The 54,674-nt window shown below is 40.3% G+C and carries 71 protein-coding genes, 2 tRNA genes and 1 rRNA gene; 67 read left to right on the top strand and 7 right to left on the bottom strand.

Translation table 11 applies throughout. From position 1 onward, the window contains the following. The 3 genes from rrf to MOB98_RS19035 form a co-directional block, all read left to right on the top strand. A 5S ribosomal RNA gene (rrf, locus tag MOB98_RS19045) occupies positions 1 to 113 on the top strand; the annotation flags it as partial. A gap of 44 nt (positions 114 to 157) precedes the next feature. Further along, positions 158 to 232, top strand: a tRNA-Asn gene (locus tag MOB98_RS19040). A gap of 2 nt (positions 233 to 234) precedes the next feature. Next, a tRNA-Thr gene (locus tag MOB98_RS19035) sits at positions 235 to 307 on the top strand. A gap of 106 nt (positions 308 to 413) precedes the next feature. Here MOB98_RS19035 and MOB98_RS19030 read toward each other — a convergent pair. The 4 genes from MOB98_RS19030 to MOB98_RS19015 all read right to left on the bottom strand — a co-directional run bounded on the left by MOB98_RS19030 (position 414) and on the right by MOB98_RS19015 (position 3,363). Then, on the bottom strand, positions 414 to 1,598 hold the full coding sequence (locus MOB98_RS19030) for a tyrosine-type recombinase/integrase (RefSeq protein ID WP_268362237.1): 1,185 nt from the start codon (positions 1,596 to 1,598) through the stop codon (positions 414 to 416). Continuing rightward, positions 1,585 to 2,118, bottom strand: coding sequence for an ImmA/IrrE family metallo-endopeptidase (locus tag MOB98_RS19025; RefSeq protein WP_268362235.1), 534 nt, complete (start codon positions 2,116 to 2,118; stop codon positions 1,585 to 1,587). The genes MOB98_RS19030 and MOB98_RS19025 overlap by 14 nt, the downstream gene beginning before the upstream one ends. A 79-nt stretch (positions 2,119 to 2,197) precedes the next feature. Further along, positions 2,198 to 2,803, bottom strand: coding sequence for a hypothetical protein (locus tag MOB98_RS19020; protein WP_268362233.1), 606 nt, complete (start codon positions 2,801 to 2,803; stop codon positions 2,198 to 2,200). A 230-nt stretch (positions 2,804 to 3,033) separates the two neighbouring features. Next, positions 3,034 to 3,363: a helix-turn-helix domain-containing protein gene (locus MOB98_RS19015; RefSeq protein WP_268367120.1), complete on the bottom strand. Its 330-nt coding sequence runs from the start codon at positions 3,361 to 3,363 to the stop codon at positions 3,034 to 3,036. A gap of 160 nt (positions 3,364 to 3,523) precedes the next feature. Here MOB98_RS19015 and MOB98_RS19010 point away from each other — a divergent pair, with 160 nt between their 5' ends. The 21 genes from MOB98_RS19010 (at position 3,524) to MOB98_RS18910 (ending at position 16,095) form a co-directional block, all read left to right on the top strand. Then, entirely contained in the window at positions 3,524 to 3,757 is a 234-nt protein-coding gene (locus MOB98_RS19010; RefSeq protein WP_044430524.1) for a helix-turn-helix domain-containing protein, read from the top strand. A 12-nt stretch (positions 3,758 to 3,769) separates the two neighbouring features. Continuing rightward, positions 3,770 to 3,961, top strand: a complete 192-nt coding sequence (locus tag MOB98_RS19005) for a helix-turn-helix domain-containing protein (RefSeq protein WP_044430522.1) — start codon at positions 3,770 to 3,772, stop codon at positions 3,959 to 3,961. A gap of 64 nt (positions 3,962 to 4,025) precedes the next feature. Next, on the top strand, positions 4,026 to 4,559 hold the full coding sequence (locus tag MOB98_RS19000) for a helix-turn-helix domain-containing protein (RefSeq protein ID WP_268363002.1): 534 nt from the start codon (positions 4,026 to 4,028) through the stop codon (positions 4,557 to 4,559). Beyond that, positions 4,549 to 4,809, top strand: a complete 261-nt coding sequence (locus tag MOB98_RS18995; protein ID WP_044430518.1) for a hypothetical protein — start codon at positions 4,549 to 4,551, stop codon at positions 4,807 to 4,809. Before MOB98_RS19000 ends, MOB98_RS18995 begins: the two co-directional genes overlap by 11 nt. Continuing rightward, on the top strand, positions 4,810 to 4,974 hold the full coding sequence (locus MOB98_RS18990; protein ID WP_014112369.1) for a hypothetical protein: 165 nt from the start codon (positions 4,810 to 4,812) through the stop codon (positions 4,972 to 4,974). 17 nt (positions 4,975 to 4,991) lie between these two features. Continuing rightward, positions 4,992 to 5,396 carry a hypothetical protein gene (locus tag MOB98_RS18985; RefSeq protein WP_268363004.1) on the top strand — a complete coding sequence of 135 codons (405 nt, stop codon included), beginning with the start codon at positions 4,992 to 4,994 and terminating at the stop codon, positions 5,394 to 5,396. Beyond that, entirely contained in the window at positions 5,393 to 5,578 is a 186-nt protein-coding gene (locus MOB98_RS18980; protein ID WP_103031400.1) for a hypothetical protein, read from the top strand. Before MOB98_RS18985 ends, MOB98_RS18980 begins: the two co-directional genes overlap by 4 nt. Further along, a complete protein-coding gene (locus MOB98_RS18975) occupies positions 5,575 to 7,548 on the top strand; it encodes an AAA family ATPase (protein WP_268363006.1) in 1,974 nt (657 codons plus the stop codon). The genes MOB98_RS18980 and MOB98_RS18975 overlap by 4 nt, the downstream gene beginning before the upstream one ends. A gap of 42 nt (positions 7,549 to 7,590) precedes the next feature. Further along, positions 7,591 to 8,349, top strand: a complete 759-nt coding sequence (bet, locus tag MOB98_RS18970; RefSeq protein ID WP_268367119.1) for a phage recombination protein Bet — start codon at positions 7,591 to 7,593, stop codon at positions 8,347 to 8,349. Further along, positions 8,346 to 9,047: an MBL fold metallo-hydrolase gene (locus MOB98_RS18965; RefSeq protein WP_268361507.1), complete on the top strand. Its 702-nt coding sequence runs from the start codon at positions 8,346 to 8,348 to the stop codon at positions 9,045 to 9,047. Before bet ends, MOB98_RS18965 begins: the two co-directional genes overlap by 4 nt. A 318-nt stretch (positions 9,048 to 9,365) precedes the next feature. Continuing rightward, positions 9,366 to 10,007: a hypothetical protein gene (locus MOB98_RS18960; RefSeq protein WP_268361509.1), complete on the top strand. Its 642-nt coding sequence runs from the start codon at positions 9,366 to 9,368 to the stop codon at positions 10,005 to 10,007. 17 nt (positions 10,008 to 10,024) lie between these two features. Next, a complete protein-coding gene (locus MOB98_RS18955; RefSeq protein ID WP_095843402.1) occupies positions 10,025 to 10,306 on the top strand; it encodes a replicative helicase loader/inhibitor in 282 nt (93 codons plus the stop codon). Continuing rightward, complete coding sequence (gene dnaB, locus MOB98_RS18950) at positions 10,281 to 11,579, top strand: replicative DNA helicase (protein ID WP_268361512.1); 1,299 nt, start codon at positions 10,281 to 10,283, stop codon at positions 11,577 to 11,579. Before MOB98_RS18955 ends, dnaB begins: the two co-directional genes overlap by 26 nt. Positions 11,580 to 11,598: 19 nt before the next feature. Next, positions 11,599 to 11,793 (top strand): Fur-regulated basic protein FbpA, encoded by a 195-nt coding sequence (gene fbpA, locus MOB98_RS18945; protein ID WP_095843404.1) that lies wholly within the window; start codon positions 11,599 to 11,601, stop codon positions 11,791 to 11,793. Between the two features lie 100 nt (positions 11,794 to 11,893). Next, positions 11,894 to 12,340, top strand: a complete 447-nt coding sequence (locus MOB98_RS18940; RefSeq protein WP_010330157.1) for a RusA family crossover junction endodeoxyribonuclease — start codon at positions 11,894 to 11,896, stop codon at positions 12,338 to 12,340. Continuing rightward, a complete protein-coding gene (locus tag MOB98_RS18935) occupies positions 12,322 to 13,002 on the top strand; it encodes a hypothetical protein (protein WP_268361515.1) in 681 nt (226 codons plus the stop codon). The genes MOB98_RS18940 and MOB98_RS18935 overlap by 19 nt, the downstream gene beginning before the upstream one ends. 108 nt (positions 13,003 to 13,110) lie before the next feature. Beyond that, the gene (locus MOB98_RS18930) at positions 13,111 to 13,299 is read left to right on the top strand and encodes a hypothetical protein (RefSeq protein WP_268361518.1); all 189 of its coding nucleotides are present in this window, start codon (positions 13,111 to 13,113) and stop codon (positions 13,297 to 13,299) included. A gap of 70 nt (positions 13,300 to 13,369) precedes the next feature. After that, the gene (locus MOB98_RS18925) at positions 13,370 to 13,576 is read left to right on the top strand and encodes an XtrA/YqaO family protein (RefSeq protein ID WP_268361521.1); all 207 of its coding nucleotides are present in this window, start codon (positions 13,370 to 13,372) and stop codon (positions 13,574 to 13,576) included. Between the two features lie 77 nt (positions 13,577 to 13,653). After that, complete coding sequence (locus tag MOB98_RS18920) at positions 13,654 to 14,433, top strand: DUF5986 family protein (protein ID WP_019713090.1); 780 nt, start codon at positions 13,654 to 13,656, stop codon at positions 14,431 to 14,433. Positions 14,434 to 14,465: 32 nt separating this feature from the next. Then, on the top strand, positions 14,466 to 15,629 hold the full coding sequence (locus MOB98_RS18915; protein ID WP_087992059.1) for a helix-turn-helix domain-containing protein: 1,164 nt from the start codon (positions 14,466 to 14,468) through the stop codon (positions 15,627 to 15,629). Between the two features lie 82 nt (positions 15,630 to 15,711). Then, the gene (locus MOB98_RS18910) at positions 15,712 to 16,095 is read left to right on the top strand and encodes an ArpU family phage packaging/lysis transcriptional regulator (RefSeq protein WP_268361523.1); all 384 of its coding nucleotides are present in this window, start codon (positions 15,712 to 15,714) and stop codon (positions 16,093 to 16,095) included. Positions 16,096 to 16,372: 277 nt separating this feature from the next. Here MOB98_RS18910 and MOB98_RS18905 read toward each other — a convergent pair whose 3' ends face one another. Then, entirely contained in the window at positions 16,373 to 16,993 is a 621-nt protein-coding gene (locus MOB98_RS18905; RefSeq protein ID WP_187957584.1) for a hypothetical protein, read from the bottom strand. 931 nt (positions 16,994 to 17,924) lie between these two features. Between MOB98_RS18905 and MOB98_RS18900 the strand changes: the two genes are divergently transcribed. The 40 genes from MOB98_RS18900 to MOB98_RS18705 all read left to right on the top strand — a co-directional run bounded on the left by MOB98_RS18900 (position 17,925) and on the right by MOB98_RS18705 (position 50,530). After that, positions 17,925 to 18,092, top strand: a complete 168-nt coding sequence (locus MOB98_RS18900; protein WP_268361526.1) for a hypothetical protein — start codon at positions 17,925 to 17,927, stop codon at positions 18,090 to 18,092. A gap of 94 nt (positions 18,093 to 18,186) precedes the next feature. After that, positions 18,187 to 18,531, top strand: a complete 345-nt coding sequence (locus MOB98_RS18895) for a structural protein (RefSeq protein ID WP_268361527.1) — start codon at positions 18,187 to 18,189, stop codon at positions 18,529 to 18,531. Positions 18,532 to 18,598: 67 nt separating this feature from the next. Next, positions 18,599 to 19,057, top strand: coding sequence for a hypothetical protein (locus MOB98_RS18890; protein WP_186453331.1), 459 nt, complete (start codon positions 18,599 to 18,601; stop codon positions 19,055 to 19,057). Between the two features lie 55 nt (positions 19,058 to 19,112). Continuing rightward, positions 19,113 to 19,634 (top strand): ParB N-terminal domain-containing protein, encoded by a 522-nt coding sequence (locus MOB98_RS18885; protein ID WP_268361530.1) that lies wholly within the window; start codon positions 19,113 to 19,115, stop codon positions 19,632 to 19,634. A gap of 10 nt (positions 19,635 to 19,644) precedes the next feature. After that, positions 19,645 to 20,664 carry a DNA (cytosine-5-)-methyltransferase gene (locus MOB98_RS18880; protein ID WP_268361531.1) on the top strand — a complete coding sequence of 340 codons (1,020 nt, stop codon included), beginning with the start codon at positions 19,645 to 19,647 and terminating at the stop codon, positions 20,662 to 20,664. A gap of 146 nt (positions 20,665 to 20,810) precedes the next feature. Further along, positions 20,811 to 21,482, top strand: a complete 672-nt coding sequence (locus MOB98_RS18875) for a DUF4145 domain-containing protein (protein WP_268361533.1) — start codon at positions 20,811 to 20,813, stop codon at positions 21,480 to 21,482. Positions 21,483 to 21,637: 155 nt separating this feature from the next. Continuing rightward, positions 21,638 to 21,883, top strand: coding sequence for a hypothetical protein (locus tag MOB98_RS18870; RefSeq protein WP_268361536.1), 246 nt, complete (start codon positions 21,638 to 21,640; stop codon positions 21,881 to 21,883). Between the two features lie 75 nt (positions 21,884 to 21,958). Beyond that, a complete protein-coding gene (locus MOB98_RS18865; protein ID WP_268361538.1) occupies positions 21,959 to 23,062 on the top strand; it encodes a hypothetical protein in 1,104 nt (367 codons plus the stop codon). A gap of 46 nt (positions 23,063 to 23,108) precedes the next feature. Next, positions 23,109 to 23,987, top strand: a complete 879-nt coding sequence (gene terS / locus MOB98_RS18860) for a phage terminase small subunit (protein ID WP_268361541.1) — start codon at positions 23,109 to 23,111, stop codon at positions 23,985 to 23,987. Continuing rightward, on the top strand, positions 23,984 to 25,297 hold the full coding sequence (locus MOB98_RS18855; RefSeq protein WP_268361543.1) for a PBSX family phage terminase large subunit: 1,314 nt from the start codon (positions 23,984 to 23,986) through the stop codon (positions 25,295 to 25,297). Before terS ends, MOB98_RS18855 begins: the two co-directional genes overlap by 4 nt. Positions 25,298 to 25,301: 4 nt before the next feature. Further along, positions 25,302 to 26,834 (top strand): phage portal protein, encoded by a 1,533-nt coding sequence (locus MOB98_RS18850; protein WP_268361546.1) that lies wholly within the window; start codon positions 25,302 to 25,304, stop codon positions 26,832 to 26,834. After that, on the top strand, positions 26,831 to 27,748 hold the full coding sequence (locus MOB98_RS18845; RefSeq protein ID WP_268361548.1) for a phage head morphogenesis protein: 918 nt from the start codon (positions 26,831 to 26,833) through the stop codon (positions 27,746 to 27,748). The genes MOB98_RS18850 and MOB98_RS18845 overlap by 4 nt, the downstream gene beginning before the upstream one ends. A gap of 40 nt (positions 27,749 to 27,788) precedes the next feature. Next, entirely contained in the window at positions 27,789 to 28,490 is a 702-nt protein-coding gene (locus MOB98_RS18840) for a hypothetical protein (RefSeq protein ID WP_268361551.1), read from the top strand. Positions 28,491 to 28,522: 32 nt separating this feature from the next. After that, positions 28,523 to 29,701: an XkdF-like putative serine protease domain-containing protein gene (locus MOB98_RS18835; protein ID WP_268361553.1), complete on the top strand. Its 1,179-nt coding sequence runs from the start codon at positions 28,523 to 28,525 to the stop codon at positions 29,699 to 29,701. 31 nt (positions 29,702 to 29,732) lie between these two features. Then, a complete protein-coding gene (locus tag MOB98_RS18830) occupies positions 29,733 to 30,668 on the top strand; it encodes a phage major capsid protein (RefSeq protein ID WP_268367118.1) in 936 nt (311 codons plus the stop codon). An 11-nt stretch (positions 30,669 to 30,679) separates the two neighbouring features. Next, a complete protein-coding gene (locus MOB98_RS18825) occupies positions 30,680 to 31,033 on the top strand; it encodes a YqbF domain-containing protein (protein WP_268362525.1) in 354 nt (117 codons plus the stop codon). A gap of 5 nt (positions 31,034 to 31,038) precedes the next feature. Next, the gene (locus MOB98_RS18820; protein WP_268362528.1) at positions 31,039 to 31,431 is read left to right on the top strand and encodes a DUF3199 family protein; all 393 of its coding nucleotides are present in this window, start codon (positions 31,039 to 31,041) and stop codon (positions 31,429 to 31,431) included. Beyond that, entirely contained in the window at positions 31,428 to 31,790 is a 363-nt protein-coding gene (locus tag MOB98_RS18815; protein ID WP_225494296.1) for a YqbH/XkdH family protein, read from the top strand. Before MOB98_RS18820 ends, MOB98_RS18815 begins: the two co-directional genes overlap by 4 nt. Then, on the top strand, positions 31,787 to 32,287 hold the full coding sequence (locus MOB98_RS18810) for an HK97 gp10 family phage protein (RefSeq protein WP_268362529.1): 501 nt from the start codon (positions 31,787 to 31,789) through the stop codon (positions 32,285 to 32,287). Before MOB98_RS18815 ends, MOB98_RS18810 begins: the two co-directional genes overlap by 4 nt. Before the next feature lie 12 nt (positions 32,288 to 32,299). Further along, complete coding sequence (locus tag MOB98_RS18805) at positions 32,300 to 32,737, top strand: phage tail terminator family protein (RefSeq protein WP_268362531.1); 438 nt, start codon at positions 32,300 to 32,302, stop codon at positions 32,735 to 32,737. Next, complete coding sequence (locus MOB98_RS18800; RefSeq protein ID WP_268362533.1) at positions 32,734 to 32,925, top strand: hypothetical protein; 192 nt, start codon at positions 32,734 to 32,736, stop codon at positions 32,923 to 32,925. The genes MOB98_RS18805 and MOB98_RS18800 overlap by 4 nt, the downstream gene beginning before the upstream one ends. Continuing rightward, positions 32,926 to 34,326, top strand: coding sequence for a phage tail sheath family protein (locus tag MOB98_RS18795; protein ID WP_264240442.1), 1,401 nt, complete (start codon positions 32,926 to 32,928; stop codon positions 34,324 to 34,326). Position 34,327: 1 nt separating this feature from the next. After that, the gene (locus MOB98_RS18790; protein WP_010330125.1) at positions 34,328 to 34,771 is read left to right on the top strand and encodes a phage tail tube protein; all 444 of its coding nucleotides are present in this window, start codon (positions 34,328 to 34,330) and stop codon (positions 34,769 to 34,771) included. Positions 34,772 to 35,435: 664 nt separating this feature from the next. Then, the gene (locus tag MOB98_RS18785; protein WP_014112407.1) at positions 35,436 to 35,885 is read left to right on the top strand and encodes a phage tail assembly chaperone; all 450 of its coding nucleotides are present in this window, start codon (positions 35,436 to 35,438) and stop codon (positions 35,883 to 35,885) included. 41 nt (positions 35,886 to 35,926) lie between these two features. Then, positions 35,927 to 36,064, top strand: coding sequence for a hypothetical protein (locus MOB98_RS18780; protein WP_180960774.1), 138 nt, complete (start codon positions 35,927 to 35,929; stop codon positions 36,062 to 36,064). 2 nt (positions 36,065 to 36,066) lie between these two features. Continuing rightward, the gene (locus MOB98_RS18775; protein ID WP_268361787.1) at positions 36,067 to 41,418 is read left to right on the top strand and encodes a phage tail tape measure protein; all 5,352 of its coding nucleotides are present in this window, start codon (positions 36,067 to 36,069) and stop codon (positions 41,416 to 41,418) included. Continuing rightward, positions 41,411 to 42,070, top strand: coding sequence for a LysM peptidoglycan-binding domain-containing protein (locus MOB98_RS18770; RefSeq protein ID WP_003229936.1), 660 nt, complete (start codon positions 41,411 to 41,413; stop codon positions 42,068 to 42,070). Before MOB98_RS18775 ends, MOB98_RS18770 begins: the two co-directional genes overlap by 8 nt. A 12-nt stretch (positions 42,071 to 42,082) precedes the next feature. Beyond that, positions 42,083 to 43,063: an XkdQ/YqbQ family protein gene (locus MOB98_RS18765; protein ID WP_017696791.1), complete on the top strand. Its 981-nt coding sequence runs from the start codon at positions 42,083 to 42,085 to the stop codon at positions 43,061 to 43,063. Continuing rightward, positions 43,060 to 43,326 carry a DUF2577 family protein gene (locus tag MOB98_RS18760; protein ID WP_010330118.1) on the top strand — a complete coding sequence of 89 codons (267 nt, stop codon included), beginning with the start codon at positions 43,060 to 43,062 and terminating at the stop codon, positions 43,324 to 43,326. The genes MOB98_RS18765 and MOB98_RS18760 overlap by 4 nt, the downstream gene beginning before the upstream one ends. Before the next feature lie 12 nt (positions 43,327 to 43,338). Continuing rightward, a complete protein-coding gene (locus MOB98_RS18755) occupies positions 43,339 to 43,764 on the top strand; it encodes a DUF2634 domain-containing protein (protein WP_044430388.1) in 426 nt (141 codons plus the stop codon). After that, complete coding sequence (locus MOB98_RS18750; RefSeq protein WP_268361789.1) at positions 43,757 to 44,803, top strand: baseplate J/gp47 family protein; 1,047 nt, start codon at positions 43,757 to 43,759, stop codon at positions 44,801 to 44,803. The genes MOB98_RS18755 and MOB98_RS18750 overlap by 8 nt, the downstream gene beginning before the upstream one ends. Further along, positions 44,787 to 45,365 carry a YmfQ family protein gene (locus tag MOB98_RS18745; RefSeq protein WP_268361784.1) on the top strand — a complete coding sequence of 193 codons (579 nt, stop codon included), beginning with the start codon at positions 44,787 to 44,789 and terminating at the stop codon, positions 45,363 to 45,365. Before MOB98_RS18750 ends, MOB98_RS18745 begins: the two co-directional genes overlap by 17 nt. Next, on the top strand, positions 45,362 to 45,634 hold the full coding sequence (locus tag MOB98_RS18740) for a hypothetical protein (RefSeq protein WP_268361783.1): 273 nt from the start codon (positions 45,362 to 45,364) through the stop codon (positions 45,632 to 45,634). The genes MOB98_RS18745 and MOB98_RS18740 overlap by 4 nt, the downstream gene beginning before the upstream one ends. A gap of 3 nt (positions 45,635 to 45,637) precedes the next feature. Next, a complete protein-coding gene (locus tag MOB98_RS18735) occupies positions 45,638 to 47,392 on the top strand; it encodes a terminase (RefSeq protein ID WP_268361782.1) in 1,755 nt (584 codons plus the stop codon). 11 nt (positions 47,393 to 47,403) lie between these two features. Next, the gene (locus tag MOB98_RS18730) at positions 47,404 to 47,733 is read left to right on the top strand and encodes an XkdW family protein (RefSeq protein WP_268318526.1); all 330 of its coding nucleotides are present in this window, start codon (positions 47,404 to 47,406) and stop codon (positions 47,731 to 47,733) included. Beyond that, complete coding sequence (locus MOB98_RS18725; RefSeq protein ID WP_268361780.1) at positions 47,730 to 47,894, top strand: XkdX family protein; 165 nt, start codon at positions 47,730 to 47,732, stop codon at positions 47,892 to 47,894. Before MOB98_RS18730 ends, MOB98_RS18725 begins: the two co-directional genes overlap by 4 nt. Positions 47,895 to 47,985: 91 nt before the next feature. Continuing rightward, positions 47,986 to 48,879 (top strand): phage-like element PBSX protein XepA, encoded by an 894-nt coding sequence (gene xepA, locus MOB98_RS18720; protein WP_268361779.1) that lies wholly within the window; start codon positions 47,986 to 47,988, stop codon positions 48,877 to 48,879. Between the two features lie 119 nt (positions 48,880 to 48,998). Further along, positions 48,999 to 49,226: a hemolysin XhlA family protein gene (locus tag MOB98_RS18715; protein ID WP_372342237.1), complete on the top strand. Its 228-nt coding sequence runs from the start codon at positions 48,999 to 49,001 to the stop codon at positions 49,224 to 49,226. A 15-nt stretch (positions 49,227 to 49,241) separates the two neighbouring features. Further along, positions 49,242 to 49,505 (top strand): phage holin, encoded by a 264-nt coding sequence (locus tag MOB98_RS18710; RefSeq protein ID WP_268361775.1) that lies wholly within the window; start codon positions 49,242 to 49,244, stop codon positions 49,503 to 49,505. A gap of 50 nt (positions 49,506 to 49,555) precedes the next feature. Continuing rightward, a complete protein-coding gene (locus tag MOB98_RS18705; RefSeq protein ID WP_268367200.1) occupies positions 49,556 to 50,530 on the top strand; it encodes an N-acetylmuramoyl-L-alanine amidase in 975 nt (324 codons plus the stop codon). 39 nt (positions 50,531 to 50,569) lie between these two features. Here the strand turns inward: MOB98_RS18705 and MOB98_RS18700 are convergent, their stop codons facing one another. Beyond that, on the bottom strand, positions 50,570 to 50,854 hold the full coding sequence (locus tag MOB98_RS18700) for a hypothetical protein (RefSeq protein WP_217020837.1): 285 nt from the start codon (positions 50,852 to 50,854) through the stop codon (positions 50,570 to 50,572). A 5-nt stretch (positions 50,855 to 50,859) separates the two neighbouring features. Next, on the bottom strand, positions 50,860 to 52,572 hold the full coding sequence (locus MOB98_RS18695) for a T7SS effector LXG polymorphic toxin (protein ID WP_268367201.1): 1,713 nt from the start codon (positions 52,570 to 52,572) through the stop codon (positions 50,860 to 50,862). A 209-nt stretch (positions 52,573 to 52,781) separates the two neighbouring features. On the opposite strand from MOB98_RS18695, the gene MOB98_RS18690 reads away from it, so the two are divergent. The 3 genes from MOB98_RS18690 to MOB98_RS18680 all read left to right on the top strand — a co-directional run bounded on the left by MOB98_RS18690 (position 52,782) and on the right by MOB98_RS18680 (position 54,421). Further along, the gene (locus tag MOB98_RS18690) at positions 52,782 to 53,912 is read left to right on the top strand and encodes an aspartate phosphatase (RefSeq protein ID WP_268363011.1); all 1,131 of its coding nucleotides are present in this window, start codon (positions 52,782 to 52,784) and stop codon (positions 53,910 to 53,912) included. Next, positions 53,902 to 54,027 carry a hypothetical protein gene (locus MOB98_RS18685; protein WP_019260194.1) on the top strand — a complete coding sequence of 42 codons (126 nt, stop codon included), beginning with the start codon at positions 53,902 to 53,904 and terminating at the stop codon, positions 54,025 to 54,027. The genes MOB98_RS18690 and MOB98_RS18685 overlap by 11 nt, the downstream gene beginning before the upstream one ends. A 148-nt stretch (positions 54,028 to 54,175) precedes the next feature. After that, positions 54,176 to 54,421: a hypothetical protein gene (locus tag MOB98_RS18680; RefSeq protein WP_268363013.1), complete on the top strand. Its 246-nt coding sequence runs from the start codon at positions 54,176 to 54,178 to the stop codon at positions 54,419 to 54,421. The last annotated feature ends 253 nt before the right edge of the window (positions 54,422 to 54,674 follow it).

Genomic DNA, 54,674 nt, shown 5'->3' with positions numbered 1-54,674 from the left:
GGTGGCGATAGCGAAGAGGTCACACCCGTTCCCATGCCGAACACGGAAGTTAAGCTCTTCAGCGCCGATGGTAGTCGGGGGTTTCCCCCTGTGAGAGTAGGACGCCGCCAAGCAGTTTTATTATTTCTACCATGTTTGTTTATGAAGCTTATATTATTCCGCAGTAGCTCAGTGGTAGAGCTATCGGCTGTTAACCGATCGGTCGTAGGTTCGAATCCTACCTGCGGAGCCATTGCTTCCATAGCTCAGCAGGTAGAGCACTTCCATGGTAAGGAAGAGGTCAGCGGTTCGAGCCCGCTTGGAAGCTTATCTAAAATACGTTGATCTTATGCAGTTTCCGCGAAATATGGAACTGTTATTTTTTTTGTCTAAAATAGGTGGGTGTCATACGGGTGGCAAATTAGAGAATTTCTCTAAAATGTCCCCGTTTTTAATATATTATTGATTGCATCAGCAACTAAAATATCTGATTCACGATTAGCGTGAGTGTAAATATTCAACGTGGTTTGGACGTTAGCATGTCCAAGCCTCCGAGAAATAGCTTTAATGTTTAATCCAGGTACTTTCCCAATTTGATTTATTAACATTGTTGCGTGTGAGTGTCTCATATCATGAAGACGTCCTGGCTTAATATTGTGCCTCTTAGTGAATCTCTGCCACCAAGTATTAGGTGAGGTAGGATACTGGGGTTGCCCCATATCCCCACCAAATAACAAAAGCTTATCTGTTCCTCTCCACAGTTCACCCAACAGTAATTTATTTTTCTTGATCTCTCGTAGCAAAATAGCTGCTTCTTGCATTATATCAGGTGGCATCGTAACTTTACGGAAAGAGTTACTTTTAGGATCTTTAAAACGATAACCTTTCTTCTTTGTATATTGTAAAGACTCATCAATTCTGACTTCATTAGTATCAAAAAATAAGTCTGTTTCATCGATTGCCAATAGTTCACCTCTACGAAATCCACCAGTAAAAGCAAATTTAATCATAACTCTGTTCCTTAATGGAGCGTGTTCATCTAATAGCATAAAGATTTCCTTTATTTCTTCTTCAGTATAAATTTCATATTCATTGTACTTTTGTTTTGGCCGCTTTACGTTTTCAGCAGGGTTTTCTTTTATGATTTTCCACTCAGCTGCTCGCCCTAAGATATCTCTAATGATTCGATATCTTGCATGAATGCTTGACGTTGAGACATCATTTTCCCGTTGGTATTCTTCTAAGAAATTTAATATGTGAATCGGCTGAATCTCATCCAAGTACATGTCTCCAAAATAAGGCTGTATTTCTTTCCCCATAATATATTCATAAGTTTCACGAGTTTTATCATCGAGATGATCCAGGGCATATTTTTTCTCCCAATCCTCTATAAACATATTGAATGTGCGTTTGTGCGGTGTGATATAAGCGCCGGCTTCAACTTCTGTTTTGAATTTATACCATTCGCTTTCTAGGTAATTGCGCAGCTTTTTAGTGGTTTTTAATAAAGCAGGATCCTCTATTCTAATTGTTTTGACCTTTCTTTTACGCTTACTCTTTGTACCAATATCAACAACTAATCGAAATGACTTTTCGCCTCTTTTTTCAATTGTTGGCATATAAGATTTTCTCCCTTTCTTGATTTTTTTGAATCATGAATGATTGATATTTAAAGCTGAATAGCTTACGAAGGTACATATCTAGTCTTTTTTCTGCAAAAGGATAAGTAACTTGAAATAGATCAGATATGAGACTTATAGATTCCCGCTTGGTTGCAGGTAATCTGATGTTTTTCAGCATAAAGCTAGGTACAGCAAAGTGATACATAAAGGCATTTGCTTGATTCTCCTGTAATTCTCTAAAAAGTGAGGGTAATTTGTATTGAACACCCACATGATTTATGTGATGGCACAGTTCATGGGAAAAGTCTTCCCATTGCTTTTTTTTGGATAATCGCGAATCAAGAATAATGCAAGCCATTCCCAGCAGCTTTACTGCTACAGATGAACGGTTTTTGTAATGAACTATTATTTTTAACCTATCTGCAATTAGTTCCAAGTCCCATGAACCAGGCTTTGTAATACCGATTCCGGTGTAAATTGTCTGTATTCTTTCCTCAAGAAGTGATAAATGATACAAGGTAAAGCCTCCTACTAACGAAGTGCAAACTTATGTTCGGTTTTATTTTCTAAAGAAAAGCCCCAAATAGGGCTTGTTTTTAATGCTCTAAGTTAATTTTTAAATCTAGATCGTCACCTAAAGCATTGGCGTCCTCATCAACCGGAAGGGAGATTCTTAGCCGAATTGAATCTAAGTCTTTTATATCCTCTTCATTTTCAAAAATATAAAAGACGGATCCACTATCATTTACTTTCCCCACATACTCTCCAAGAAATTTGTCACTTTCGTCAGAAGACGGCTCATTGATTTGTACCCCAGTGCTTGTTGCTAACTTTGCATCATCTGGGCCGAAATAAACTACTTTATCTGATGTATTTTCTGCTTCTAGTTGAACCTCAATAAAAGGTGTTTGTTCGTTGGCCACAGCGGCAATTACTTTTTTTACAGTTACTTGCATCGGGCCAGTTTTCGCAGTAGCTTCTTTATTGCTGATGGCCATTACTTTGGCTGTACCGCCATCAATCTCATATACATCCCCAACTTTTTCAGGTCCATTAGTAGAGATGTCTTGGCTTTCTGATGTGTTGGTATCAGTTGCATTGTTTGTGTCTTTTGATGATGTAGAAGACTCTTCACTATTTTTGCATGCTGCGAGCAATATCAGTGAAGTAATTAATAGTAAAGTCCCCAATTTTTTGAACAATTTTAGTTCCCCTTTTTACTCCAGTTATGTTTTCTTAATCTTTCAATTAACTCAATGAATGTTAAACAGTTTGTTTTACAGCACGCATCCATGACAAACCCTTGATATATCTATGTTTTCAGAGAGTGCAAAAAGTTTTATTTAACACTTAGGTTTCTTTTTATTAAACAAATGTTTAACAAATGTTTTACCAGAAGAAGAATTAAAGAATTAAGAATAAAGAATAGCTGCTACTGTTCATCGAACCCTTTTTTCAAAAGATAATCCAAAAGTTCTTTTGCTTGTTCTTTAGTGATTTTTCCATCACGACCAGCAATTAGGGTTTCAGGATCATTTAAAAGTTCATCTATTTGAGAGTCGTTTGAATTTCCCTTTAACAGATAGTCTGTTGTGACATCCAAGACCTCAGCTAACTTGATTATTTCTGAATCAGTAATAGGTCGAGTGCCTTTTTCTATACGGTTCATAACAGCATAATTTAGGTCTATACGGCGGGCTAGTTCCCTTTGGGACCAACCTTTTCTTTCTCTTAATAAAACTATCCGATCGCCTATATTCATTGTTTTCACCACTTTCTAAGTAAGACAAATGATAACATGTTTCCGTTATGGAAATAAAAAAAGTTTCTAAATTGTAAACAAAACTTGTTGACATTTCTGTTTTAGAACTGTATTATGTGGTTACAAAGTTTCTGAAACAGAAACGAAAGGAGTGAAAGATATGCAGAAACTCGATTTAGTTTTTATCAAGAATAGACGAATCGAATTAAAAATTTCTCAGCGAGATATGGCAATAAAGCTAGGATTTAAAACTGGTTCAAGTTATTTAAAGTATGAGCAGGGTGTTTATGCATTTAAAGCAGAGCAATTGCCAACCTTAGCGCAACATTTAAAATGCAAAATCACAGATTTTTTTGCTGAAAACGTTTCTGATTTAGAAACAAATAGTGCTTAGGAGGATTTCATTATGAGCAACAAACCATTAAGCCCTCAGGAAGCTGCTAGTGTACTGAGGGTTCATAAAGAAACCATTTATTCCTTGGTTAGAAATAAGGAAATTCCGCATTTCAGAATTGGAAAGAAAATATTTTTCCGACCAGAAACCCTAAATGCTTGGATAAGCCAATTAGAACAGAACAGTGTTGATGATTCTGCTTAATATCTTTTAACTAAAGTTTACCAATTTACGGTTAAAAATTTGGTAGAAAAAGGAGAGGTTTAAAGTGAAATTTGGTAGAGCACCGAAAGCACTAAAAAGCGCTCGTAAAGAGGCGGAACTTACACAACAGCAGTTATCTATGGACGATGAATTATTTCTTTCACGTGAATCTGTATCTCATCAGGAATGCGGCCGCCACAAAGTTCAGGCGGAGGTGGCCCAGTATTTTGCTGAGAAACATAATGATCCGCGTCCTGCTCTTGAAGCTGCTTCTGATTATACAGGGTGGGGACCTTTAATCCTGGACGGGGAAACAGCCGATTTGCACAGGGTGAACCTTCTTGTTCAATCCAAGATACAAATGACAGAAGCCTTGGACGCCCTACAAAATTCAGTCGAACATATTTCAGTCAATCCTAAAACTTTGTCAGATACAAAAATGATTGAGAAATCGATTCAGGAATGTTTAGACGTCATAACAGCTTTAACTCAGCTAATCGTTGTTCTATGTAAGGAATACTCAATTTCATGGGTGAAGATGTGGGGCAAGCATAAAATGAAGCTTTTAACGAGGGGGTTAATCAAAGGTGCTTCTTGAGGACATGGTTTTGAAACAACACTCTAATTCAGCAAGACGAGAACAAATTTTTATTGAGGAATACTCAAAGCTTTTGATCAGTGATGTTGCTAACGGAGATATAAAAAAGGCGAACGAAAGGATTAATGAACTTCGCAAGTCTGTAAAACAACTAGATCACTACATAAAATCCAAGCGAGACTTCGATCGCATTGTAGAAGTTATACCGTCAAAAGATTTTTTTGAAAAAAAATTAGAGGGGATGATTTAAATGAAATTTGTATTATCTGCAAGCCGTTTAATGAAAGCTTCTGAGGTTGTGAATCATTGTCGGGAAGTAAAGAGGAATCCAGCACAGATTCTTCTGGTGAATGCCGAGGCGAAGAAGGCTATTGAAAATATAAAAAAGCAGCAAGCTCCTACACTCACTGCTTAAGGAAAATATAAAACGTTATGAAAGTATTATATCGCTCTTTATTGAGCACGGCAAGCTTGTTCTTGTCGTCAGGCCAGGGGGAGATCTTTTTTATCCATCCTAAACCCCCTTTATTTTACCACCATCCTCTCTCTGGTCTGACGATGCGTACAAGCATCAGAAAGGAGGATTTTCGGTGTTTAACCTGGTTATTCCGCCAAGGAAATGCCCTAGTTGCGGAAAGGTCGAAGAACGATCTTACAAAATTTATTGCAGCAATTGTGAACACAAAATTCCTGATAGTGTTCAGGAACTACTTCAAAAAGCCAAATAAAAAAGCTCGCTTTGCAGAGCGAGCCGTAGAAGGTGTTACAAACTTTGGTATTGATAGTGTACTGTATCACCTTCCAAAAATCAAATCTTTGGAGGTCTTTGACAAATGAATGAGGTTATTTACACTGAACCATTTAGTGATCGTCGTCGCGATCAAATTAATCTTGTTACTGTTGGTGGATCAATTTCTTTTGATCTTAAGGGGAATACATGTTTTCACTTCCCAACAGCTGAGGCGCGAAATGAGTATCTTTCTCTCAAGTCTGCAGAGAAAGGACGTGAAGCGAAATGAAGAAGAAAATTAAACTGCTCAAATTAGAACTTCGCAATTTTAAGGGAGTTAGACAGTTTACTCTCGACACTCAAGGCGAGAACGTCAAGGTCTACGGTGATAATGCAACAGGAAAAACAACTTTGTTTGATGCTTTTATTTGGCTCTTATTCGATAAGGACAGCCAAAACAAAAAAGATTTTCAGATTAAAACTCTCACAAAAGAAAACAAGCCTATTAGCGGGCTGAATCATGAAGTCAGTGGCTTGTTTTTGATCGATGGAGCTGAATTGTCTCTGAAGAAGGTGTACTCCGAAAAGTGGACAAGAAAGCGGAGTAGTGCTGAAGCCGTATTCTCTGGACATACCACTGACTATTTTATTAACGAAGTGCCATCAAAGAAAAAAGAGTTTAATGATCGAGTCAGCTCAATTATTGAAGAAGATAAATTTAAGCTCATTACTTCTCCATCATTCTTCAATGAGCAATTGAAATGGCAAGACAGACGGAAGATTCTACTTGAGATTAGCGGCGATGTAACAGCCGAGGAAGTATTCAGTAAAAACCCTTCTGTGGCTGCCTTGGAAAGTGTCTTAAATAAACGTTCGCTTGAAGAGCATAGAAAGGTGATCGCGGGAAAACAGCGCGAGATAAACAAACAGCTCGATGCAATACCGGTAAGAATCGATGAAGTCCAGCGCACAGTCGAAGATACATCTGGTCTAGATGAACAAGAATTACATGACGAGATAAATTTTCTTCAAAAAGAAGTTGAGTCATTGGAGGAGAAACTTCGTTCAGCTCGTAATGGTGAAGCTATTTCTGAGAAGAGGAAAGTAATTCTCCAGCTGCAGAATGATCTTCAGGAAATCAAAAATGGTCATCAGGAAAAAGAATACAAAAAGATCAATGAGATTAAAGAGCAGCTATATCCTGTGAAAAGCAAGATTGATGAAATTTCAATGGAGATTAAATCGAATCAGCGGCAGTTATCACTTGAAAAAGACAATTTGGATCGATTAAATACGGAAATCGAGTCGCTGCGCCAGAGTTGGTGCGACAAGAATGAGGAGACGTTTGATCAACATCAAACTGAATGCCCTACATGCGGCCATGAATTACCGAAAGAAAAAATTGATCAAGCCATTGAAAACTTCAATTTTCATAAAAGCCTAGCTTTAGCTGAAATCAATGAAAAAGGCAAGTCGGTTAAGAGTCAAAAAGAAAAGTCTGAGGATGCTATTCAGGAATTAGAAGCTGCAATATCTAATTTGCAGGATGCCTATAAGAGTGAAGAAGAAACTTTATTATCACTTGAAAAAGAATTAGAGGGCGTGCAAAGCAATAGATCAGATATTTCAGCGGATCCAATTTATCAAAATAAACAAGCTGAGATCGAAGCCATCCAGAAGGAAATTCAGCAATTAGAATCTTCCACAGATCAAGCCGTTCAATTGATTAAGGATGATATCACCAGTAAAAAACAAGAGATTCTGCTGCTTCAAAAAGATCAAGCGAAAATTGAGCACGCAAGGCAAGCTAATGATCGAGTAAGACAGCTTGAGCAGGAACAAAAAGAGTTAGCAGAACAATATGAACAGCTACAACATCAACTCTTTTTGACTGAAGAATTTGTTCGCACTAAGGTGCATCTCCTCGAAGAGAAGATAAACAGTAAGTTTAAATATGCTCGTTTCAAGCTCTTCAAGGACCAGATCAACGGGGGACTGGAAGAGACATGTGAAACCCTTTATGAAGGTGTGCCGTATTCGTCCGGCTTAAACAATGCTGCACGTATTAACGTTGGGTTAGACATCATTAATACCCTTAATGATTACTACGGACTCACTGCTCCTATTTTCGTTGATAACTCTGAAGCGGTGACGAAATTGATCAACACAAATTCACAGATCCTCAGTCTGATTGTTTCCGAGAAAGATAAACAGCTTCGTGTCGAGTTTCAAGACGAACTAGTTCAGGAGGCAATCTAATGGGAGCCTATTACATTGTTCAACATAAAAAGGAGGATTCAAATGAGCGAACAAAATGAATTAATGACTAAGTCCGTTGAGTTTTCAGTACACGGTGAACCCGTCAAGCTTACAGGAAAAACAGTAAAGAATTTTTTAGTTCGTGGAAACTCTGATGTAACTGATCAAGAAGCGGCAATGTTTATAAATCTTTGCAAGTATCAAAAACTCAATCCATTTTTAAATGAAGCTTACCTAGTGAAATTTAAAGGATCGCCAGCTCAAATGATAGTTGGGAAAGAAGCGTTTATGAAACGCGCAGAGAATAACGAGCAATTTCAAGGCTTTAAGGCTGGAATTATCGTTGAGCGTGAAGGCAAAATGGTTGATTTGGAAGGCGCAATCAAGCTTTCTAACGACAAACTAATTGGTGGATGGGCAGAAGTTTACCGTGCGGATAGACAGCAACCAATATCAGTGCGTATTAGCTTAGAAGAATTTAGCAAAGGACAGTCCACGTGGAAGTCAATGCCTTTGAATATGATTCGAAAAACAGCAATAGTAAACGCCTTACGAGAAGCTTTTCCAAATAGCCTAGGCAACCTATACACAGAGGAAGAGGAGCAGGCTAATGATGACATCCCAGCTGAAGATAGAGTACGGCGTGAAGTAAATGAGAATGCAAATACAGAGATTATTGATGTAAATCCGATTCTCGAACCAGAACCAGAAACAACACAAGCAGGACAGCCTGAACCTCAGCCAATAAAAAGAGAAAGCCAAGACAAGCCTTCAATTTTTGAAAGCGGGCCAGACTTTTGATTGAGATTGAAGCCCTGTCATCGAGCAGTAAGGGGAATTGCTATCGGGTCACCGATGGTAAGACCCCACTTCTTTTGGAATGTGGCATCAACTTTAAACAAATGCAGAAGGGGTTCCAGTATAAAATGTCTCAATTCGCTGGCTGCCTTGTTTCTCATGAGCATGGGGATCACTGCAAAGCAATTAAGGATGTTCTGAAAGCCGGCATTGATTGTTACATGTCTCCTGGGACGGCCGGAGCAATTGGCATTTCTCATCACAGGATAAAGCCTGTGCGCGCTAAACAGCCGTTTAAAGTTGGTTCTTGGTCTATTATGCCCTTTGACGTGCAGCACGATGTGGCGGAATCGTATGGTTTCCTGTTGGCTAATGAGGACGGTGACAAGCTTCTGTTTGCCACTGATACCTATTACATCAAATACAAGTTTCCAGGACTCACTCACATTATGGTGGAATGCAATTACTCGAATGAAATACTGAACGAAAACATCGAAAGCGGCCGTACACCGCCATTTATGAAAAGACGACTCCTACAGTCGCACTTCAGTTTAGAAAACGTAAAAGAGTTTTTGAAGGCAAATGACTTGAGCAGGGTTCAGGAAATTTGGCTGCTGCATCTTTCTGAATCAAACAGCGACGAGGAGCTTTTTAAAGAAGACATCATGAAATTGACTGGAAAGGTTGTTTATATACCATGACTGACAATGACTTAATTGCGGTTCCTTACCCTTATTGTTATGTGTCATTGGCCAAGACAGTGGTCCCAGATATGCGTAAGGACACTCTATTAATGTACGTTTCAACGTATTTTCGAAAATATGAACCCAATCTTACTCTTGTGACAATAAAAGGGTTAAAAGCTATCTGCAGAAAGAAATAGCGATGGAAAGGAGGCGAGGCCCTTGGCTGGATGGGTGAGGCTATATAAGTCAATGGTCGATCATGAGATCTTTACAGATAATGTCGGCTTTAGGTTGTTCACTTTCTTAATTGCCAAAGCTGCGTTTCAGGACGGTATGAAGATTAATGATTATGAGTTAAAAAAAGGCCAGTATATCCGCTCATATTCAAAACTATGTGATGACTTAGCGATTAAAAAGGGCAGAGGTTTAACAAAATTCACAAGAGCCGCAGTCAAAGCTGCAGCTGAAAGGCTTCAGGCAAAAGGAATGATTACTGCAGAGGAAACTGAATACGGAATGCTTTGGACTGTATTAAATTATTCAAAATTCCAAGGTGCTGCTGAAGAGCCTACATATGAAAATAAGGCTAAAGAAAAGCCAAAAGCACCTCAGCAGAAGGACGAGGGCTCGACTTCTTTTCAAAAAATCGAAGAAAAATTCACTTCTAGAAAAGGCTCTCTATTTTTATCTGCTGTAGATACAGCGGCAATCCAAAGAGTCATAGAGGCAGAGATACCTATCGACGATGTTTTGACTTGGATAGATGAAATTTTTGATCAATATAAACCTAAATATCCAGGAGACAAGATAAATTCTTTTTCTTACTGTGAACCAATTATTCGTGATAGATGGGCTGCTAAACAAAGCGAAAAACAGCCTTCTAATGTTTCTGAATTTAAGCCGCGCGGATCGGTACAACAAAACAGCTTTGCTGCTCTTGAAGCATATGCCAAAGAGAATGGCATCGGCATTTAAGGTAGGTGATGATTATTTTGAAAACAACGGAAGCAATGACACTATTAAAACGGCTTGCTGCAGCATACACACGTTTTGATTTAAGCGGAGATGTTGGAAAAGAACGTATTGAACTGTGGATGGATCATCTTCTGAAAATGCCGTTTGAGGCGGTAAAGGCGAAGATTGATGATCATATTGCAAATAAACCATTCCCTCCCTCAATTGCTGAGGTGAACGTTCAGCATCGTGAAGAAAACAGTTTTTTAGAGCAACAGAAAGAGTGGGAACAAAATGCAAAATACGGTCCTAAACACTGAAGCGGAACAAGCGGTCCTCGGTTGTATTTTAGTTGAAGGCGATCTGATAAAAGAGACATCCCTTCAGCCTGAACAATTCGGAGTGAAAAAACATAGTGTTATTTTTTCTGCAATGAAAGAAGCAGATCAAGCCGGTATCCCTGTTGATATAGTTTCTGTTACAACTCAACTTGGAAACGCTATTGAAGAAGTTGGGGGAACTGGTTATTTGATTGAGTTAGCTGGTGCAATTGCAAGCACAGCTAGTTTTCTGCACTATCAAACGATGATCCTTGAAGCTTATAGGTTGAGAGAAATGCAGAAAGAATGTGCTTCGTTTGTAAACGAGCCTACAGATGAGGGCATGGAGCGGTTATATAAGCGTTCTTCTGAGCTTCAAGACTTTGGCATTGAAAAAGTTAGAACCAAGCAAGACGTGCTTTTAGAAATATATAACGACATGCACGAGGAAAAAGGAGACATTACCGGAATCCCAACTGGATTGCACGATCTGAATGCAATGACTGGAGGCTGGCAAGATGGTGATCTCATAGTGTTAGCAGCTCGTCCTTCAATGGGAAAGACGGCCTTTGCTCTAAGTCTTGGAAAAGCGAATTGTGAGGCTGGAGGAGTTACAGATATATTCTCTCTTGAAATGCCTGATAAACAATTGACACGCCGTTTGTTGAGTAATATCGGTTCAGTTAACGGGGCCAAGTGGAAGAACCCTAGAAAATTCTTTAGTGCTAAAGATTATGAGAATGTAACTACTGCCATTGGTGTATATGAAAAATGGGATATTAATATTCACGATCAACCTTCTCAAACTTTAGCTTATATAAGGTCTAAAATCCGACAAACAAAAAAAGAAAACCCAGATAAAAAGCATTTGGTGATCATTGATTATTTACAACTTGTTAGGACTGTCGGGAGATTTGAAAGAAAGGATTTAGAAGTAGGGGCCATTACCCGAGAACTGAAAGAAATGGCCTTAAGTTTTAAACTCCCAATAATTCTTTTGTCTCAATTATCTCGTGCTGTTGAACAGCGACAAGATAAACGCCCCATGATGTCTGATTTAAGAGAGTCGGGCAGCATAGAACAGGATGCTGACATTATTTCTTTCTTATATCGCGATGAATATTACAACAAACAAAGTGAATTGAGAAATATAGTTGAAATCGATATCGCTAAACAAAGGAACGGCCCTACGGGAACAATTCAGGCAACCTTCGTAAAGGAATTTGGACGATTTATAAATCTTAATCAACAAATGGAAGCGAAGCTTGCATAAAAAGAGAGGAGTACATGAAATGCCTTCAGATGTAATACAGACTACCTCAGAAGAGCGGCGTGAATTTTTAACGAATGAACTTATAAAGTATGGCCAATATGAATCGGAGGACGGACGGGAGCTGGACGAACTATCTTTACTGGATCTGGAGCGGCTACATATTAACGTTAAATGCAAGTTTGGCCGTGAAATGTCCTTCGAGGAGGGAGATTGATGATCGGCGTTCTCCACTCCTTATCATTCATTATCATGAACGCAGATTTAATCATGACGGAAATTGAGCAGCTGGAGATAGCTGACGGGAGGTAACAGCATTGATTAGTTTTACAGTTTACGGTGAGCCAGTAGCCCAAGGGAGACCGAGAGCCACCACGGTTAATGGGATGACCAGGCTATATGATCCAAAGAAATCAAGAGACTTTAAGCAATATGTAAAGCTGGCTGCTTCAGATTATCGACCATCTAAATTGCTAGAAGGACCACTTGAATTGTCAGTAAGGGTTTATAAATCCACTCTGAAAAGCTTCAGTAAGAAAAAAGTTGCTGAAGCAGAACAAGGGTTGTTGAGGCCGAGCAAAAAGCCAGATGTTGATAACTATATTAAGGGCATTAAGGACGGACTAAATAAAGTCATCTGGCATGATGACAGCCAAATTGTAGACCTTCATGTCAGTAAGTATTATAGCCAAAATCCAAGAATCGAAATACAAGTAAAGCCACTATCACAAGAGGAGGAGCAGTTATGTCTTTCATTAATCTAAAATCTCTCGTTAAAAAGGTGAATATGAAGCCAAAAGGTATTACTGAAATCGTTTTGGAGGTCAGCACAAAAGAATTAGGAGGGTCTAGAATTTCACGCCTTTCTGAAATGATTGATAAAGAAGTACAAGCTCAGCTGGAATCTGAAACAGTTCAATATGTCTTAGAAATAAATGCGAAAACCGAGAAACCAATTACAAATTACACGGTTGATCAAAGAGGAATTGTTAATGTTGCGGATCCTGAACCCGAACAACTTGAGGCAGAGTTGGGGCTCCCTGAAGAAAAACCAAGAATTGAAGAAAAACCAATGGAGATAGATAGGGAAATTGTTGATTCTTTCATCACTGAAGGCACGCCTCCAATTCGTGATGGTTTTTCTGAAAAGATTGCAGAAATTGCAAAACGCCGTATTGAGGGAGAATCATACCGCAGGCTAGCAGATGAGCTTGGAATGTCCCCAAGTGCCACTATAGACCTCATTAACGAGTACAGAAAAGAAATTGCTCCACTCGCTGAAGCTTGGTGGGATTGGAAACAAGATCAAGCTGCAGAAGCAGAACCTATGCCTCCTGTTCTGTTAGATCAAAACAATGAAGATGATCCGTCACCCAAGGATGATGAACAAGACAGCCAGGATGAGGGCGAACACGGAGCGGCTTAATGGTTAAAAGGCAGCGGCGTTGGTATTTGCTGTTCCGCATGGAGGATGGACGAGCAGTCCACCTCTATGAGCCTTTAAGAAAATACGAGCTGCTCCAGCGGCTTAAAAATGGATGGAGGATTATTGGTGGTCTCAAGGAGAGAGTATCTTATAAAACGTCTTACGGAAGATTTCAGGATGGTTCCAGGACACGGACCGGATCTTTCTAAGATGACAGATGAAGAACTTGAAAAGCGATTGGAATTTTTAGAATCGGCGTTCAAGATGGCTTGGGAAGAAGAGGACGAGGATATATAAAAAAACCGCAGCACAAGGCCCCGGTTTAGTTAATCTCGACAATTAATTATAACACGGGGAGTGCTGCAAAATGAACCGACCTATTGAACTTGAAAACATACACCAACTTTCCGTTGGAGACTTGATTGAACGAAACAAAATAAAGCTAGTTATTCTTGACGGCTGGAATGGTTCAGCACATATATCAAGTACACCAGAATATGGGAAAACGAGTGTTCAGACAACAGAGGGTAAATTTTCGAGAATTAACTTTGATTATGGTTATAAACTTCCCTGATATTGCATTTTAGGTTGACTTTTTTTATAATAAACGTAAATGAAGTTTATTTTTAAAAAGAGGCAGGGGATTTTGGGATGCGAAAATATGATTTGGGAGAAACAGAGTTTAAATCTAATTTGGTTAGGGCTTTTTCAGACCCCGTTAATACATCTCTCCAAGATTTGAAAGAATTTATGGGTTATAAAGCAACTTTTAATTCTAGAGGTATGAGTGGATGGGATATAAGATTTAATCGTATTCAAGCCCTTGAAGATGAAAAAAGTGACACAAGGACTTTGATTTCGAATAGAAGATTTTGGGGATTTGCAATGAGCTTAAAAAACCGTACTCTTTACATATACACTAAAGAAAGCAATCTAGAAAGAGTTCGGAAGAATTTTGGGAAAAGTAAAATTCATTATTTTCATGCTTTGTTGTTAAAAAATATGAAATTTGATGATCAGTACCATGTTTCAGGGGAATGTGTACAGGAAACACTGTTTAATTCAGGCATTGAAGATTATAATGAAAAACGTAAATTTGAGGCTATACAGATGTTGGGTGAAAATTATACGGAGATTGATCAGGTAATTTTCGTGACTTTAAAAGAAGAAAAGGGGAAAGCTGTGAAGGTAGAAGCTAACTTGTTTTCCTCCGATTTTAGATTGGTTTATAAAGAAGATTGGAGTGCCTTCATAAATCCTTCTTATGAAGAATCTAAAGTTGATGAACAAGTTAATAACTCTAAAAATGGAACGGATAATATTAATAAAACTATTCCAGTATTAAAGCCAGAAATTCAAAAGAAAATTCAGGACAAGAAAAAGTTACCTAATCTTAAAAACAACAAGAAAAATCACAAAAAGGATAGTTGATACTTTCCTGTTAAAGTGGAGGGTATAATATCATGATAAATACTAAATTTAACGGAAATAGATTAAGGGAAGGGAGAATATACAGAGGATTAACTATTACTGATTTAGCGGATAAATTAGGTGTTAGTAAACAAATGATCTCAAAATATGAAAATGGAAAATCATCACCTCCTTTCGAGAGTGTACTTAAATTAATTGATGTATTAAAGTTTCCGAAAGATTATTTTTATCAAGAAGGCATTGATGTTAAGACTGGGAACACATATTTTAAATCACTACTATCCACTGGAAAAAAAGAGAGAGAAATGCAAAATGATCGAGTGAAATATCTCACTGTAATACGTCATTTTATGGAAGAATATATTGACTTTCCAGCTCTTAATTTACCTCAATTCGACTATCATGTACCTTTAGATATAGAAGAAGTTGCAATGAAAGTGAGAGAGCATTGGGGACTTGGTAGTGAACCAATAAGTAATATGGTAGGGTTACTCGAAGAAAATGGGTTTGTTGTTACGTCAATTAACACGAGCATTAACAGTATTGATGCTTTTGGCAGTAATCAAATTATTGGAGATAAGGAATATTACACAATTGTATTAGGTAGTGATAAGAGATCATTTTATCGAAGACAGTTTACTGCAGCTCATGAATTGGCGCATAAAGTTTTACATGATCCAGAATTGAACACCGACGAAATATCTAAAGAGGAGTTCAAGAAAATAGAGGAAGAAGCTAACGAATTTGCTTCTGCTTTCTTATTACCCAAGGATGCATTTTCTAAAGATGTTTCACTGCATCGAACTGACCTTAATTATTATAAACACTTAAAGAAAAAATGGCGTGTTTCAATTAGTGCAATGATAGTAAGAGCTCATAGATTAGGCGTAATAACTCCTAATCAATATCAATATTTACAGAGGCAAATAAGCCGAAATAATTGGAGGGTAAATGAGCCTTTTGATGATACTAAGAATTTGGAAGAACCAGTTGCTATTAGGCAAGCAGTTGAACTTCTGATTGAAAATGATGTTTTAGATGGTAAAGAATTTTTGCAAAAACTCTCTAAAGATTATGAGTTAAGTTTGCTTAGAGAAGAGGTTGAGCTCCTTTTAGGTTTGGAAAAAGGATATCTAAAAACTGAAACTGAGAACGTACGTATAATTAGTATTGAAGATCTAAAAAATAAAGCTTAAAGTCTTGAGGAGATACCCGGACACCAACCAAATACAATTTGTATTTGATTGGTGTCTTTTATTTGAAATAGGGGGGATTAAATTGTTGGTTAAACAATTATCATTAATTCCAGAAGTTAATGAAAAAGAAGTGCGTAACACAGTTATTAAAGAGCTTAAGACATATAGATCACTAAAGATTCAAGCGGAAAATAGGAGAGAGCAAAAGAAAAAGGGAGTCATTGGGTTATTCCCGCAGCTGCGGAAAAGCACCGAATATAATGAGCTAAAGGTCAAGCAGATGGATAGGGCGCTAAAGCACTGCCTTGATCAAGATGAATACAGCATTATAGAAAAGAAATACTTATCTCCAGAAAAAATAAAGGATCTTGAAATCATGATTGAGCTGGGTCTCAAAAGAGATAAGTTCTATCAGGTGAAAAGACAAGCTATATACAACATCGCGACAGCGCTCGGAATAATCTGAGGGCTGTTTTTAATTCTTTATATATGCCCAGCAGTTCTATAAAATCATTTAGGAGTTGATTAGAGTAATGTTGTTGAGGTAACAAAGGGAGTTTGAAAGAAGTTAACATAGAACATAATCTCGATCCATGTGGAAAGTGAAAGACAGTATACAAGTCTTGAGGAGGAAGAAAATGAAGAGGGTACTAATAGAATATTGATGCAGGGGCTTTGTGCCATCTAAGTATCAAAAATCATATAAAAAAAGCAGGCATTTGTACCTGCTTTTTTTATTGGAGCTATTCAATACAAGCGCCAACAATTGCTGTAAGACCAAAGAAGTCCATTATTGCATCTTTCACTTGAGGACCTGCTTTCTTTGCTGCTTTGGCGACTGCTTTATCCCAAGCAGTTCTTTTGCTTCTATATTTTTTCTTATAATAGTTATAATATTGATATGTTTTAGTAACAAAGGTTTTTGCTCCACCTAAGGCTTTTAATCCTTTTTTGACTTTAAGAAGTTTTGCAGGATAAAAAACCATCCCTGCAATTGCGGCTCCCACGGCAGCCGTACAAGAAATAACTCCTAGAGTTGTGAACTGCGTGTCCGATTGTTCAGTCCGAGCAACTGCGGCGTTAAGATCCTTGACTATTGTTTTGTCATCAATATTGTTTCTGAACCAATCTAAAATAGCTTCAGAACCTTGGTTAATTACTGACTCAGGTATGTCCTCAATTGCATATAATGCTTTTTGATTAGACAATAAATTTGGAAATTCTTTTTCGAGGCTAGAATCTCGAACCAACGAGTCGTCTTTTGGTTCTACTGCTTCAACTGCTGTTGTTCCAAGGATAGAAAATAAAAATATTGAAACAACTGTTAAAATGATATTACTTTTGTACTTAAGAATAAAGTTCATATTATCCTCCTTTTAACTTAAATTATCATACTTGTATATTATACACCTTTTTACCACTTGATTCCATAGAAAAAAATGTGTAATAATTGATTTTGAAAAATGAATATTTCTCTATAGAATAGTGAGGGGATTTAATGTGAGTCAAAAAAAATATGAGTCTATATGGTGGATAACGACTTTACTCATGTTTCTAGTTATAATCTTAAATAATATTGTTATAAAAAATGAACCTTTATATATTATTATTGTGGTTATATACATAGTGTTCATGGGGTTTGTAAAATTAAATCAAAAGAAATCTAAATCAGAATAAGCAGGCCTATAGGGCCTGCTTTTTTTGTTCCATCCATTTCACTGACCTAATTGTGATGCCTTTGTCATTTAGAAATTTATAAAACTTTAATGTGGTGTAACTTTAGAAGAACCTGTTTTTTTGTGGCAGATATCGATTTGTTTCACACGAAAAATTCGACAAAAAGCCGACAAAAAGCAGACAAAATGGGGGATAAAATGGGTACTTTTTTCAATTGCGTTTTGTCATACGATAGAGACAAGAAAACGAACGTGAATAACGGTCCAAAAAGGAGATACCTACGGACGCTGATCTTTTGTACATGGGAATTTGTACAGCTGATTAGTGGCCGTTTTTTTATGGGCCAAATCAGGAGACGCACCTTTCCTTTATCAAGTGTGCACTCGGATGTATCGAATGACTATGAAGGTCGTTAGCTTCACAGGAGGAGCGGCTGGAGTCTATGCAGTATTGCGCGCGATAGTCACGGGGAACGCAAGCGGTGAGATCCCGCTTGCAAGGAAAGTCTTAAACGGCTCTCCATTTTCTTTGCTAACCTCCTGGGGAAAATCGGCGGGCCACAAATAAATAAAAGCGAATAGCGTAAGGCGGTGCTTATTCGGCAAGGAGAAATGAAAGATGAAGATGAGAGACGTTTTATCAGCTGACACGAAACAAGAGCTTAAAAAAGTGTTAAGTCGCTCAACAAAGGTAGAAGAACCTTTGACGAGGCGGGATTGGGAAGAAATAATGGGAACGAAACGTGACACCTTCAGACGTGTAGGCGGCCGGATCCGGAGAAAGTGAAATGATGGGAACAGCCGTCATGTATCGGGAGTATGGCTGCCGGTGCTTTGGAGAGGGATAGGAGCACAAAAACAAAACAAGGGAGGAAATCGGAATGGCTTCATTAAAGGGAGTAAGCGCCAATCCAACAAAACAGAATCACATTTTAGGAGAGGACAAGATCGTTAAAGTTGCAGTCAAAAATGACAATGACTATATGGCAGGTCCTAACCTTATTCTTCAGCGGAAGGAGAGCGGGAAGTGGAAGACTCTTGACGCGAATTCTCCAAACCCACTCAAGCCGGATCAGAAGGCTTATGATGAATGGGGTATTAAGGAAATGTTTGAGAACAAAAAAGGCACATACCGCTTTAAAGTAGAGGCTTATCGCTACGATTTTAAAGGCGATTATGTCAAAACAGAAGGCACATTCTATACTCACGAGTTTTATATTAAATAAACACACTATCATGAATTCCTAAATATTGAAAAATCACCTCCGATATAAGTTTAGGAGGTGATTATTTATGAACGAAACCAACCAAATAATTAAATTTGGTGATATTAAAGACGCAGAAATTTATTTGCAACGAGTTGAAAAGAACATACATAAAAAAAGCTTCTCTGATCAAATTACATTTAGAGAAGAAATCAAAAAACGTCATGATAGAAAGCAAATTCAAATGCTCCTGGGCAGGTTGGAAGATATGATCGATAATAAAAAAGCTTTAAGTCACTTTACTACAGCTTTTTTTGCAATTCTTTCTTTTATTTTAGGCGGTACATTAAATTATGTTCTTGGTCTTGCAGAAGAAAGTTTAGCTTCTGAAATTATCATATGGGTTTTTTATACTGCCGTAGCGATTTGGTTTGCGCTATCATTTTGGGAATCAAGGAGATTATCAAAATTAAGCGGTTATAAAAGATTATTACAAGAGTGTTTAGATGAAATGCCAGATAAAAGACATTTTAGAAGAAGAGTATAAACAAGCACCAGACACCTTATTGAATAAGGTGTTTTTTTATTGGAGGCGAAACATCATGGAAATTAGAACTATACCAGTAGAAAAGATTAACCCCGCTGCATACAACCCTCGTATTGATCTTCAGCCAGGTGATCCCGATTATGAAAGAATAAAAGCATCCATTGAACGGTTCGGTAATGTCGAGCCGCTTGTTTGGAACGAAAGAACAGAAAACCTTGTAGGTGGCCACCAGCGGTTCAAAATACATATGGAGAATAACCCTACAGAGCTTACTGTTTCGGTGGTAAATCTCGATGATAACGAGGAAAAAGCCTTAAATATTGCACTTAACAAAACAGGTGGCGATTGGGATGAATACAAGCTCGAACAAGTTTTAAGAGAGCTTGAAAAAAATAATTTTGATTTGTCCTTCACGGGCTTTTCAGAAGGCGAACTAGAAAGTATTTTAGAAGATCTGACAGAACATGCAGGGAGCGGCGGGAAAGTTAACGATAATCATGAGATTGATCTTGATGATTACGAGGAGGACCAATTTGAACATACCTGTCCTAAATGCGGTTTCTCTTTCAATGAGTAGGTGAGCGCCAATGAATAGTTATAGATGGTATCTGTCTGATCTAAAAAATGTGAAGCAGAACGGATTGAAGGTTTTTAGTACGTTTTCATGTGGCGGAGGTTCCTCCATGGGTTATAAGCTTGCTGGATATAACCTTCTCGGAAACTGTGAAATTGATCCGCAAATGATGAAAATCTATAGAAAGAATCACAATCCTAAATACTCGTTTTTAATGGATATCAGGAAATTCAACAAATTGGACGATCTGCCGGAGGAATTATTCAATTTGGATATTTTCGATGGATCCCCACCATGCAGCGTGTTTTCAATGGCTGGTGATCGTGAGGATGCTTGGGGAAAGGAAAAAGCTTTCAGAGAGGGGCAGGCCAAGCAGTCGCTTGATGATTTGTTCTTTGATTACCTGGATGCAGTTGAAAGACTGAAACCAAAAATTTTTGTAGCAGAGAACGTGAAAGGCATGATCATTGGCAAAGCGAAAGGATATGTGAAGCTTGTTATAGAAAGAGCGAAAGAAATCGGATATGACGTTCAGGTATTTTTGTTGAATGCTGCCACAATGGGAGTCCCGCAAAGAAGAGAGCGGGTCTTTTTTATTGGCCGGAGAAAAGATCTGAACTTGCCTCAATTAAAGCTTTCGTTTAATGAGCGGCCTATCTCTTATAAAGAGTTTAGGAGCGGGCGTGGATCCAGATTGAAAGAGACATCGAAATTGTATCGGAGATGGGTGAAGAGAAGACCATCAGATTGCAACATAGGTGATATAACGAAAAGGACAGAAGGGAAAGAATCTAATTTCAATACGATTTTAGTGAAAAACAGTCTAGTACCGCCTACACTTGCCAGTGGTTCTGTCTTTGTTAGATATGACGAGCCTTATTATATCTCTGAACGGGACATTATTTTGATGCAGTCATTTCCTCTCGACTATGAATTTATGGACGTTTCAGTGCAGTATGTTTGTGGTATGAGCGTGCCGCCTTTAATGATGAAGAGAATAGCGGAGCAGATTCATAAACAATGGTTTGTGTAATTGCATATTTTTAGAAAAATGTTATTATTTTTCTAAAAAGGGTGGAACGTATGGTCATAGTCCCCGAGAAGTTATATTGTAGGGCTTGTAAGAGAAAAACAAATCATAATATAGTTACTAATAAGCATGGTCATGAGTTAAAGTTAGTGGACAGTTATTTAGATTATGAAGAATCAGATTTTCAATTCTATGATGAATACTCCATAGTTCAATGTAGAGGCTGTGATACTATTGCCTTTTTAAGAAAATATAACGATGAGGATATGTTTAATGTAACTGGGCCAGATTACCGTAATGATAGAGAATACTATGATGAATATACAGTCTATCCTGAAGAGCCGAAGAAGCAGAATACTCTAGAAATTTTATTGCAATTTAATGAGAAATTTGAGTTCAATCATTTACCTGATTTAATAAGTGGAATTAGAAATGAAACGATAAATGCTTATAAACACCGAATGAATTTATTATGTAATACGGGTATAAGAATGATAATCGAAGCGATATGTAAAGTGAATGGGATTGATAAAAGACCAAAGATGAAAAAAGGGGTAGCAGTATTAGATAAAGAGAACAAGCCCGTAATGGTGAATTTAAAATTGTTTGAAAAGATAGAGGAACTTCACAAGAGAAACTTAATTGATGAAAAACAGAAAAAAATACTGAATCAAATTAGAGATATTGGAAATGAGACAGTGCATGAAATTGTAAGACCTAAATCAAGGGAACTCCTACAATATTTAAATATTATAGATTTTATTCTATATAACATTTATGAATTACCAAATTTGAATTTTGAAAAAAAGAAGAAGTCCTAAACAGGACTTCTTTTTGTATAAAAAAAGAGGGTGCTGCTAACACCCTCCCTTTCTAAGCAGAGAGAAACTCCCTGTCAAAGAGCGTGATCAAGACGCGGCCGCGTTGTGGAAAAACATCACGCTCTCATCTCATATTGTAATGGAGGTCAGGGAGGATGGCAATAGAAAATAGAAACATACGTTCCCTTTCTGATGACGAAAAAGAAAATCTCCTTCTCTTACATAGTGCCGAGTTGTTAGAGAACATCAGTCAATCAAAAGAGAAATACCGAAAAATCATTCAGGCAGGTATCGCCCAGTGGGTCAAAGATTTTCAAAGTGGCCATATTAAGGTGAACACTGTGGACGATTTGAAAAAGCTCATAGAGCTTGATATAGAGCTTCAGAAGGAAGAAATTTAAACCATTATTCCCTAATTTAGGACTTTAATGCATAATATTAATTAAAGTTTTTAAACTTGAGAGGGAGAGAGAAATATGGCCAGCCTTATTGAAAATAGAGAAAAATTTTTTGCGCGCTACAACATTTCTGAAGAAGATTTTAATAAAACAGGGATTCAGTGGGGTGATTTGAAACAAATTTACGATGATTACTTAAATCATAGAGAGAGCTTGGAAACTGCCGGTGAAACAATTGCAAAAATCTTGAGATCTCATTCTTTAGCTCACTCCGTTAGAATGAGAATTAAAGATCCAGAGCATCTTATAGAAAAATTAGTTAGGAAAAAAATTAAAAACAAAGAGTTCACATTTGATTTGAAAAACTATAAAGAAAAAATAACAGACTTAATTGGGTTAAGAGTTCTCCATATCTCTAAAAAAGATGCTGAAGGAATTGATTATTTTATAAGAGAACATTGGCCACTTCGTGAAGCTACTATTTATTACAGGGAGGGTGACTTCATTCAACCTGAACTAATGCAGAGGTTTGAATGCAAACAACATGAAGCTAGTTATAGGTCCTGGCATTATTTAATTGAATATAATCTAACTCAAATTAAAACGTACACTGCTGAAATTCAAGTTCGGACCATATTTGAAGAAGGTTGGAGTGAAATAGATCATAAACTTCGTTATCCATACTATGTAGATGATGTAATTCTGAATAACCAATTACAGGTTTTAAATAGATTGGCAGGAAGTGCGGATGAAATGGTTGATTCTATTCAAGAAAATCTTTCGTATATTTCGGAAATGGATAAAAAACAAAAAGAATTAAAGAAAGAGCGAGAAGAAATTAAGAAAGAGTTAGAAGAGTTAAGAAGTACTATAGAACAAATGGATGTACAACAACCGCAAAAAGATTCCCTTATTGATAGCCTAGATAAAATAGAAGATAAAACCGTTTCTACTTACTCGATTAAACATGCACACTTATTGAATCCAGTGCCTAGTTCCGTAATAGAAATGATGACAACATTACAAGCTGCGAAGCGTAGTGCCATAATGGCAGGGGCAAAATTTCGAAACCCGGTACCTAATTCCGTAATACAGATGGCGGCAGCAATACAAAATATAAAGGGAAGTGCTATTTCTTTAAATAATACAAAATCAGAAAATCAAAAATCAATAGAAGAGTAAAACAAACTCAAACTCAATTACGAGTCCCGGAGGTGGGTGAGATGTAATGCCGAGACCACGAGATCCACGTAGAGACGAAGCTTATCGTTTGTGGGAAGAGAGCGGTGGATGCAAGAAGTTAAAAGACATTGCCGATGAATTAGGCGTCACAAGCAACACTATCCGCAAATGGAAGGCAAACGATAAATGGGAAGAACAAATGAAAGGGAGCGCTCCTAAATCTAAAGGGAGCGCTCCTTTTCGTCCAGGTGCTCCAAAAGGTAACCAAAACGCCAAAGGAAATAAGGGAGGGAAGGCGCCGCCTGGCAATCAAAACGCCAAAGGGAATAGAGGTGGCGCAGCTCCTAAAGGAAATAAAAACTCTGTGCGAACTGGTGAGTATGAATCAATCTTATTTGATTTCATGGATGATACAGAAAAAGAGCTGTTTGGCCAGATCGAAACAGACCCGCTTTATCAAATTGATCTAACAATAAGGGAGCTGAGTCTTCGAGAGCGGCGCATGATGCAAAGAATAAGCCGCATAGAGAGTGGCTTGAATGAAACGCAACGCCGCGTCCTTCAGCAATTGCGAAAAGTAAAAGACATCGTGCCGACCAAGGACCAGAAAACCGGTTTAGTGAAGCACCAGGCACTTATGAATGAGCGCCTTGTCGTTACAGAAATTGAAGAGGTATCTGAGCCGAGTGTAGATAAAATTCTCCGCTTAGAGGAAGCGATGACCCGAGTTACTGATAAGCGGCTAAAAGCCATCCGACAGAAACATGAAATGACCCGATCAATGGATGAGCACAAATTGAAGCTGCGCGGCATTTATCTTACGAATGAGACGAAACAAGCAGAACTTGAACGACTCACCGCTCGCCCGGTTGATAATTCAGTTCACATTACGATAAAGCGCAAGCGTAAGGATGAGGACAAATGATTGAAAAGGTAAAGCCAGTAAATCCGCACTTTGAGGATTTTCTTTTTGATTGGAATCAAAAGTTTCAGTTTCTAGTCGGCGGTTATGGATCCTCGAAGAGTTATCATGTGGCGCTCAAGATTGTTCTTAAATTACTGGAAGAGAAGCGGACCGTTCTTGTCGTGAGGGAAGTATATGACACACACAGGGACTCTACTTTTTCACTCTTTGATGAAATTATCAATGACCTTGAGATCGATCATATTGTTAGATGCGTTTCTTCACCAATGCAGATCCGCTTTCCAAACGGCGGCCGGATCATATTTAAAGGGTTGGATAAGCCAGCCAAACTGAAATCGATCAATAACGTTTCTCTGATATGGATTGAGGAATGTTCTGAGGTGAAGTATGAGGGGTTCAAGGAGCTGCTTGGACGTCTGCGTCACCCGACATTGCCGCTTCATATGATTCTTTCAACAAACCCGGTCGGAGAAGATAACTGGACATATAAGCATTTCTTCAAAGATGACCGCCAAAAACGGTTTGTGCTCGATGATAAAGAGCTATACGAAAAGCGGACTGTCGTAATTAACGATACCTATTATCACCACTCAACAGCGGACGATAATCTATTTCTTCCGGAAAGCTATGTGAAGCAGCTTGATGAAATGAAAGAATACGATCCAGACCTTTACCGAATTGCGCGGAAAGGTCATTTTGGCGTGAATGGGGTTCGTGTGCTGCCGCAGTTTGAAGAACGGCCACATGAAGAGGTTATGACAGCAATTGCTAATATTAACCGACCACTTAAACGAGTTGGCATGGACTTTGGTTTTGAGGAGTCGTATAACGCCGTTGTCCGGCTCGCTGTGGATCACGAAAAGAAATACCTCTATATCTATTGGGAGTATTACAAAAATGGAATGACGGACGACCAAACGGCCGAAGAACTCAGTGAATTTACTGAGACTAAGGAATTAATAAAAGCGGACTCAGCGGAGCCCAAAACGATCCGTTATTTTCAACGGCAAGGATTCAACATGGTGGGTGCTCACAAATATAAAGGATCCCGCCTTCAATATACTAAGAAGATCAAGCGGTTCAAGAAAATCATATGTTCTGATCGATGCGAGAATACGATTTATGAGCTGAAGCCGCTCACCTACGCTAAAGATAAGCTGGGCCATATCATAGAAGACGAGTTCACCATAGACCCGCATACACTTTCAGCGATATGGTACGCGCTTGATGATTACGAGGTAACCGATCTGAAAGAAGAATCAAAAGGAAGACCTAAACGGTCAAGACCACGAAGCAGAGAAAGGGGGTAAGTGAATGAGTAAATCTACAGTTAAAGCGCGAGTATTTAAAGCTGCTCCGCCTACTGAAACAACAAAACAGATTTATAAAGATGAATTTGAAGATATGTACGGAGAGAATATCATACCCCCGCCGTATAACCTTAAAGAGCTTAAACACATCGCAGAGTATTCGACGATCTTACAGCAGTGTGTGGATGCGTACAAGACCAATGTAGTGGGCTTCGGCTTCGAGATGAAATACTCAAAGGATATCAATTCTGATGAAGTGGATTCTGCAGAAAAAACGGCAGCGGATAAAGAATGGCAGCAACTCGAAGAATTCATCAAGTATATTCATTTTGATGAATCAGCTGAAACATTACTCGGCTTTAGCATAGAAGACCGGGAAAAGACCGGCAATGGATATATAGAAGTGATCCGAGACGGAGCCGGGAAACCGGCTGGCATTGAACATATGGCTTCTGAGTATGTACGAGTTTGCTCATTATCAGAACCTATAGAGGTTCCATACAATTATTTTGAGTCAAGTAAATTAAAGAAGATCCAGCGCCAAAAACGCTTCCGGAAATATGTGCAGATCATCAATGGAAAAAGAGTGTTTTTCAAAGAATACGGAGATCCCCGAATCTTGAATTCTGAAACAGGAGAATATGATGAAAAGACTCCTTTTGAAAAGCAGGCCAATGAGGTTGTGCATTTTAAAATTGGGAGCGGAGCATACGGGAAGCCTCGGTGGATTGGCCACATCGTCAATTTATACGGCGCTCGTAAGGCTGAAGAGTTGAACTTCATGTACTTCAAACAGGGCCGGCACGTTCCCGCGGCTATAACCATTGAAAATGGAATGCTCTCTGAAGACTCATATAAGCAGCTGCAGGACTATATGAACGGTCTTGAAGGTGTGGAAAACGCTCATAAGTTCCTTTTGCTTGAAGCGGAAGGGATAGCCAAAGGTAAAAACATTGAAGGCGATGAAGAAATCACACCCGTTAAAGTGGAAATTAAGTCATTGGCTGAAATTCTTCAGCAAGATGCGTTATTCCTGGAATATGACCAAAAGAGCAGGGACAAGCTCCGATCTGCCTTCCGTCTACCACCGCTCTATACTGGCGAAGCCCAGGACTATAACAAGGCGACAGCTGACACGGCCAGAAAGATTACTGAGGAACAAGTATTTCAGCCGGAAAGAAAATTAATCACAGGTAAGCTGAATGCTTTATTCTTAAATGATCTTGAAATTCATAAGGTCGAGCTGCAGTTAAAAGGACCGGATTTCCGGGATCCTATTGAGATAGCAAAGGTTCTGACTCCTTTTATTAATGCCGGCGCAGTCTCACCGAATGATCTGCGTGATCTGGCTGGACGTATTCTTGGTAAGACGCTTGAAGAATGGCCAGAGGAAGAGTACAGCAGGCCGATAGGTAAAAATACAGCGGCGCCCGCTTCGGATCCTTTGGCTGCGCTGTTTAAATCTATGAGCGGCACTCCTAACGTGATCGGGTTATTAAAAGATATGCGGGATGTTCTGGAGGATATAAAGCGATGAACAAAACAGATAAGCTGCTTGATAGTCTGAATGCTTTTATTCAAAAAGCCGAGGAAGATGAGAGAGAGAAGCTCGTGGAGGTCGTACCTGACTTCCCCGGCCTTTCTAAGATACCCGGCTTTGTAGAAGAATATGAAAAAGGCATTGCCAGATTGCTCAGACGCCAGCGTAAGAAGTTTTTAGATGGTCTGAATGGTTTTATAGGCAAAGACTCAAAAGAGACGCTGGAAGCCCTTCTAGTGTTTTTTACGCAGAACCTATTTGCGGAGGATGACTTTGAGGAAGAGTTTCATGAGCTTACCGAGGGATTTCTGCAGCAGACCGTTGAGGAACTGGCCGGAGTTATCATGGATTCATTGGATCCGGATGTCCCATTTGAAGCTTTATCAACCAGGGCAGCGGACTGGATCAAAGGCTGGTCTGAAAAGCTGGCCAAGGTCATGAAGCTGAATACTCATGAAGCAGTGGAAAACGTACTGACGGATGCTATCGAAAACGGCTCTTCCATCCAGGACATTGAACTGAGGCTCAAAGACATGCCGCAATTTGATAGAGAGCGGGCTCGTGCCACGGCCATTACTGAAGTGCTTGCCGCTTCCTCTGCCGCTCAGCATGAGTCATATACACAATCTCCCGCAGTAAAGAAAAAGAAATGGCGGCACAGCGGAGGGAAGAAGAACAACCCGCGTGAGAATCACATCGATCTTGATGACACAGTAATTGGAGTGGATGAAGAATTTCAGATACCAGGTAGCAACGAGACTTGCATGTTTCCGAGGGATCCTAAACTCTCAGCAGGGGAGCGGGTTCATTGCCATTGCGTTCTATCCCCTGTTGTAGATAACGAGATTTTAGGTTTATCAGTTAAGGAAAAAGAAGAGATTCGAAGAGAAGTCTTAGCAAACATGGAATAAAATAGTATAATTTCCTCATTACTAAAAGTGGGGGAGCTATATGGTATTACTAAATATTACGTGGGAACAGGTTAGTCAGTTTATATCAAATATTTTTAATTCCAAATTTGTTACGATTGGAATTACATCCTGGCCGTTAGCTGCAGTAATCATTGCACTATCCTTCAAAAAAGGAATTATAGAGATCTTAAAAAATAGGAAAGTTCAAGTGGAAGCGGGAGGAGGAAATGGGGTTAAGGTCGTTGTAGATGAGGTATTAGAAACTACAAAAGTTAATTTGAAAGAAGCATCTAAAAAGGTCGTAAAAGATGATAAAGCTGTTATTGACATTCCTGTATTTACAATGTTAAATAATCAACAAATTTTAGAAGCAGTAGTCCAAAAAGCTCTAATAGATCCAGTCAGAACTATTGAAGATATTTGGAGTGATTTCTTAAAAGGTTTAGAAAATATCACAACTTTTGTAGAGGATAATACTGATTTGACATTCGAAGGCGATACTTTTCACGTTATGGATGTTCTACTCGAGAATAAAAAAATCTCAAAACAAGCGGCTGATGCTATTAAAGGTTTATTTATCATTTCTCAATCAGTAGAAAACGATAGTATGAAAGTAAAAATAAATGAAAGACCTCAATTTGCAAAAACAGCAAGAGAGTATTACATCTCTTGTGTACAGTCGCTCGAACTACTTCGTACTGAGTTATCAAAATCACTTGCATCAGAAGACCTTCAATCATGAGGGTCTTTTTATTTTGAAAGGAGGTGAACAACATGCCAAGAGAATTGGTAAACGCAAAAATCACGCATGTTTCTTACGTAGACAAGGCCGCTAATCAAAAGCAGTTCTTTTTTATGAAGTCAGAAAAGCAGCCGGACTTTCAAAAGGAAGTCAAGGTCCTCACAAAAGAAGCGGACGAGCAAAAACTTGTGTACGGTATCGTATATGAGCCTGATACAGTGGACGCTCACGGGGATTTCATGACAGCTGAAGAAATCGAAAAGGCCGCTCATGGATTCCTGAAAGATGCCCGCGAAATTGACAAGCAACATGATTTTCAGGGCGGTGTTGGTGCGGTGGTAGAGTCTTATGTCGCACCTGCAGACTTTGAAATGAATGGGGAAACCATCAAAAAAGGATCATGGGTCCTTGTGACAAAAGCCTCCGAGGAAATATGGGAGGAAATCAAGAAAGGCGAGATCACTGGCTATTCCATGGCGGGTGTAGCTGATATAGCAAAACAAGAAGAGCCTGTTTCTCCAGACGAAAAAGGGCTTTTTAATTTTCTCAAAAACTTCTTTGCCGGGAATATTAGCCTTTCCAAAGGCGCTGTACAGGAGAAGTATGATGAAGGACGTAAACGCCGAGAGTTTTGGGCGGCTCAAGATGCGTTAAACTCTGCTTTATTCAAATGGGATTACTCCGAAGGTATGGAGACGGATCCTGAAAAAATCAGAGAAGCTCTGCAAGACTTTGTGGATATCGCCCAGGAAGTGTTGATCTCTAAGGACATTTTGAAAGCGATCGGATCAAAGCCTGAAGAACTGCAAAAGGCCGGCCGGAAATTCTCGGCTTCAAACTTACAAGAAATTAAAAGCGCTCATACCGCGCTCGGCAACTTGCTGAGTCAGGTGGAGATGGAAGGAGAGGAAGAAGAAATGAACGCAGATGATGTAGCAAAATCCATCGAAGAAGCATTAGAGCCAATTAAGAAGCAGCTCACAGAATTAGAAAAAGATGAGGATCCTAAAAAGAAAGATGAGAAAAAAGTAGAAGAGGAAAAAGAGGCTGAAAAAGAAGCTGAGAAGTTGAAAAAAGCCATTACTGATGCTGTTCAACCGCTCGCTGATCGTATTGAAGCGATTGAAAAAAGCCGCGGAATCTCTAAGCAAGACGAGACTTCCGAAACTGAAACACAAGTTAATAAATCAATCTGGTCAGGGCTTCTTTAAACCCTGGCTTTTTTAATAAGGAGGAAATGAATTGACAAACCAAGAGGCAATTAGAAAAGCAGAAATGACACTGTCCAGTTTAAGCACTGGCGGTCTAATGAATCCTACCCAGGCTAGTGCATTTATTCGCATGGTTCAGGATGCACCAACTATTTTAAATGATGCACGTGTAATTGAAATGGATCATGATACTCAGAAGATCGAAAAAATCGGTTTTGGCCAGCGTATTTTGAGGGCTGCACAAGAAGGAGTTGGGCTGACTAAGGATCAAAAGGCAGTTCCGTCAACCAGCACAGTTAACCTAAGCACAAAAGAAGTTATTGCTGAAGTAAACATTACCTATGACACACTTGAAAACAACATTGAAAAAGAAGGCCTGCAAAATACAATTATGCAAATTCTAGCGGAGCGGGCGGCAGTTGATATTGAGGAATTGATCGTTAATGGTGATAAAACTTCCTCTGATCCGTACCTTGCGCAGCTAGATGGCCTTCGTAAACAAGCGATTTCTCATATCGTTGACGTAAATGGCGAAGAGCTAACAAGAGCAACCTTCAAGAAAGGTGTAAAAGCTGTACCTTCTAAATATTTGCGGATTCCGCAGGATTTCCGTTTCTATACTTCACCTGGTCTTGAGGTCGAGTGGAAAGATCGTGTGGCTGATCGTCAAACAAATCTAGGGGATGCAGCTGTTCAAGGTGGTCTTTCTTCTGCTTTTGGTATTCCGGTTAAAGGAATTTCCAATATGCAGCCTTACATGATTGGTGAAGCGGATGCGACAACTGATGTTTCTGACATCATTCTAACCCATCCGAAAAATATCATTCTTGGATTCTCTCGTAATATTAGAATCGAAGTTGATAAGGATATCCGCCGCCGTATGTTTGTTATCGTCCTGACAGCTAAGCTGGACAGCACATTCGAAGAGGAAGATGCTGTGGCTAAAATCGTGAAAGTGAAAGAGTAGGTGAATAAAATATGGCCGACAAATATACAGCGGAGTTGATAGCAGGCCAGACATACGATGTTATGGGGTACGTCTTCCTGCTTAATCAAAAGCGCGAAGTGGAAAAGACAGTTTATTTTTATTTGAAGAATAATGACCAGTTTGAATGCCATTTAATTAAAGAAGAGCCGAAAGAAACGGATAAACCAAAAAGCGATGATGACACGGCATCAAAGAAGAAGTACACAGAAACAGAATTGAAGGGCTTGAATAAAACTGAACAAGAAGCCATTGTTACTGATCTTGGCGGCAATCCGTCTGACTTCAAAAACGCAGACGAAAGAATTGCCTTCATCCTTAATCAGCAAGAAAACAGTGGGGAGTGAGCGGCGTGTTAATCACACCTGCTGACCTAAAGGATTACACTGTTTTTGAATCTGTAAAGGAGCGGTCTGATTCCCTTCTTACCCAGGACATCATAGAAGCTACAGCTGATATCACCTATCAAGTTGGCCATGATTTTTCTGGCCCAGAATATGATCCGCTCCCTGAAACGGTTCGGCTGGCTTTATTAAAAATGGCGCAGTATTTCGCGTTAATTAATTCTGATGAGTCAATCACCAAAGGATATACAACCGAGAAGATCGGAGACTATTCATATTCTCTTGGAAACGGCAGCTCTATTCAAAAACCAGACGTCTACACACTCATTAAAGATTATGTTGTATCATCTGAGCCAAGTTTGGAAGGTACAGAAGTAAAAATGCGAATGAGGTCCATATGAGCTATCGATCTTTATTAACTCATCGATGCGATGTTTATCACCTGCAGGAGAAAGCGGAAAACAAAAAACAATCCTTTGGGGTGCCGGTTGAAGATGTTCAGCCGGCTTTTTCATATCCTGAAGTTCCAGATATAGCTGGCCAGCCGTGTTACTTCACAGAAAAGAACCAATCCATTGTGCAGCAGGAACCGAACACGGCCATATATCAATCATTTCTGGTCCATTTCCCAGCCTCTGCAGATATTCGCTTGAACGACAGGGTGGTTTGGGAAGGCACAGCTTATAAACTACAGAAGCCGCGCAAGATCAGGAATCATCATTGGGAAGTAACGGCAGTCCGGGAGGTGGAATACTTGTGAAAATAAAGGGACTTGATCAGTTCATACAGTCATTAAACCGGGCTTATCGAGGCGGGCTGCAAAGGAAATATGAGCAGTGGCTTGAAGCTATGGGTTATGAATTTATTGATATCGTACAAGACGAAATCATCAGGACAAAAACAGTAGACACCCGTCGCTTGCTCAATTCCTTTCAACGGGGTGACCAGGACAATATTTTTTCAATGACATCAGGAAGCTTAAAACTGGATGTCGGAACAAATCTGGAATACGCCTCCTATGTGAATGACGGGCACTTTACAATTGATCCGTCTAAAAATCAGGATCGCCGGTGGGTCCCTGGACGCTGGAAGGGTGAACGGTTCGAATATGATCCCGCTGCCAAAACCGGAATGCTGCTGAAATTCCAATGGGTCGATGGGTCCGGCTTTTGGGATAATGCTATGGCCATCTTTGAACTAATGTTTGAGAGAAGTCTTGAACGGAAGCTGCAGCAGTGGATTGATGAAGAATTTTAAGGCGGTGCTGCCATGAATCAAGAAGTGGGCTCAATTATGGGCTTCCTATACAAACTGTATCCTGTACAAGTGTATAGTGAAGAAATACCGCAGGACTTTGTTGTCCCATCTCTTTACATTCCACCGGCTTCCACAGTCGATGGGGTGGACACAGTATCTACATTTCAAAAATCCTATGTTTTAAACGTGAAACTCTTTCATAAGAACGCGCAGGAGGCTCATAACGAAGCGGAAAGGATCGCGGATACACTTAGGAGTAAGAGAGGGTTAATTCCGCTCATGCGGGAATCTGGCGAAGATACAGGGGATTTTATTCGCTTATCACGTATAGAAACCCGGATCTTAGATGATTATGCGAGCATCGTTCTAAATTGGACGAGTCGCTATTGGTATGAACGAGAACAGCATCCCTCTCTTGAAAACTTTGAATTTACAAGCGGGGTGAAATGATGGCCACGAAAAAGGAAAGAACAGAAAATGCTTTTTATATTAAGGATTTGCGAGAGCACAGTCGAGAGCTCTTTGGGGTAAAACCCGAGGTGTTTGACGGTGCTCTTTTTCATACAGAAAAAAACAGAATCACTAAATCAGAAGCGAAGAAGCTGATTGATCAGTTTCTTCAGAAGGAGGTCAAATAAATGAACGGCGGAACATTTACAGTCGGCAAGGAAAAAGAGCGTGCTGGTATTTATTTTAACTTTAAAACGACCGCAGAAGATCGGGTATCAGTAGGCGAACGCGGAACAGTTGCGCTGCCGATAGCATCCAGCTGGGGAGAGGTTAAGAAATTTATTTCTATCTCTTCTATCGAGGACTTGAATAAAAAAGTGGGATTGAACATTGATGATCCTTCGTTGTTGCTTCTTCGTGAGGCAATGAAGAAGGCAAGTACAGTCTTGCTTTACCGTTTGACGGAGGGGCTGCGTGCTCAAGCAGACATTAGTGAAGGCGTAAAGGCAACCGCTCTTTATGGCGGAACTAAAGGAAATGACATCATTATCAGAATTACAGAAAACGTTATTGATTCTTCAAAAGTGGATGTCACAACCTATCTTGATCAGTCAGAAGTCGATAAGCAAACGGTATCTAAAGCCGAGGAACTGAAAGCAAATAAACTTGTCGAATTTACAGGCCAAGGGGATCTAACAGTTTCGATTCCCCTAACAGGAACAGCTCCGGAGGACGTCAGCGGGGACCTTCCGGCATCTTCCGGAATCCGCTTGTCAGGTGGAACAGACAAGACACCGACAAATGCTGATTACACAGCTTTCTTGGAAGCGGCTGAAACTGAATACTTTGACACAATCGCGCTGCCTGTTGAAGATAACGAGCAATTGAAAGCGACGTTTGTCGCATTCATCAAACGGCTGAGAGACAATCAAGGCTTAAAGGTTCAAGGCGTACTCTCTAATTACAAAGGCGATCACGAAGGTATTATTAATGTCACAGGCGGGGTTCTGCTTGAAGATGGAACGGAGATCACTCCCGAAAAAGCCACTGCTTGGGTCGCCGGCGCCAGCGCGGGAGCGACGTTCAATCAGTCGCTTACGTTCGTAGAATATGCGGGGGCGGTAGACGTCCTTACTCGACTGGATAACGACCAGGTAATTCAGCGGCTGGCGAACGGGGAATTCCTGTTCACTTATGATTCTCGAGACAAATCTGTTTCTGTTGAGAAGGATATTAATTCTCTCACAAGTCTTACAGCTGAGAAGAATAAGATGTTCCAGAAAAATAAAATTGTCCGAGTGTTGGATGCAATCAATAATGATCTGACATCTCAATTGAAAGCACTGATTAAGTCACGTAAAGCGAGCGGCAGCGACGTTCCTGCTACAAATGACGGCCTTCAATTCGTGAAAACGTTGATTACTCAATACTTGAGTGTTCTTCAAGATAATGGGGGCATTACCAACTTTGATTCAGAGAATGACATCACAATTGCTCTGAATAGCGATCGTGACGGTTTCCTGATTGATCTTGCTGTACAGCCAGTTGATGCAGCTGAGAAATTCTACTTTAACGTGGAGGTGAAGTAAGGTGGCTTTTAAAGCGCAGAATACGATATCTGGTAAAGAGGGACGCCTTTTCTTGGACGGTGAGGAACTGGCGTTTATCAAAACATTTGAAGCGAATGTGGAGAAAAATAAATCAGAAGTCAACGTTATGGGGCGCCGCATGACCGGTCATAAAACGACAGGCGCAAACGGTACAGGCACAGCGACATTTTATAAAGTCACATCCCGCTTCGTGCAGCTGATGCTCAATTATGTAAAAAAAGGTGAAGATCCTTACTTTACCCTGCAAGCTGTGCTTGATGATAAATCATCTGGCCGTGGGACTGAGCGGGTTACTCTCTATGATGTGAACTTTGATTCTGCGAAGATTGCGGGACTGGATGTGGATTCCGAAGCATTGGAAGAGGAAGTGCCGTTTACCTTCGAGGACTTTGATCTTCCTGAGCAGTTAAAAAGTACGTTTTAAAAATTGAGATAAAAAGTGTAACAAAAAACAGTTAAAAAGACGTTTTAAAAATTGAGATAAAAAATGTAACAAAAAACAGTTAACAAGTGATACAAATAATTATATACATCAATGTTTTATGTTATAATCACATTAATGTAAAATGTAACACAAACATATCTGTCATCATTTTTAGTTACATTTTCGTCACTATTTTTGATGACAATAGTGTAACTGTTTTTCCGTATTTTTTAACACAGAAATGAGTAAAATAAAAATACCGGAGTGCGCCAACACTCCGGTCTGTACACAAGCTGTCCTTAAGGGAGCTTGCTCGCATATTTTTCGTGATAGACTTATCCCTTTAAGTTTCCTACGCTCAGGGAGAGTCTATTTTTTATTTTTATAAGTCAACAAGGCAACAATTAAAGAGCCCAAACCAATTAATGATGATTGGAAACCAATCAATACCATTAGAGCTTGGTAAGCTTCAGTTGACATTATATCACCCCCTTTCTAACGGGGATGCAAGACTTCCCTTACGACGCTTTATGTACGATTTTCATTATACTGGTAAGCACTTCTTTTTGTAAATTCGATTCTTTGGCGAATTTACTCAATCAAAAAGAATGTGCTTTTTTTTTATCCAAAAAAATTAAATTGTAAATAGAAGGAGCTAATAAACATGAGCGAAAAACAAAACGAAAAAGTATATGATCTATCATTCTTTATGCCAGGACAAACAATTGAAGCGGAAGAAGTAGAAGTGCCTATCTCAAAGCGGTTTGTGGACAAGCAAGGAAAAGTAATTCCGTTTGTATTCAAAGCGATCACGACAGAACGCATTGACGAACTGGAGAAAGAAAACACCACTTACAAAAATGTAAAAGGCCGCGGCCGCGTGAAAGAGTTGGACAGCCAACGCTTCTATGCTCGTATTGCCGTTGAAACAACTGTTTACCCGAACTTTAAGTCTAAAGAGCTGCGCGAAGCTTACAAAACAGAGGATCCGGTGGAAGTTGCAAAGCGTGTTCTTTCTGTCGGCGGTGAATATGCAAACTGGCTGAACAAAGCAATTGAGATCAATGGCTTTGAGGATGATCCCGAAGACCTAGAAGAAGCAGCAAAAAACTAATAGAAGGCGGGGATAAAGAGACCGTGTATCTTTATTACGCTATGCACGAGCTCAAGTATGCCCCGTCAGAATTACAAGAATTATATGAGGCACCGAGAGAGTTCAAGGCGCTCTTATATGGTTTGATCAGTTATAAGCTTGAGCTGTTAGAAAAGGAAGCGAAGAAGGGAGGTAATTAACTATGGCTAAACTAACAGCGACGTTTGATTTACAGGATAAGATCACCCGTAAACTTCGAAAGATCCAAGGAAATGCAGAAAGACTTCAGAGGGCCGCTAATGGCCCTCTTATTTTTGATGCTGAGGATCGAACGGAGCGGGTTATGAGACGAATTGACCGATCAGCAAACCGATTGACTGGGCGTGCTCGGTCGCTTGAAGTCGGTTTAGATGATCGGGTTTCGAATGGTTTACATTCTATACGCCAGCAAACAGAGGATCTGACTGAAGGCAGCCACGAGGTGACGGTTTCCGTTAACGATCAGGCTACACCGCGTTTCCGCTTAATTCGAGGAGGCCTTTCAGATTTGAATCGCTCGCATGCTGAACCTACTGTTTCAGTTCGTGATCGTGCTTCAAGCCAATTAGATGAGATCCGGCGCCATGTGTCTGATGTAGACAGCGAACATGCAGAGCCTACTGTTTCTATTAAGGACAAGGCTTCAGCGGTTCTGGATGCAATTGAAGCAAAGTTAGACGGTCTGAAAAACGCTGCTGTCACCCTGGCAGTTGGCGGCGGACTGTCGGCTGGTGCGATTATGGGCAGCGGGAAAAGTGCTATGTCCCAAGACGCCTATGTTTCTGCGACTTCGAAAGTCAGTAAAAAAGACGCTGCTAGAATGACAGACCAGATCTATTATGACAACAAAGCGGGAGGATCCCGGGAAGAAGTCAGCTTATCTTTGAGAACCTTGTCACAACAGACAGGCGCATCTAAAAAAGCCCTGGCTGAATTGACTGAGTCGTCTAGTAAGATCGCACAGCTCATGAACGCTGATCAGGCGGAAGTGGACCGGGCCTTCAGTTCAATGTATAACAACTTGAAAATGTCCGGGAAAGACAGCGGAGATTTAATTGCGTATGTGTACCGGAACGCGGGTGACCAGGCTGACGATTTGCTGGACACGATGAATGAATACAGTTCCACTTTTAAAGACATGAAACTCACAGGCGGCCAGATCGCTAACGCCATGATTAAAGGGACAAAAGGCGGGGCCAGAAACTTCGACAACCTTGCTGACAGTATGCGTGAATTTAACATTCGCCGTACTGAAATGTCTGATAGTCAAGTAGACGCGTTCAAATCGCTATTCGGTGCCAAAGAAACAGAGAAGATGTTCAAAGGGTTTAAAGACGGTTCTATTAGTGGTCAAGAAAGCTTATTTAAGGTTGCTGATGCCTTATCAAAAGTCAAAGACAAGACTAAGCGGGCATCTATCGCCACGGAGCTAATAGGAACGCAATACGAGGATCTGAAGCAGCCAATTTTAGATATGGCTGAAGGCATTGGCACAAGTGCAAAAACAACAGGCGAACTGGAACGCAGCTTTTCTCAGCTTAGAGATAATAACCCGATGACACCGATTAATGACGCCATGCGGGATTTTGAAAGCATATCTAAGGATATGGGGACTTCACTGCTTACCGGTTTAGGCCCAGCCTTTGACAAGATCGACTCGTTCCTAAACAGCAAGGAAGGCCAAGAGAAACTCAAAGAGATCAAAAAAGATATTACTGATCTTGGTGAGGCGATAGGTGACAAGCTGAATGTGGCCATTGAGTGGACGGTGAATCATTGGGATGAACTGAAAACAGCTTTTAAAGTTGTGATTCCTTCTTTGATTGGATTGATAGCATACTTGAAGATCCTTCGGCCGCTCTTGAAAGGAATAGGCACTGTCGGAAGTGACGCAGCGGGAGTAATTCGGAAGTTAATTCCGAACCGTGCCCCTAATGCTGAATCTGACCCTAACACAAGAAGCGGCAGGAGAAATGGAAGGGCTGCCCGCAATGCTGGCACAAATGGTGCAGGATCCCGAACGGCCTCAAGTCCAACGAGTCTACCACGGAGCGGCGGCTTAACATGTTGTTGCTGTAGCGGTATCGGCGGAAGGGACCGCAGCCGTAAAGGTAGAGGGAAAAGCGCTTCAGGCCGGCGCGGGAATCCAACGAGTGTGAACCCTTCTAACAGATCTATTACTGTGTCATCCGAACAGCTAGAAAGAAGGCGTTCAGGAAGAACCGCAGCTGATCCTGTTAGAAGCGCAGGTTCAAGAGCTTCAGTAAACACCACCAGATCAGAACTTCGTGCAGCAGGCCGAGCAACAGGCGGAACCTCAAAATTTGGGAAAGTCTTAAGTCCACTGAAAAGCGTGGGTAAATTTGCAAAAGGTATCCCTCTTTTGGGAACTGCATTAGCGGCAACCGATTTGCTGGGTATGAACAAGGAAAATGCAGGTGAAAAAGTTGGTTCCTTTGCGGGGAATCTTGGCGGAGCTGCTGCAGGAGGAGCCGCGGGTGCAGCCATTGGTTCTGTCGTCCCTGTTGTTGGCACTGCTGTCGGCGGTGTTGTCGGTAGTATTGCAGGCGGCATCGGGGGTTCAGATTTAGGATCATCCATTGGCAAATGGTTTGATGATGGCGGCGCTTCTAAAGCGTGGGATGGAATTCAGGACGGTGCAGGAAATGCCGTTGATTGGATCAAAGATACTTGGTCTGATTTCTCAGATTGGTTTATGGATAACGTCTGGAACCCAGTTAGTGATTGGGCCGGCGACAAGATTGATAAGATCACTGACAAATTCGAGGATGCTAAGAAATGGCTAACTGATACCTGGAATGACGTATCATCCTGGTTTGTGGATAACGTGTGGACACCTATTTATAACACAGCAGTTCCGATTATAAATTTAGTAGTAGGTGCCTTTCTATTTGCTTGGGATGGTATCCAAGCTCTCTGGAAGATTGTCTCCACTTGGTTCATGGATAATGTCTGGAATCCATTAGTTGACGGTGTCACTGATGCTGCTGATTGGATTTGGACAAAAATAAATGACGCTTGGACTTGGATCTCAGACACATGGTCCACTGTCTCCACTTGGTTCATGGATAATGTCTGGAATCCTATTAGTAATGCAGTTGCAACTGTTGCCGGCTGGATACAAGCACATATTGATTATGCGCGAATCTGGATCCAATTAAAATGGCTTCAGGTGGCAACTTGGTTTTATGACAACGTCTGGAACCCAATCAGTACAGCTGTTAGTAACGTAGCAAATTGGATTTGGACGAAGATCAACGAAGCATGGACTTTTATTTCAGAATTATGGTCTACAGTTTCAACTTGGTTCATGGAAAATGTTTGGACGCCAGTGAGTGATGCTGTCACTAATGCAGCAAACTGGATCTGGACAAAGCTTAACGAAGCATGGACGTGGATTTCTGACAAGTGGAGTGCAGTTTCGTCATGGTTCAGTGAAAATGTTTGGAATCCAATTGTCTCAAAAGTAGAAGATGCCAAAAAATCCATTTCGGAAAAATTTGAGTCAGCAAAAACTGCAGTGACAGACGCATGGAAAGGCGTTAAAACTTGGTTCACTAAAAATGTGGGTGATCCATTAGGTGAAATTGCTGACGGAATTAAGGAGAAGTTTGAAGATACCTTCTGGTGGGTCATTAAGCTAAAAGGATTAGCTGACGCTGGAGGGGAGATCATAGGCAATATCATAGGGAGAGGTGAAGATGCAACAGGTCTTCATCAAAAGAAATCTGGTAAGTCCTCATCCGGTAAAAATTCTAACGGTGGCGGAGGAATTGGCCTTGCTCAGTCTCAGCCATCAGCGCCAACAAGTATTTTTCCTAAACAAAAAAGCGTTCTTGAAGCTGAAAGGAATGCGACGGGCGGCTATATTACGAAACCAACCATTTCGTGGATTGGTGAAGCAGGTAAAGAGTTTGTGATCCCTGTTGATAACAACAAGGGTCGCGGTAAAATGCTTCTTTCTCAGGCCGCTTCTAAACTAGGGATGAGCGTTGTTGATGACATGGCTTCTGCTTCATCTGCAGGTGGAGAAGCTGCTGTTTCTCCATTAGCCGGCGGATCAACAGTTTCTGCTACAGTATCTCCTACCGTTGACACCTCGAGCCTTAATGAACAGGCTGCTTCTTTTGGTCAACAGTTCACGCAAGGCTTTGATCAAGGTATTGGCGATAATGTCGTTTCAATGGACGCTTGGAAACAGAAAAACGTTGGCCAGCCTATGAAAAATTTGATCTCCTACTCTCCGAATTACGGAAAGCAAGTGGTCAATGGTTATGCTAACGGCCAGAACAGTACGGCAACCGGAACAGATGGCTTCCTGCAGACGAAAGTCAAAACACCCTTCCAGAACACAGTGAATAAATCCTCTTCATGGGGAACTGGAACGATCAAAGGGTTTGCTTCCGGTCAAAATAGTTCACAAACTGGCACTGATCAGTATGTAAATACTCATGTGAATAAGCCGTTTTTGAAGTCTAAAGAATCCTCAAACGGCTGGGGAACCGGAATGATCGGGAATTTTGTTTCAGGCATGACTTCAAAGGCAAGTGAAGTTCACGAAGCTGCCAAAGAACTAGCGAAAAAAGTTGAAAAAGCGTTTCGTGAAGAGTTAGATATCCATTCACCTTCTCGTGTCATGATGAGCTTGGGGCGTTTTGCCTCTGTTGGTGTTGTAAAAGGTCTGGATTCTGTCGATGTGAAAAAATATGCTGAAAAACAAGCTGGATCACTGGCAGCTGCATATTCCGGAATGGGTGCAGTAGGTGGAAATGTGAAACAGTGGCTTATGGCTGCAATGATGGCCACAAAAACACCATTAAGCTGGCTTCCAGGATTGATGACAATTGCGAAGTTTGAATCAGGAGGCAACCCTAACGCCATTAACCTGTGGGATAGTAACGCGAAGGCAGGCAATCCATCCCAAGGGCTCATGCAGACTGTACCAACCACTTTTAACGCACATAAAGCGCCAGGTATGGGTAACATTAGAAACCCGATTCACAACGCTGCTGCCGCGATTGGCTACATCAAAAGCAGATACGGCTCTATTGACAATGTACCTGGTATTAAAAGCATGAGACGCGGTGGACCGTATGTTGGTTACGCTAACGGCGGCCTGATCACAAGAGAACAAATTGCTCGTGTGGGTGAAGGAAATAAACGTGAATGGATCATTCCAGAGGAGCGGGGCATCCGCGGCCGCTATCTGTTGGCTCAAGCAGCCAAGGGTCTCGGAATGGAAGTCACGGATCCTGCACAAACAGGCCAAAATGAATTATCATCTGGCCAAGTAACTGCCGCCACGACAGGCAGCCAACAAACAACAGTTACAGCTGCAGGCGGCAAAGAAGTCGTTATTCAGTTTAACGGCGATCAGCATTTTTACAATGATCAAGACGTGAACAGTCTGGTCTCAAAAATTAAACAGGTCCTTGTCGATGAACTTGAACAAGATATCAACATTGGAACGAAGGGAGTCGTCGCGTTTGACTAGATCTGTTTATGAATTCTGGATTTCACAAGGGAAGGACAAGCTGCGGCTTCCCGTCCTTCCTGAACAAATTGATATATCCAACACAATTCAAAATGAGTCTGTAAAAGTGGCCAGTTTTGGGGAGATCACTTTTATAGATAAACCGGGAGCGAAAGAGATTTCGTTCTCTTCTTTTTTTCCAAAGAAACACAGTCCGCTTGCTGAGTATAAAGGATTTCCTTCTCCTGAAAATGCTATTGCTAAGATTGAGAAATGGGCAAAAGCAAAAAAGCCTGTTCAATTTTTGATTACTGGCACGAAAATAAACTTCACCTGCAGTATTGAGGGCTTTTCTTATAGTGAAGGTCAAAAAGACATAGGTGATCGTGATTATGAAATCAAACTGAAGGAATACAAAACCGCTGCGCCGCGGAAGATCAAGCAAAAGAAAAAGACAAAGAAAAAACGGCCGTCTAAGTCAGCTCCTAAAACATACACGGTTAAAAAAGGGGATACATTGTGGGACCTTGCCGGTAAATTTTATGGGGACAGCACAAAATGGCGTAAGATTTGGAACGTCAATAAAAAGGCTATGATCAAGCGAAGCAAACGGAATATAAGACAGCCAGGACACTGGATCTTTCCTGGTCAAAAATTAAAGATACCGCAATAAGCAGGTGATGACATGATAGAACTTTTCGTCATTAAAGAAACGGAATGGCTTGAGCTGGTAACTGAAAGTGTTTCCCTCGAAGGGCAACGGTATCAGGCGCCGCGATCGATCACAGCAAAGATCATTACGAAACAGGGAACCCATTCATATTACAGTGTATCTGAAGGGGATACAGTTTTATTTAAGTGGAAGGGCAAAGAACTGTTCCGGGGCATTGTGTTTTCTCGCAATCCGGAAGAACACGGGCTGACCTTTACGGCTTATGATATGCTGCAATATCTGGTCAAAAACAAGGATGTTTATGTTTTCTCTAATAAGCGTGCAGACGAGATCATAAAACGTCTGGCAAGAGACTTTCAGATTCCCACAACGTCTATTGCAAACACAGGTCATACAATTAAATCACTTGTGTTCAAAGACGATACGAGCCTTTATGACATGATTCTGAAAGCCTTGAAACAAACGAAAAGCCAAACCGGAAGGAATTATCAATTATATTCTGCGAAGGGAAAGCTTGGCCTTCGCGCTTGGCCTGATCCGTCAGAAGTATGGGTGCTGGAGACGGGTGTGAACATTACCGGCTATCAATACAGCACTTCAATTAATGACACGGCCACAAAAGTAAAGCTCCGCCGGCAGAAAGACAATAAAACATACACAGCCACCGCAAGTGACAGCTCAGGCATCAGTAAATATGGTGTGCTTCAGTATGTCGAAACGGTTTCTGATAACATTAACCAGGCGCAGCTTCAGGAGCGTGCGAAAGTCAAACAAGCACAGAAAAAAGGTGTTAAAAAAGAACTCAAGAGTATTCAAGCGATTGGGATTCCGGATCTTCAGAGCGGCTTGCCTGTCTATATCTCAATTCCGGAAGTCGGGGTTAAGAAAACATACTGGATCGATACAGACAAACATGAATTTAAAGGATCCACGCATACGATGACCATTGATGTTGTGGAGAAAAACTCTATTCCTGATGGAGTTTCCTCATGAGATTAAGTGAAGCAATCAAACATTTGGCTGTCGGTGCAGTTGATTCTGAGTCACCGGTCGATATTATGCCGGCTGAAGTGGTTTCCGTTTCTCCTGTTGAAATTAAACTCAATGAAAATGAAAAGCTAATTATTCCGTCTGATTTGATTATTATTCCTAAGCGGCTGCGCGCTGGAGGAGATGAAGAACTAAAGATGGGTGAGAATGTGATGGTTGTCTCCTTAAAAGGCGGACAATCATTTTTTATTCTCGACAAAATATAGGGGGTGCCTGAGTTGGCCCTTTCGCCAGAAATTGAATTTGATGATATTGAAGATGACAGCGAAGTCATAGAGACCTCGCAAACCTACAAAATAGATTTTGAAAATGGCCGTATCACAAATGAAATGATCACAGGCCTTGAAGCCATCAAGCAGTTTGTATATTTATCCCTCCATACTGAGCGATACGCCTATTCTGTTTTCAGTCATGACATTGGAAATGAGCTTCAAGACGTCCTGGCAGATAATGAAACAACAGACGCATATAAGAAAATGGAGATTCCGCGGCTGATAGAGGAGGCACTGATCTATGACGATCGTGTTTCTTCTGTGTCAGATTTTGAAATAGAAAAACAAGGCGATTCGTTCCATGTTTCCTTTACAGTCGAAACTGACGAGGGAACATTAGAGATCGAGGAGGTGCTCGGTGAAGATGTTTGAAGATCAAACTTTTGAAGAAATTATGGACCGGATGCTGAACAGAATTTCAGCTGACATTGATACAAGGGAAGGAAGCGTGATTTATAACGCGTTAGCTCCTGCAGCTGCAGAATTGGCCAAGTCTTATATTTGGCTCGATACGGTGCTGGAACTTGTCTTCTCGGACACAGCACAAGGGGAATTTTTAGATCGTCGGGCTACTGAAGCCGGCATCGAGCGAACGGCTGCCACGAAAGCAGTCAGGGCAGCGGAGTTTACTGAAGGAATAACCATTCCAGTGGGTTCCCGTTTTTTTGTTGATAACCTCTATTTTCAATACACAGCTGACGGGACGTTGGAATGTGAAACAGCCGGAGAAGCGGGGAACGCGAATATTTCCGGCCAGAATCTATTGTCATTGGATACCATTCCAGGACTTCAAAAAGCAATTGTGAAAGAGATCCTGATACCTGGACGTGAAGAAGAGGATGATGACAGTTTAAGAGCGAGATATTTTACTCGCGTACGCCGGGAAGCTGTTAGTGCAAATAAAGAGCATTATAAGCAGTGGGCGGAAGAAGTTGACGGAGTCGGTAAGGCAAAAATCTTTTCGCTTTGGAATGGGGACGGAACGGTCAAAATTGTCGTGACCAACGCCAACTTGGAACCTGCATCCGATATTTTAATATCCAAGGTCAAGAACTATATTGATCCTGAACCGGGACAAGGCGAAGGACAGGCGCCTATTGGCGCCTTTGTCACGGTGGAGAGTGCGGTTTGGAAAGAGATTGAGATATCAGCTGAGGTGCTTCCCGAGGTCAATAGCTCTATTGATCAGGTGAAGAAAGAAATCGAATCAGGTGTATTAAACCTCTTTAAAAAGATGGCGTTCGAAGACAATGTCATCCGCTTATCGCAGATCAATAATATTGTCTATAATTCACCCTCAGTAAGTGATTATGCAGATATTAAAATAAACGGTTTGGCTGAAAATTTGGTTCTGAGTGACGTCGAAATCCCTAAATTGGGGCAGGTGAACATCATTGAGCAAACTCGATGAAATGACTGCTTACCTGCCGCCGTTCCTTACCAAGTTAAAGGAAATGGCTGAACTTCTTAAAGCGGAATCTCCGGAATTCGAAAAGCAAAATAATAGCATCTTTGATCTGACAGATCAGCTGTTTGTCACAACAGCAACCTGGGGACTTGAACGGTGGGAAAAAATATTGAACGTGCCTCGAGAGGCCGGTGATACGTACGAGATCCGCCGGCTGCGGCTGATCTCGAAAATGTCCAATATACCGCCCGCAACATATATGGCCATTGAACAGGCATTGAATCGGTTCTTGAAGAATCCGTCCGCTCAGGTCCGGCTACTTCCTGGAGAGTACCGTTTTAATGTTGATATTGATATAGATGATATGCAGCACATGAGCGAGCTCATAGAAACATTAGAAAATATGAAGCCGGCTCACTTGGCGTATACCTTGCGAGCTGCATTAAATGAGCCACTCCAAATAAAAGATACTGTCATTTTGAATAACAGACGATATCGAAAGGTAAGTGAGCTGATGGTGGGTTATTCCGTCACGCTTAATAATAACGAGGTGGTTTTACCATGATTACGAAAGTTTATAGAGAGCGTACAGCTGCAGATCTTAAAAGTAGAATATCGAAAGTGCTGCTGAATGGAAATGAAACAAAGATTGTGGAAATAACCATTCAGGGCGCAGTTGTCACGGTACTTACTCATCGAGAAGAAGATATCAAACACATTGAGAGTGTTCAGGTCCTTGATGAGCAAAACAACGTGATTACGGAAAGAACAACAGATTTAGATGTAAGTAACAACAGAACGCTGGACTTTAGATTTACTTTTGAGGTGGTGTAACAAATGGCATATGAAGCAAAAACAGACTGGCTGCCGGATGATCCAATCAATGAGGATGATGTGAACCGTTGGGAGAAAGGTATTGAAGAAGCGCATAAAGATTTAGCCGCACATAAAAATGACATGAACAACCCTCACAAGGTGACAAAGGAACAGCTGGATCTGGGTAATGTTGATAACGTGCAGCAGGCGGCGAAGAAAGATTTTGATCTGCACAATCAAGATCAGGAACGGCATGTTACGAATGAAGAGCGAGCTAAATGGAATGGGGCGCAGCTTTCGAAAATGACGAAAGACGATGGATCCATTCTTATTAACATCGGTCAAGGCTATGACTTTCATAGTGTTGCGATAGGGCAGAAAAAGACTTTTACTTTTTACATGTCGAGTGATGCTATTAATGCACCGCCCCAAGCGGTTCGCGGTATTTACTTGTGCTCCTCTTCGACGAGCGGAGAAGCAATGGCCATGGCCACAGATGGCGGCTTTTGGAGAAAGTCATTAGTTAATGGAACTTGGTCAGATTGGATAAAGTACGAAACAGAAGAAAGATCAATAAAAAGATTGGCTGTTCACACTGATGATAAAGATATCCATGTTACTAAAAGTGATAAGGATAAATGGAATGGTGCTCAACTATCTAAAATTACAAATGATGTTGGGGGTGTATCTTTTGCAGTGAATGAAGGCGAAGATATGCTTCAGGCAATTATAGATAGAGGTAGAAGTATGGGGACCTTTTATGCAAATGGAAAAGCGGTAAATTCTCCTTCTACCGCCTCTACGAGAGGGTTTTATCAAATGACAAGCCAATCATCTGATGGAAAAGGCAGCTATGGCTGGGTTTATGCCATGGACTACAGAAATAATGTCTTTACGAATTATTGGGACGGTAATACTGTCGGATGGCAGGGGTGGAAGAAACTCGAAACAGAAACTGCATCACAAGAGAAAGCTGACAAGGCTCTTTCAGATGCAAAAGCATTTGTTCAAAACAACTTTACAAATCAGAAGCTCACCCTCCTCACGGGAACAAATGCAATTCAAGACGCGAGAACTAGTGGAGAATCATATCCGCTTGGGCTTACTCTTATGGATATTGGCCAAGGAAATACGACTGGATATCCTTTGCGATATGGAATTGTAAAAAACGAGAAGTTTAATAATTCTCGCTTCACACAATATTTTTACGGTACAGGTAATGAGTCTGGAACTTATATTGACAGTACGGGTGTATGGATCAGGCATTGGTGGAGTGGTTCCGGGTGGACTCCGTGGGAAAAGATATCTGGATTTGTGCATACGAATATTGGTACAACCGGGAAGCAGCTTCTTATAAAAGGGGAACAGCAGAAAGTTCGTTTTAATAGAAAGATAAAAGACAGTCATAATGCTTTTGATGTTACTAATAACCGGTTTATCTGTCCTAATAGCGGCATGTTTTTGGTCAATGCAGGTTTATATATCGAGAACGTTCAAAGATATGCCAACTATGAAATGGAGATTTATCTTAACGGAACGATTTATAAAAATATAGCGCATTACAGAAACAGTCCAGCAAACCCTTCTGATAGTACTCAATTCAATGTAGGGGTTTATGGAGCCGCCACTGTTCCGGCTAATGCAGGCGATTATATAGAGATTTATCTTTATGTTGGATATGACGGGGATGTTCAGCGTTACATTACTGACAACTCAGGATGGTATAACTATTTTGATATCACTGAAATGGGTGGAAGAAATTATCCGAGATTTTAGGAGGTGCTTTTATGATTTTGTATGATGCGATTATGTATAAATATCCTAACGCGGTACCGAGAAAGGATTTTGAACTGCGGAACGACGGGAACGGCTCATATATTGAGAAATGGAATCTCCGGGCCCCGTTACCGACTCAGGAGGAATTGCAATCTTGGTGGGAAGAGTCGAAAAGCAATCCGCCATATGAGCCTCCAGATCAGATCGAGTTGCTTGCACAAGAATTGTCGCAAGAGAGGCTGGCCCGTAAACAGCTTGAAGAATTAAATCAGACATTGGGAAACGAGCTGTCTAATATAAAGTTGCAGCTTCTTTCTTTAGAAGGAGGGAATGAAGTATGAATTATTGGGTACTGGCTTTACATTATAACTGGGCTACCTCTGAAATGGTGAAGCAGGCAATCCACTATAAAGATTGCTCGCCCGAAGATTTACAGGAAGGAATAGAGAAAAATCTAATCACAGCAGAACAGTATAAAGAAATCACAGGAGAAGCCATGTAGGGCTTTTTTATTTTGCCTGAAAGGAGGTGGGTATGATGTAACGCTCATGATAGACCGCTAAAGACTAACAAAAGCAAGGAGGAATTTTTAAATGACGCAGTATAGTTTTCAATTTCCAACAGATGCAGCCGGTAAGCCGGGGGCAGCCAAGCCATACAGAGAAGGAAACAGGGATTTTGTGGTGCCGATGGCTGCCATTTCAGGTAATGCTGAGCTGTTGACAAATGCAGTCTTAAAAGCAACTGAAGTGTATACACAGTATGGTCAAGATCGATTAGGTCAGGTTTTAATTTCGAAAGTAAAAGGACATGCTTATTCTGATCGTGAAGGTACATTATTTATCGAAGAAAGTAACGATATGAATACATGGACCACAGTGTCTTCCTTAGTGGTTAAGGCAGGGACACTTGGCGAGACTGAATGGATCCACTTAACACAACGATATTTCCGCTTCCGGTATGCAAACGGTAATCTGCAACAGTCTGATTTCTTACTTTATCAGTCGCTGGGTGCTGGGGAAGAAGATATAAATATTAAACAAGCTGTTCCAATTACGACAGCTGCTCCGCTCACTATGCAAATAGATAAGAGCGGCTTAACCGATGATGGCCGCTTAAAAGTTCAGACTGAAGGCTTGAATCTCGGCTTATTAGACACTCAAGCAAAAACGATAGATGTTATTTTTCACGATAAAACAGAAACGATTGGGGAAGGTACTCCGTTCACTGTTGGATCATTTAAAACGTTGCTCATTGAGGTTTATGGGACAGCTGAGACAAGTGAATTGAAATTCTGGGGTAAATCCCTATCAGGAACAAAAAGAGCCCTGAGAGGGCAGAAAGTGGATGACGGAACGTATGCCAATAGCACAAAAGGAAAATCGGAAGCCTGGTCTTTTGACATTACCGGTTTTAAAGAAATCATGATGGAGCTCACAGCGTTAACAAATGGAAACTTTTCAGTAAGAGGGACGGCCGTCTCATAAAAATCCGGCTGTCCTTTTATTTTGCCTCGGAGGAGGTGAAGAAGATGAAATAAAAGGGGGGCGTACTAATGTCAGAAGTGACGGAGGTACCAGATTTGCATGCGTTACAAAAAGAGATAATGGAAATGAAGGCAGGTCAAAAAACGATCGAACAGCGCGTAAATGTTCTTGAACGCGTTTCCGATAGACAAGACCAGCAGATCATGACGTTAAACGAAAAACTCAATAAAATCGAAGAGAACACAACTTGGATCAAGCGCACAATCACTGGCGCCATTATAACAGCGGTATGTACTGGCGTTATTGGCGGCGCAATCGCTATTTTTTATACGGTTTTGCAAAAATAAGGAGGAACACACAATATGAAAAACTACGACAAAGGCACAGTCATTCGGACGGTGCTTCTTATAATTGCACTTATCAACCAAACTATGTTGATGTTTGGAAAGTCACCTTTAGGTATTACTGAGGACCAAGTAAATCAGCTTGCGGATGCTCTATACACAGCAGTGTCTGTAATCTTTACTATCGGCACGACACTGGCAGCCTGGTTCAAAAATAACTATGTGACAACCAAAGGGCACAAGCAGAAAGCAATTTTAAAACAAAACAATCTAACTAAATGAGGTTGCCGGCTGGCAGCCTTTTTTAATCTTAAGATAGGAGAGGAAATATTATGGCCATAAAAGTGGTGAAAAATTTAGTTTCTCAAGAAAAATACAGTTTGAAATGTCCGAATCCCATGGTTCCGGAATATATTACTATTCACAATACAGCAAACGATGCTTCAGCTAAAAATGAGATTTCATACATGAAGAACAACACAAACTCTACAAGCTATCATTTTGCAGTTGATGATATACAGGTAATTCAAGGACTTCCGTTAAACCGTAATGCATGGCACACAGGAGACGGCACAAATGGAACCGGGAACCGTAAATCTATCGGCGTTGAGATCTGCTACAGCAAGTCAGGAGGCGCTAAATACTACGCTGCTGAAAAATTGGCAATCAAGTTTGTGGCGCAGCTCCTTAAAGAGCGCGGTTGGGGTATTGATCGTGTTCGCAAACACCAAGACTGGAGCGGCAAATATTGCCCGCACCGTATTTTAGATGAGGGTAGATGGGATGAAGTGAAGGCGGCTATCGCAGCTGAATTAAGCAAAATCGGAGGCGAAAGTTCAACGTCTTCAGGTGGTTCTTCAGGATCCGGAACAACATATACAGTGAAAAAAGGAGATACGCTTTCCGGAATTGCAAAGGCTGAGGGAGTAAGTGTGGCAAACCTTCAGAAATGGAATAACATTAAAGATCCAAATAAAATCACAGTTGGCCAAAAGCTGAAACTGAAAGGATCCAGTTCATCCAGCAGCACTAAAACAAGCAACAAAAAGACATCATACCCGCTTCCTTCCGGAATTATTAAAGTGACAAGTCCGATGACGAAAGGAACGAATGTCAGACAAGTTCAAAATGCTCTGGCTGCTCTTTATTTCTACCCGGATAAAGGGGCAAAGAATAACGGCATTGATGGCGTATATGGTCCCAAAACAGCAAATGCAGTCAAGCGGTTCCAGTCAGTAAACGGTCTGACTGCCGATGGCGTTTATGGACCTAAGACTAAAGCGAAAATTGAAGCGAAATTGAAATGAAAAAGGCCCTGCCTCTTTATGAGGGGGGCCTTTTTGTTTTTATCTCCATCTCCAATTTATTTGGTTATCTTCTTCGTAGATTCCTGGTAAAGAAATCCCTACTCTTTTTTGCTCATCATCGATGATAAACCAATTATCATCATCTAGTAGAGCATCGTCAAACTTCTCAATTGCAGAAGGATCATCTTCATCCACCACTGCTCTAAAAAATTCTTTGAATTTTTCCATATTCTTATTAGGTTTGATTATTCCGTAAGCCCAAGGACCCTCTATTGTTGCTCCATCTATTTCACCTAAGCATTCATTTTGATAATAAAGAAACATACTCTTCACTCCTTAGGAAACATTTTGAAGTATTCTTTTGGTATCTCACCTTTAACAAAATACTCTGTATCTCTACTAGTCCATTTTAGAGCTTTTTTCTTCCAATTGTCTGTTTGTCTCGTGTCGTTTTTTATTAGTCTCTCAATTTGTTTTGGATTCAGGATAGCAACTCCTTTTAGTTCTCCAGAACGTATGGCTTTTCGTAGTTCTGATATATTTAATTCAATAGTATATTCCCCATAACCTTTTGCTATCTTTTTGTTAATTGTAAAACTGGTATATGGACTATTGGATTTTCCACCTTTCCTATACCCTCCTAAAATATGTTCCGTAACAGTTACCTGACGGCCTTGATACATTCCACTTTTGTTTGCGGGAACAAGGTTCCCAGTCTCAGGTGAAATATGAGATTTGCCGATACCATTGGGTCTCTTTGTTGCATAAGGGAAATCTTCACCTCTGAATAAGTTGGAAGGTTTACCTGCGCCAGAATTTATTTTTAATGCTTTACCTGCACCAATCATTCCTATTGGAGCAATTGAGGCAAGCGCACTGTTTAAGCTGTTCTCACGTCTCTCCTCGGAAATCTTATTCCCAAACATATCTCGGCCAGTTACGGCTTCGCTAAAACCGTTTGCTGAAGCAAGTCCGTATAGTCCTTTACTGGAATTTTGAAGGGCAGGGAAGGTCTTAGATGTTTTATAGATATCAAGCGCTTTGTCTGCTCTATAGATGGCTTTGCTCGTTGAGTAGACAGCCTTTCCGCCTTTGGCTAATTTTCCGGCCCAGCCAACTATAGGGATGTAGCCGGCCGCAGCCATTGCGCCAGCTGCTACCCGTTGCCCATCAGTTAATTTTTCTCCGGTGACTGGATCGACGCCATCAGCAGCTCTCTTATAATCATAATATCCGGAGACTTCCCCCGTAAAATTACAAACGACATCCCAGGTCTTTTCATACCATGGCCTATTTGCGAGTTCTTCCTGTTCCTTCGCAATTCTTCTTTGTTCGGCCTGCTGATCTTTAAAGGAGATATAATCAGTAGATTGTTTTTTTACATCCTTGGTCATCTTATGAATTTCACTGTCCCTATAAGCCTTTGCATTATAGTGGATAGGAGAGGCGCTTTTGCCTTTTGCTGTAGCATTCATGAGTGCTTGATAATCAGCCTGAATCATTTGTTCGTTTGCTTCTGAGAGCGCATATTCAGATGTTAAATTTTCATCGACTTCATGAATTTTTTTGATTGTCTTGGTACGTTTGTTGTCGGCTGAAGAAAGTTCGTTTTTAAATGTTTCTGTGGAGAATAAATCTAGTGGTAGTATGTCGTTGATGTCATTTAGAATGTCTTTCATTGCTTTTTTCTGTTCTGACATGATGGATTTTGATTTAGTATAAGCGTTGGCCAGCTCGTGTTCTAAAAAAGATTCTTCTATGTAGGCATCGGATAGGCTTGCGTCTTCCAGGATGCCAGTAACACTCGTGAGAAATGCGATTTTCATGTCGATCAAATCAATCCACTGGTCAGCGATCCCTGCTTGATCCTCATAAAATGCCTTTATGTTATTGGCGCCTTTACCTGAAAACTCACTGTCATCTAGATCAGCCACAGATTTGAAGGCTTTCTTTAATTTGACCATTTGACTCCTTGTATCTTTGTATTCCTTTGCGCGGTTTTCAGCTTCAGAAAGCAATGATTTAGCTTCAAATACCTTCATGATCATATCCTTTCTTGTTAAGCTTTGTGGTTCAATAACTAACAAAATTTTACCATATAAAGAGATTGAGAAATACAATAAACCCTTTTATTTGGAAGATGAGTAATTGAACGAAATGAACCGAAGCAAAAGTTTGCGGTTTTTTTGCGGACATACATATTTTCGGAAATGTTAGAATATTACATAAAAGGTGTAAAAGGAGGGGTCTTGTGAATCCGGTTTTATCATCGTCAGAAGTTGGCGTAAAGATCAATGAATGGTATAAAATGATACGTCAATTTAGTGTCCCGGATGCAGAGATTTTAAAGGCTGAGGTGGAGCAAGAGATCAATCAGATGGAGGAGGATGAGTATTTACTTATTTACTTCTCTCTAATGAAATTCCGTCATCAGCTTATGTTAGATTATTTGGAACCAGTTACAACAAGAATCAGGCCAACTATTGATGAACTGCTTGAAAAAATAGAAGCATCCAATAAAGGGATAACTGGTCTGTTGTCTTACTACTCTCTGTTTTTTCGTGGAATGTATGAGTTTGATAAGAGAGAATATGTCAAAGCAATTGGTTTTTATCGAGAAGCAGAAAAACACCTTACTCATGTAAATGATGATATTGAGAAGGCGGAATTTCATTTTAAGTTGGCTGAAGCTTACTATATTATGAAGCAAAATCATATCTCGATGCACCATGTTAAACAGGCAATGGACATTTATAATCAATATGAGCTTTATAAAGTGCGGAAAATACAGTGTCATTTCGTAATTTCGGGAAATTACGTTGATTTTAAACATTTCGAGAAAAGCTTGCCGCACCTTGAAAAAGCATTAGAGTTGTCCAAACAATTAGATCGCAATGAAAGGCTACTTAGCTCGGCTTACTACAATCTCGGAAAGAATTACGCAGATTTAGAAATAAATGATAAAGCAGATCATTTCTTAAATGAGGCTGCCAAGGTATCAGAAAGTGCTAAGTTGAGCAATTTACCACATTCACTGTTTACATACGCTAAATTTCTTTTTAAGCAGGGGAAAACAAGTGAAGCAATAAAAATGAGTAAAAAGGGTTTATCGGCTGCGATATCCCAAGGTGATAAACTTTTTGTGTCCCTGCAAAAGTACTTGGAAGCACTTTATATTAATGCAGTAGATCAAGCGGGAATCAAAAAAACGATTGATTATTTAGAAAGAAATAAGAATTATGCATATGTGGAAGATATCGCAATTGATACGGCTGAAGTTTTTGCAAAATCAAAGGAATTTGAAACATCATATGTTTATCATCAAAAAATGCTTGAAACGCAAAAACAAATTCAGAGGGGAGAATGCCTGTATGAATTTTAAAAAGGGCGTAATCATTATTCTTACTGCAGTTACTTTAAGTTTAGGTCTCGTTACTACTTTTACTGTAGAGCAAGGTGCAGCATATCATCAACTTTCTGACCGGAATCAAACATAAAACCATTAAACCTTATTTTTGAGGGTTTTTTATGTGTTATATATTTAATAAAGGATGACTTCCTTCAATAAGAAGTCATCCTTTATTAAAATTTTAATCCCTGCTCTTCTTTTTAATGTAATATTAGAATAAAGGGGGGATTAAATTGATGTTAGAAGGAAAACAGAAGTGTCAATATGAAGATTGCATGCATGACTTTGAGTGGTTCTATCATGTACCTGACCATATTGATAAATCGACATATAGCGTTCATGTAAGACCAAGAGGCAAAGAACCGCTTTATAAAATTATTGAATGGGATGAAAATCGTATTCCTATAAAAGCAACAGCTTACTGTACTTTTTGTGACAGGCTAAATACCTTTGAACCTAAAATTGACGTTTTTAATAAATAAACGTAGTGAGTGTACTCAAGGTGGCACAAGGGTGGCAAATACGATTATTCGCCACCTTTCTAAATTTGTTTAAACCGTATTGACATTTATCAAAACCCTGCTATAATTACTTTTGTCCTAAGAAACCGGATATAAACTTTCAAGATGCTCTTCCATGGTAAGGAAGAGGTCAGCGGTTCGAGCCCGCTTGGAAGCTTTATTAAGTGTATTATTACTAAGGTTTCTCAAAAAGGAGAAAGCTTTTTTTATTGCG

This window comes from Bacillus sp. N13C7 (assembly GCF_026790065.1).
Lineage (GTDB): Bacteria > Bacillota > Bacilli > Bacillales > Bacillaceae > Bacillus.
The sequence above is the reverse complement of the archived record's forward strand: the minus strand, read 5'-3'. Positions and strand labels throughout refer to the sequence as shown.

What these genes read in the sequence shown, in the direction of transcription:
- MOB98_RS18930 (WP_268361518.1), top strand. Translation starts at nt 13,111, where the DNA reads ATGGATGGAGGATTATTGGTGGTCTCAAGGAGAGAGTATCTTATAAAA.
- MOB98_RS18835 (WP_268361553.1), top strand. Translation starts at nt 28,523, where the DNA reads ATGCCAAGAGAATTGGTAAACGCAAAAATCACGCATGTTTCTTACGTA.
- MOB98_RS19005 (WP_044430522.1), top strand. Translation starts at nt 3,770, where the DNA reads ATGAGCAACAAACCATTAAGCCCTCAGGAAGCTGCTAGTGTACTGAGG.
- MOB98_RS18920 (WP_019713090.1), top strand. Translation starts at nt 13,654, where the DNA reads ATGCGAAAATATGATTTGGGAGAAACAGAGTTTAAATCTAATTTGGTT.
- MOB98_RS18880 (WP_268361531.1), top strand. Translation starts at nt 19,645, where the DNA reads ATGAATAGTTATAGATGGTATCTGTCTGATCTAAAAAATGTGAAGCAG.
- MOB98_RS18735 (WP_268361782.1), top strand. Translation starts at nt 45,638, where the DNA reads ATGGCATATGAAGCAAAAACAGACTGGCTGCCGGATGATCCAATCAAT.
- MOB98_RS18795 (WP_264240442.1), top strand. Translation starts at nt 32,926, where the DNA reads ATGAACGGCGGAACATTTACAGTCGGCAAGGAAAAAGAGCGTGCTGGT.
- MOB98_RS18740 (WP_268361783.1), top strand. Translation starts at nt 45,362, where the DNA reads ATGATTACGAAAGTTTATAGAGAGCGTACAGCTGCAGATCTTAAAAGT.
- MOB98_RS18975 (WP_268363006.1), top strand. Translation starts at nt 5,575, where the DNA reads ATGAAGAAGAAAATTAAACTGCTCAAATTAGAACTTCGCAATTTTAAG.
- MOB98_RS18805 (WP_268362531.1), top strand. Translation starts at nt 32,300, where the DNA reads ATGAATCAAGAAGTGGGCTCAATTATGGGCTTCCTATACAAACTGTAT.
- xepA (WP_268361779.1), top strand. Translation starts at nt 47,986, where the DNA reads ATGACGCAGTATAGTTTTCAATTTCCAACAGATGCAGCCGGTAAGCCG.
- MOB98_RS18890 (WP_186453331.1), top strand. Translation starts at nt 18,599, where the DNA reads ATGAACGAAACCAACCAAATAATTAAATTTGGTGATATTAAAGACGCA.
- MOB98_RS18865 (WP_268361538.1), top strand. Translation starts at nt 21,959, where the DNA reads ATGGCCAGCCTTATTGAAAATAGAGAAAAATTTTTTGCGCGCTACAAC.
- MOB98_RS18980 (WP_103031400.1), top strand. Translation starts at nt 5,393, where the DNA reads ATGAATGAGGTTATTTACACTGAACCATTTAGTGATCGTCGTCGCGAT.
- MOB98_RS18985 (WP_268363004.1), top strand. Translation starts at nt 4,992, where the DNA reads ATGAAAGTATTATATCGCTCTTTATTGAGCACGGCAAGCTTGTTCTTG.
- terS (WP_268361541.1), top strand. Translation starts at nt 23,109, where the DNA reads ATGCCGAGACCACGAGATCCACGTAGAGACGAAGCTTATCGTTTGTGG.
- MOB98_RS18815 (WP_225494296.1), top strand. Translation starts at nt 31,428, where the DNA reads ATGAGCTATCGATCTTTATTAACTCATCGATGCGATGTTTATCACCTG.
- MOB98_RS18895 (WP_268361527.1), top strand. Translation starts at nt 18,187, where the DNA reads ATGGCTTCATTAAAGGGAGTAAGCGCCAATCCAACAAAACAGAATCAC.
- MOB98_RS18705 (WP_268367200.1), top strand. Translation starts at nt 49,556, where the DNA reads ATGGCCATAAAAGTGGTGAAAAATTTAGTTTCTCAAGAAAAATACAGT.
- bet (WP_268367119.1), top strand. Translation starts at nt 7,591, where the DNA reads ATGAGCGAACAAAATGAATTAATGACTAAGTCCGTTGAGTTTTCAGTA.
- MOB98_RS18840 (WP_268361551.1), top strand. Translation starts at nt 27,789, where the DNA reads ATGGTATTACTAAATATTACGTGGGAACAGGTTAGTCAGTTTATATCA.
- MOB98_RS19030 (WP_268362237.1), bottom strand. Translation starts at nt 1,598, where the DNA reads ATGCCAACAATTGAAAAAAGAGGCGAAAAGTCATTTCGATTAGTTGTT.
- MOB98_RS18870 (WP_268361536.1), top strand. Translation starts at nt 21,638, where the DNA reads ATGGCAATAGAAAATAGAAACATACGTTCCCTTTCTGATGACGAAAAA.
- MOB98_RS18685 (WP_019260194.1), top strand. Translation starts at nt 53,902, where the DNA reads ATGAATTTTAAAAAGGGCGTAATCATTATTCTTACTGCAGTTACTTTA.
- MOB98_RS18750 (WP_268361789.1), top strand. Translation starts at nt 43,757, where the DNA reads ATGTTTGAAGATCAAACTTTTGAAGAAATTATGGACCGGATGCTGAAC.
- MOB98_RS18700 (WP_217020837.1), bottom strand. Translation starts at nt 50,854, where the DNA reads ATGTTTCTTTATTATCAAAATGAATGCTTAGGTGAAATAGATGGAGCA.
- MOB98_RS18905 (WP_187957584.1), bottom strand. Translation starts at nt 16,993, where the DNA reads ATGAACTTTATTCTTAAGTACAAAAGTAATATCATTTTAACAGTTGTT.
- MOB98_RS18915 (WP_087992059.1), top strand. Translation starts at nt 14,466, where the DNA reads ATGATAAATACTAAATTTAACGGAAATAGATTAAGGGAAGGGAGAATA.
- MOB98_RS18775 (WP_268361787.1), top strand. Translation starts at nt 36,067, where the DNA reads ATGGCTAAACTAACAGCGACGTTTGATTTACAGGATAAGATCACCCGT.
- MOB98_RS18680 (WP_268363013.1), top strand. Translation starts at nt 54,176, where the DNA reads ATGTTAGAAGGAAAACAGAAGTGTCAATATGAAGATTGCATGCATGAC.
- MOB98_RS18935 (WP_268361515.1), top strand. Translation starts at nt 12,322, where the DNA reads ATGTCTTTCATTAATCTAAAATCTCTCGTTAAAAAGGTGAATATGAAG.
- MOB98_RS18900 (WP_268361526.1), top strand. Translation starts at nt 17,925, where the DNA reads ATGAAGATGAGAGACGTTTTATCAGCTGACACGAAACAAGAGCTTAAA.
- MOB98_RS18825 (WP_268362525.1), top strand. Translation starts at nt 30,680, where the DNA reads ATGGCCGACAAATATACAGCGGAGTTGATAGCAGGCCAGACATACGAT.
- MOB98_RS18850 (WP_268361546.1), top strand. Translation starts at nt 25,302, where the DNA reads ATGAGTAAATCTACAGTTAAAGCGCGAGTATTTAAAGCTGCTCCGCCT.
- MOB98_RS18695 (WP_268367201.1), bottom strand. Translation starts at nt 52,572, where the DNA reads ATGAAGGTATTTGAAGCTAAATCATTGCTTTCTGAAGCTGAAAACCGC.
- MOB98_RS18800 (WP_268362533.1), top strand. Translation starts at nt 32,734, where the DNA reads ATGATGGCCACGAAAAAGGAAAGAACAGAAAATGCTTTTTATATTAAG.
- MOB98_RS18760 (WP_010330118.1), top strand. Translation starts at nt 43,060, where the DNA reads ATGAGATTAAGTGAAGCAATCAAACATTTGGCTGTCGGTGCAGTTGAT.
- MOB98_RS18960 (WP_268361509.1), top strand. Translation starts at nt 9,366, where the DNA reads ATGAAGATTAATGATTATGAGTTAAAAAAAGGCCAGTATATCCGCTCA.
- MOB98_RS18780 (WP_180960774.1), top strand. Translation starts at nt 35,927, where the DNA reads ATGCACGAGCTCAAGTATGCCCCGTCAGAATTACAAGAATTATATGAG.
- MOB98_RS18710 (WP_268361775.1), top strand. Translation starts at nt 49,242, where the DNA reads ATGAAAAACTACGACAAAGGCACAGTCATTCGGACGGTGCTTCTTATA.
- MOB98_RS18730 (WP_268318526.1), top strand. Translation starts at nt 47,404, where the DNA reads ATGATTTTGTATGATGCGATTATGTATAAATATCCTAACGCGGTACCG.
- MOB98_RS19010 (WP_044430524.1), top strand. Translation starts at nt 3,524, where the DNA reads ATGCAGAAACTCGATTTAGTTTTTATCAAGAATAGACGAATCGAATTA.
- MOB98_RS18885 (WP_268361530.1), top strand. Translation starts at nt 19,113, where the DNA reads ATGGAAATTAGAACTATACCAGTAGAAAAGATTAACCCCGCTGCATAC.
- MOB98_RS18990 (WP_014112369.1), top strand. Translation starts at nt 4,810, where the DNA reads ATGAAATTTGTATTATCTGCAAGCCGTTTAATGAAAGCTTCTGAGGTT.
- MOB98_RS18765 (WP_017696791.1), top strand. Translation starts at nt 42,083, where the DNA reads ATGATAGAACTTTTCGTCATTAAAGAAACGGAATGGCTTGAGCTGGTA.
- MOB98_RS18715 (WP_372342237.1), top strand. Translation starts at nt 48,999, where the DNA reads ATGGAAATGAAGGCAGGTCAAAAAACGATCGAACAGCGCGTAAATGTT.
- fbpA (WP_095843404.1), top strand. Translation starts at nt 11,599, where the DNA reads ATGCCTTCAGATGTAATACAGACTACCTCAGAAGAGCGGCGTGAATTT.
- dnaB (WP_268361512.1), top strand. Translation starts at nt 10,281, where the DNA reads ATGCAAAATACGGTCCTAAACACTGAAGCGGAACAAGCGGTCCTCGGT.
- MOB98_RS18855 (WP_268361543.1), top strand. Translation starts at nt 23,984, where the DNA reads ATGATTGAAAAGGTAAAGCCAGTAAATCCGCACTTTGAGGATTTTCTT.
- MOB98_RS18785 (WP_014112407.1), top strand. Translation starts at nt 35,436, where the DNA reads ATGAGCGAAAAACAAAACGAAAAAGTATATGATCTATCATTCTTTATG.
- MOB98_RS18725 (WP_268361780.1), top strand. Translation starts at nt 47,730, where the DNA reads ATGAATTATTGGGTACTGGCTTTACATTATAACTGGGCTACCTCTGAA.
- MOB98_RS19015 (WP_268367120.1), bottom strand. Translation starts at nt 3,363, where the DNA reads ATGAATATAGGCGATCGGATAGTTTTATTAAGAGAAAGAAAAGGTTGG.
- MOB98_RS18845 (WP_268361548.1), top strand. Translation starts at nt 26,831, where the DNA reads ATGAACAAAACAGATAAGCTGCTTGATAGTCTGAATGCTTTTATTCAA.
- MOB98_RS18925 (WP_268361521.1), top strand. Translation starts at nt 13,370, where the DNA reads ATGAACCGACCTATTGAACTTGAAAACATACACCAACTTTCCGTTGGA.